64 protein-coding genes, 3 pseudogenes, 1 riboswitch and 1 other annotated feature (2 of these 69 running past the window's edge) are annotated in these 57005 nt (G+C 34.6%); of the genes and pseudogenes, 42 read left to right on the top strand and 25 right to left on the bottom strand.

The genetic code is table 11. From position 1 onward, the window contains the following. Window positions 1-161, top strand: the 3' end of a protein-coding gene (locus NKG37_RS21630) for a GNAT family N-acetyltransferase (protein ID WP_016203946.1). Its footprint begins 343 nt before the window's first position; only the last 161 of its 504 coding nucleotides appear in the window; its start codon lies beyond the left edge, outside the window; the stop codon is at window positions 159-161. Window positions 162-205: 44 nt separating this feature from the next. Here NKG37_RS21630 and NKG37_RS21625 read toward each other — a convergent pair whose 3' ends face one another. The 3 genes from NKG37_RS21625 to NKG37_RS21615 form a co-directional block, all read right to left on the bottom strand. Beyond that, the gene (locus tag NKG37_RS21625) at window positions 206-643 is read right to left on the bottom strand and encodes an Hsp20/alpha crystallin family protein (protein ID WP_101731018.1); all 438 of its coding nucleotides are present in this window, start codon (window positions 641-643) and stop codon (window positions 206-208) included. A gap of 18 nt (window positions 644-661) precedes the next feature. Next, on the bottom strand, window positions 662-1144 hold the full coding sequence (locus NKG37_RS21620) for an Hsp20/alpha crystallin family protein (RefSeq protein WP_016203944.1): 483 nt from the start codon (window positions 1142-1144) through the stop codon (window positions 662-664). A 212-nt stretch (window positions 1145-1356) separates the two neighbouring features. Next, window positions 1357-2721 (bottom strand): MATE family efflux transporter, encoded by a 1365-nt coding sequence (locus NKG37_RS21615; RefSeq protein ID WP_169188723.1) that lies wholly within the window; start codon window positions 2719-2721, stop codon window positions 1357-1359. 200 nt (window positions 2722-2921) lie between these two features. Here NKG37_RS21615 and NKG37_RS21610 point away from each other — a divergent pair, with 200 nt between their 5' ends. The 3 genes and pseudogenes from NKG37_RS21610 (at window position 2922) to NKG37_RS21600 (ending at window position 6429) form a co-directional block, all read left to right on the top strand. Then, entirely contained in the window at window positions 2922-3266 is a 345-nt protein-coding gene (locus tag NKG37_RS21610; protein WP_169188722.1) for an ArsR/SmtB family transcription factor, read from the top strand. A gap of 129 nt (window positions 3267-3395) precedes the next feature. Beyond that, window positions 3396-4694 (top strand): annotated as a pseudogene (locus tag NKG37_RS21605) (arsenic transporter). 91 nt (window positions 4695-4785) lie between these two features. Continuing rightward, on the top strand, window positions 4786-6429 hold the full coding sequence (locus NKG37_RS21600) for an FAD-dependent oxidoreductase (protein WP_169188720.1): 1644 nt from the start codon (window positions 4786-4788) through the stop codon (window positions 6427-6429). A gap of 71 nt (window positions 6430-6500) precedes the next feature. Here NKG37_RS21600 and NKG37_RS21595 read toward each other — a convergent pair whose 3' ends face one another. Beyond that, on the bottom strand, window positions 6501-7058 hold the full coding sequence (locus NKG37_RS21595) for a GNAT family N-acetyltransferase (RefSeq protein ID WP_101731022.1): 558 nt from the start codon (window positions 7056-7058) through the stop codon (window positions 6501-6503). A 429-nt stretch (window positions 7059-7487) separates the two neighbouring features. Here NKG37_RS21595 and NKG37_RS21590 point away from each other — a divergent pair, with 429 nt between their 5' ends. Then, window positions 7488-7712: a DUF4870 domain-containing protein gene (locus NKG37_RS21590; protein WP_367976163.1), complete on the top strand. Its 225-nt coding sequence runs from the start codon at window positions 7488-7490 to the stop codon at window positions 7710-7712. Window positions 7713-7853: 141 nt separating this feature from the next. On the opposite strand, the gene NKG37_RS21585 is transcribed toward NKG37_RS21590, so the two are convergent. Next, window positions 7854-8969, bottom strand: a complete 1116-nt coding sequence (locus NKG37_RS21585) for an IS4 family transposase (protein ID WP_118977695.1) — start codon at window positions 8967-8969, stop codon at window positions 7854-7856. Window positions 8970-9148: 179 nt separating this feature from the next. Between NKG37_RS21585 and NKG37_RS21580 the strand changes: the two genes are divergently transcribed. After that, complete coding sequence (locus NKG37_RS21580; RefSeq protein WP_254415330.1) at window positions 9149-9238, top strand: magnetosome magnetite crystal formation protein family; 90 nt, start codon at window positions 9149-9151, stop codon at window positions 9236-9238. 1 nt (window position 9239) lies between these two features. On the opposite strand, the gene NKG37_RS21575 is transcribed toward NKG37_RS21580, so the two are convergent. Further along, a complete protein-coding gene (locus NKG37_RS21575) occupies window positions 9240-9731 on the bottom strand; it encodes a YdcF family protein (RefSeq protein ID WP_254415329.1) in 492 nt (163 codons plus the stop codon). A gap of 196 nt (window positions 9732-9927) precedes the next feature. Here NKG37_RS21575 and NKG37_RS21570 point away from each other — a divergent pair, with 196 nt between their 5' ends. From NKG37_RS21570 to NKG37_RS21550, 5 genes are all read left to right on the top strand, one after another. After that, complete coding sequence (locus NKG37_RS21570; protein ID WP_254415328.1) at window positions 9928-10713, top strand: hypothetical protein; 786 nt, start codon at window positions 9928-9930, stop codon at window positions 10711-10713. Window positions 10714-10940: 227 nt separating this feature from the next. After that, window positions 10941-12239: an NCS2 family permease gene (locus NKG37_RS21565; protein WP_016203935.1), complete on the top strand. Its 1299-nt coding sequence runs from the start codon at window positions 10941-10943 to the stop codon at window positions 12237-12239. Between the two features lie 483 nt (window positions 12240-12722). Continuing rightward, window positions 12723-13958 (top strand): EAL and HDOD domain-containing protein, encoded by a 1236-nt coding sequence (locus NKG37_RS21560; protein WP_101731027.1) that lies wholly within the window; start codon window positions 12723-12725, stop codon window positions 13956-13958. Window positions 13959-14448: 490 nt separating this feature from the next. Next, window positions 14449-15435: a diaminopimelate epimerase gene (gene dapF, locus NKG37_RS21555; protein ID WP_016203933.1), complete on the top strand. Its 987-nt coding sequence runs from the start codon at window positions 14449-14451 to the stop codon at window positions 15433-15435. Between the two features lie 181 nt (window positions 15436-15616). After that, window positions 15617-16546 carry an ATP-dependent DNA ligase gene (locus NKG37_RS21550; protein WP_169188717.1) on the top strand — a complete coding sequence of 310 codons (930 nt, stop codon included), beginning with the start codon at window positions 15617-15619 and terminating at the stop codon, window positions 16544-16546. 20 nt (window positions 16547-16566) lie between these two features. Here the strand turns inward: NKG37_RS21550 and ligD are convergent, their stop codons facing one another. Then, window positions 16567-17784 (bottom strand): DNA ligase D, encoded by a 1218-nt coding sequence (gene ligD / locus NKG37_RS21545; RefSeq protein ID WP_169188716.1) that lies wholly within the window; start codon window positions 17782-17784, stop codon window positions 16567-16569. A gap of 191 nt (window positions 17785-17975) precedes the next feature. Between ligD and NKG37_RS21540 the strand changes: the two genes are divergently transcribed. The 12 genes from NKG37_RS21540 to NKG37_RS21485 all read left to right on the top strand — a co-directional run bounded on the left by NKG37_RS21540 (window position 17976) and on the right by NKG37_RS21485 (window position 31800). Further along, complete coding sequence (locus NKG37_RS21540; protein WP_016203930.1) at window positions 17976-18809, top strand: non-homologous end joining protein Ku; 834 nt, start codon at window positions 17976-17978, stop codon at window positions 18807-18809. Window positions 18810-18871: 62 nt separating this feature from the next. Continuing rightward, a complete protein-coding gene (locus NKG37_RS21535) occupies window positions 18872-19519 on the top strand; it encodes a phosphatase PAP2 family protein (RefSeq protein ID WP_169188715.1) in 648 nt (215 codons plus the stop codon). Between the two features lie 63 nt (window positions 19520-19582). Then, on the top strand, window positions 19583-20128 hold the full coding sequence (locus NKG37_RS21530) for a glycerol-3-phosphate responsive antiterminator (RefSeq protein ID WP_101731032.1): 546 nt from the start codon (window positions 19583-19585) through the stop codon (window positions 20126-20128). Window positions 20129-20433: 305 nt separating this feature from the next. Then, window positions 20434-21249, top strand: a complete 816-nt coding sequence (locus tag NKG37_RS21525) for an MIP/aquaporin family protein (protein WP_254415327.1) — start codon at window positions 20434-20436, stop codon at window positions 21247-21249. Between the two features lie 25 nt (window positions 21250-21274). Then, a complete protein-coding gene (gene glpK, locus NKG37_RS21520) occupies window positions 21275-22765 on the top strand; it encodes a glycerol kinase GlpK (protein ID WP_016203925.1) in 1491 nt (496 codons plus the stop codon). 281 nt (window positions 22766-23046) lie between these two features. Then, on the top strand, window positions 23047-24702 hold the full coding sequence (locus NKG37_RS21515; protein ID WP_254415326.1) for a glycerol-3-phosphate dehydrogenase/oxidase: 1656 nt from the start codon (window positions 23047-23049) through the stop codon (window positions 24700-24702). 374 nt (window positions 24703-25076) lie between these two features. Beyond that, a complete protein-coding gene (locus tag NKG37_RS21510) occupies window positions 25077-26393 on the top strand; it encodes an ISLre2 family transposase (RefSeq protein ID WP_254414903.1) in 1317 nt (438 codons plus the stop codon). Window positions 26394-27071: 678 nt separating this feature from the next. Then, window positions 27072-27155, top strand: a riboswitch (ZMP/ZTP riboswitch). A 43-nt stretch (window positions 27156-27198) separates the two neighbouring features. Beyond that, on the top strand, window positions 27199-28035 hold the full coding sequence (locus NKG37_RS21505) for a bifunctional 5,10-methylenetetrahydrofolate dehydrogenase/5,10-methenyltetrahydrofolate cyclohydrolase (RefSeq protein ID WP_016203923.1): 837 nt from the start codon (window positions 27199-27201) through the stop codon (window positions 28033-28035). Between the two features lie 311 nt (window positions 28036-28346). Next, a complete protein-coding gene (locus NKG37_RS21500; protein WP_016203922.1) occupies window positions 28347-28547 on the top strand; it encodes a cold-shock protein in 201 nt (66 codons plus the stop codon). Between the two features lie 757 nt (window positions 28548-29304). After that, on the top strand, window positions 29305-30765 hold the full coding sequence (locus NKG37_RS21495) for a degradosome RNA helicase CshA (RefSeq protein ID WP_224428288.1): 1461 nt from the start codon (window positions 29305-29307) through the stop codon (window positions 30763-30765). 167 nt (window positions 30766-30932) lie between these two features. Further along, entirely contained in the window at window positions 30933-31133 is a 201-nt protein-coding gene (locus NKG37_RS21490; protein WP_016203920.1) for a cold-shock protein, read from the top strand. Between the two features lie 271 nt (window positions 31134-31404). Continuing rightward, window positions 31405-31800: a hypothetical protein gene (locus NKG37_RS21485; protein ID WP_016203919.1), complete on the top strand. Its 396-nt coding sequence runs from the start codon at window positions 31405-31407 to the stop codon at window positions 31798-31800. 56 nt (window positions 31801-31856) lie between these two features. Here NKG37_RS21485 and NKG37_RS21480 read toward each other — a convergent pair whose 3' ends face one another. Next, window positions 31857-32147, bottom strand: coding sequence for a DUF6509 family protein (locus tag NKG37_RS21480; RefSeq protein ID WP_016203918.1), 291 nt, complete (start codon window positions 32145-32147; stop codon window positions 31857-31859). A 456-nt stretch (window positions 32148-32603) separates the two neighbouring features. Here NKG37_RS21480 and NKG37_RS21475 point away from each other — a divergent pair, with 456 nt between their 5' ends. After that, complete coding sequence (locus NKG37_RS21475) at window positions 32604-32807, top strand: cold-inducible protein YdjO-related protein (protein ID WP_198013216.1); 204 nt, start codon at window positions 32604-32606, stop codon at window positions 32805-32807. Window positions 32808-32982: 175 nt separating this feature from the next. On the opposite strand, the gene NKG37_RS21470 is transcribed toward NKG37_RS21475, so the two are convergent. The 5 genes from NKG37_RS21470 to NKG37_RS21450 form a co-directional block, all read right to left on the bottom strand. After that, window positions 32983-33675 carry an LrgB family protein gene (locus tag NKG37_RS21470; protein ID WP_169188713.1) on the bottom strand — a complete coding sequence of 231 codons (693 nt, stop codon included), beginning with the start codon at window positions 33673-33675 and terminating at the stop codon, window positions 32983-32985. Further along, window positions 33672-34043, bottom strand: a complete 372-nt coding sequence (locus NKG37_RS21465; protein WP_169188712.1) for a CidA/LrgA family protein — start codon at window positions 34041-34043, stop codon at window positions 33672-33674. Before NKG37_RS21465 ends, NKG37_RS21470 begins: the two co-directional genes overlap by 4 nt. A gap of 163 nt (window positions 34044-34206) precedes the next feature. Beyond that, window positions 34207-35082 (bottom strand): LysR family transcriptional regulator, encoded by an 876-nt coding sequence (locus NKG37_RS21460; protein WP_169188711.1) that lies wholly within the window; start codon window positions 35080-35082, stop codon window positions 34207-34209. Window positions 35083-35174: 92 nt separating this feature from the next. Continuing rightward, complete coding sequence (locus tag NKG37_RS21455; RefSeq protein WP_016203913.1) at window positions 35175-35357, bottom strand: hypothetical protein; 183 nt, start codon at window positions 35355-35357, stop codon at window positions 35175-35177. Window positions 35358-35923: 566 nt separating this feature from the next. After that, window positions 35924-36250, bottom strand: a complete 327-nt coding sequence (locus tag NKG37_RS21450; RefSeq protein ID WP_016203912.1) for a hypothetical protein — start codon at window positions 36248-36250, stop codon at window positions 35924-35926. A 302-nt stretch (window positions 36251-36552) separates the two neighbouring features. Here NKG37_RS21450 and NKG37_RS21445 point away from each other — a divergent pair, with 302 nt between their 5' ends. After that, a complete protein-coding gene (locus tag NKG37_RS21445) occupies window positions 36553-37065 on the top strand; it encodes a pyrophosphohydrolase domain-containing protein (RefSeq protein WP_016203911.1) in 513 nt (170 codons plus the stop codon). Window positions 37066-37552: 487 nt separating this feature from the next. Here NKG37_RS21445 and NKG37_RS21440 read toward each other — a convergent pair whose 3' ends face one another. Genes NKG37_RS21440 through NKG37_RS21425 form a run of 4 tightly spaced genes read right to left on the bottom strand, consistent with a single transcriptional unit; the run spans window position 37553 to window position 39184 of the window. After that, a complete protein-coding gene (locus tag NKG37_RS21440; RefSeq protein ID WP_254415325.1) occupies window positions 37553-38374 on the bottom strand; it encodes a DUF3298 and DUF4163 domain-containing protein in 822 nt (273 codons plus the stop codon). Continuing rightward, complete coding sequence (locus NKG37_RS21435; protein WP_016203909.1) at window positions 38364-38591, bottom strand: hypothetical protein; 228 nt, start codon at window positions 38589-38591, stop codon at window positions 38364-38366. Before NKG37_RS21435 ends, NKG37_RS21440 begins: the two co-directional genes overlap by 11 nt. Before the next feature lie 11 nt (window positions 38592-38602). Then, window positions 38603-38833, bottom strand: coding sequence for a hypothetical protein (locus NKG37_RS21430; RefSeq protein ID WP_101731041.1), 231 nt, complete (start codon window positions 38831-38833; stop codon window positions 38603-38605). A 27-nt stretch (window positions 38834-38860) separates the two neighbouring features. Next, window positions 38861-39184 carry an ArsR/SmtB family transcription factor gene (locus tag NKG37_RS21425; protein WP_016203907.1) on the bottom strand — a complete coding sequence of 108 codons (324 nt, stop codon included), beginning with the start codon at window positions 39182-39184 and terminating at the stop codon, window positions 38861-38863. Window positions 39185-39359: 175 nt separating this feature from the next. Between NKG37_RS21425 and NKG37_RS21420 the strand changes: the two genes are divergently transcribed. From NKG37_RS21420 to NKG37_RS21400, 5 genes are all read left to right on the top strand, one after another. Beyond that, entirely contained in the window at window positions 39360-39743 is a 384-nt protein-coding gene (locus NKG37_RS21420; RefSeq protein ID WP_016203906.1) for a PH domain-containing protein, read from the top strand. Window positions 39744-39916: 173 nt separating this feature from the next. Then, window positions 39917-40675 (top strand): class I SAM-dependent methyltransferase, encoded by a 759-nt coding sequence (locus NKG37_RS21415; RefSeq protein ID WP_016203905.1) that lies wholly within the window; start codon window positions 39917-39919, stop codon window positions 40673-40675. A 106-nt stretch (window positions 40676-40781) separates the two neighbouring features. Beyond that, window positions 40782-41036 (top strand) — a binding site (T-box leader). Between the two features lie 133 nt (window positions 41037-41169). After that, window positions 41170-42813, top strand: a complete 1644-nt coding sequence (metG, locus tag NKG37_RS21410; RefSeq protein ID WP_169189686.1) for a methionine--tRNA ligase — start codon at window positions 41170-41172, stop codon at window positions 42811-42813. A 191-nt stretch (window positions 42814-43004) separates the two neighbouring features. Continuing rightward, window positions 43005-43490, top strand: coding sequence for an IS200/IS605 family transposase (gene tnpA / locus NKG37_RS21405; RefSeq protein WP_061800923.1), 486 nt, complete (start codon window positions 43005-43007; stop codon window positions 43488-43490). 420 nt (window positions 43491-43910) lie between these two features. Further along, window positions 43911-44426: a hypothetical protein gene (locus NKG37_RS21400; protein WP_016203903.1), complete on the top strand. Its 516-nt coding sequence runs from the start codon at window positions 43911-43913 to the stop codon at window positions 44424-44426. Between the two features lie 12 nt (window positions 44427-44438). Here NKG37_RS21400 and NKG37_RS26195 read toward each other — a convergent pair whose 3' ends face one another. The 3 genes from NKG37_RS26195 to NKG37_RS21390 all read right to left on the bottom strand — a co-directional run bounded on the left by NKG37_RS26195 (window position 44439) and on the right by NKG37_RS21390 (window position 45936). Then, a complete protein-coding gene (locus NKG37_RS26195; protein WP_263479859.1) occupies window positions 44439-44573 on the bottom strand; it encodes a hypothetical protein in 135 nt (44 codons plus the stop codon). A gap of 203 nt (window positions 44574-44776) precedes the next feature. After that, complete coding sequence (locus NKG37_RS21395) at window positions 44777-44959, bottom strand: hypothetical protein (RefSeq protein WP_016203902.1); 183 nt, start codon at window positions 44957-44959, stop codon at window positions 44777-44779. Between the two features lie 146 nt (window positions 44960-45105). Continuing rightward, window positions 45106-45936, bottom strand: coding sequence for a type II toxin-antitoxin system SpoIISA family toxin (locus NKG37_RS21390; RefSeq protein ID WP_016203901.1), 831 nt, complete (start codon window positions 45934-45936; stop codon window positions 45106-45108). A 224-nt stretch (window positions 45937-46160) separates the two neighbouring features. Here NKG37_RS21390 and NKG37_RS21385 point away from each other — a divergent pair, with 224 nt between their 5' ends. The 5 genes and pseudogenes from NKG37_RS21385 to NKG37_RS21365 all read left to right on the top strand — a co-directional run bounded on the left by NKG37_RS21385 (window position 46161) and on the right by NKG37_RS21365 (window position 49185). Further along, the gene (locus NKG37_RS21385; protein WP_254415324.1) at window positions 46161-46691 is read left to right on the top strand and encodes a GNAT family N-acetyltransferase; all 531 of its coding nucleotides are present in this window, start codon (window positions 46161-46163) and stop codon (window positions 46689-46691) included. Window positions 46692-46714: 23 nt separating this feature from the next. Then, window positions 46715-47287: a histidine phosphatase family protein gene (locus NKG37_RS21380; RefSeq protein ID WP_254415323.1), complete on the top strand. Its 573-nt coding sequence runs from the start codon at window positions 46715-46717 to the stop codon at window positions 47285-47287. Then, on the top strand, window positions 47280-47948 hold the full coding sequence (locus NKG37_RS21375; protein ID WP_254415322.1) for a Type 1 glutamine amidotransferase-like domain-containing protein: 669 nt from the start codon (window positions 47280-47282) through the stop codon (window positions 47946-47948). Before NKG37_RS21380 ends, NKG37_RS21375 begins: the two co-directional genes overlap by 8 nt. Window positions 47949-48220: 272 nt before the next feature. After that, window positions 48221-48763 (top strand): annotated as a pseudogene (locus NKG37_RS21370) (GNAT family N-acetyltransferase). Window positions 48764-48840: 77 nt separating this feature from the next. Next, a complete protein-coding gene (locus NKG37_RS21365; protein WP_101731046.1) occupies window positions 48841-49185 on the top strand; it encodes a PH domain-containing protein in 345 nt (114 codons plus the stop codon). 121 nt (window positions 49186-49306) lie between these two features. Here the strand turns inward: NKG37_RS21365 and NKG37_RS21360 are convergent, their stop codons facing one another. After that, complete coding sequence (locus NKG37_RS21360; protein WP_101731047.1) at window positions 49307-49687, bottom strand: DUF4183 domain-containing protein; 381 nt, start codon at window positions 49685-49687, stop codon at window positions 49307-49309. 143 nt (window positions 49688-49830) lie between these two features. On the opposite strand from NKG37_RS21360, the gene NKG37_RS21355 reads away from it, so the two are divergent. The 3 genes from NKG37_RS21355 (at window position 49831) to NKG37_RS21345 (ending at window position 50846) form a co-directional block, all read left to right on the top strand. Further along, complete coding sequence (locus NKG37_RS21355; protein WP_101731048.1) at window positions 49831-50166, top strand: DUF4183 domain-containing protein; 336 nt, start codon at window positions 49831-49833, stop codon at window positions 50164-50166. A 21-nt stretch (window positions 50167-50187) separates the two neighbouring features. Then, a complete protein-coding gene (locus NKG37_RS21350; RefSeq protein ID WP_254415321.1) occupies window positions 50188-50583 on the top strand; it encodes a cupin domain-containing protein in 396 nt (131 codons plus the stop codon). Between the two features lie 83 nt (window positions 50584-50666). Next, the gene (locus NKG37_RS21345; RefSeq protein ID WP_101731049.1) at window positions 50667-50846 is read left to right on the top strand and encodes a hypothetical protein; all 180 of its coding nucleotides are present in this window, start codon (window positions 50667-50669) and stop codon (window positions 50844-50846) included. 78 nt (window positions 50847-50924) lie between these two features. Here NKG37_RS21345 and NKG37_RS21340 read toward each other — a convergent pair whose 3' ends face one another. Then, window positions 50925-51539, bottom strand: a complete 615-nt coding sequence (locus tag NKG37_RS21340) for a DedA family protein (protein ID WP_016205386.1) — start codon at window positions 51537-51539, stop codon at window positions 50925-50927. 218 nt (window positions 51540-51757) lie between these two features. Between NKG37_RS21340 and NKG37_RS21335 the strand changes: the two genes are divergently transcribed. Together NKG37_RS21335 and NKG37_RS21330 are read left to right on the top strand one after the other, a co-directional pair. Continuing rightward, window positions 51758-52009 (top strand): hypothetical protein, encoded by a 252-nt coding sequence (locus NKG37_RS21335; protein WP_254415320.1) that lies wholly within the window; start codon window positions 51758-51760, stop codon window positions 52007-52009. A 7-nt stretch (window positions 52010-52016) separates the two neighbouring features. Next, window positions 52017-52370 carry a hypothetical protein gene (locus NKG37_RS21330; protein WP_016205384.1) on the top strand — a complete coding sequence of 118 codons (354 nt, stop codon included), beginning with the start codon at window positions 52017-52019 and terminating at the stop codon, window positions 52368-52370. Window positions 52371-52598: 228 nt separating this feature from the next. Here the strand turns inward: NKG37_RS21330 and NKG37_RS21325 are convergent, their stop codons facing one another. Next, the gene (locus NKG37_RS21325; protein ID WP_254415319.1) at window positions 52599-53372 is read right to left on the bottom strand and encodes a YhfC family intramembrane metalloprotease; all 774 of its coding nucleotides are present in this window, start codon (window positions 53370-53372) and stop codon (window positions 52599-52601) included. Between the two features lie 165 nt (window positions 53373-53537). On the opposite strand from NKG37_RS21325, the gene NKG37_RS21320 reads away from it, so the two are divergent. After that, a complete protein-coding gene (locus tag NKG37_RS21320; protein WP_254415318.1) occupies window positions 53538-54974 on the top strand; it encodes a DDE-type integrase/transposase/recombinase in 1437 nt (478 codons plus the stop codon). A 357-nt stretch (window positions 54975-55331) separates the two neighbouring features. Further along, window positions 55332-55766: pseudogene (locus tag NKG37_RS21315) on the top strand (RtcB family protein); the annotation flags it as partial. A 73-nt stretch (window positions 55767-55839) separates the two neighbouring features. Here the strand turns inward: NKG37_RS21315 and NKG37_RS21310 are convergent. Together NKG37_RS21310 and NKG37_RS21305 are read right to left on the bottom strand one after the other, a co-directional pair. Then, on the bottom strand, window positions 55840-56775 hold the full coding sequence (locus tag NKG37_RS21310; RefSeq protein ID WP_254415317.1) for an acetamidase/formamidase family protein: 936 nt from the start codon (window positions 56773-56775) through the stop codon (window positions 55840-55842). Window positions 56776-56851: 76 nt separating this feature from the next. Continuing rightward, a protein-coding gene (locus NKG37_RS21305) for a hypothetical protein (protein ID WP_254415316.1) crosses the window boundary here: on the bottom strand, window positions 56852-57005 show its final stretch. It continues 167 nt past the right edge of the window; the window shows 154 of its 321 coding nt (coding positions 168-321); its start codon lies beyond the right edge, outside the window — the gene reads right to left on this strand; it ends in the stop codon at window positions 56852-56854.

Here is a 57005-nt window from a genome sequence, read left to right as displayed (position 1 = left end):
ATGCCATTGAACAAGATATATTCTATTTAAAGACGGATACATACTCATTAAATGATAAAGCACAAAGTTTATTTGTGAAAAATGGATATAATAAAGTTGGCGCAACTTATTTTGAAGGAAAAGACAAGCCATTTTATTGCTATGATAAACTATTTCTATGATATCAGTTTTAAGCTAAATAAGTGCAAGAAGGGAGAGGGAATCATTATATTCCCTCCTTTTTCATTTCTTTCTGTGGAAAAGAAAGCTGCAAAATCCCATTCTCATATTTCTTCTTAATATCCTTTTCCTTTATATCCGCAGGGATTTTAATATTTTTGGCAAAATGTTTGTTCTGTCGTTCTTTTAAAAGGTAGGCACAATTAGGAATAAATGTTTGATAATAGCCCTCTATGTGTAGAACTTGGTTATTTAAGTGAATGGATAACTGATTCACATTCATTCCTGGTAATTCTATTTCGATAAAATAATGGGATTTATTTAAATAATAATCACATGCGGGAAAGGCATCACTGTTTTTAATAGATGTAGATTCATGTGTGATCCAATCTTTGTTGGTTGACCCAAACATTTCTTTCCAATAGTCTTCCTTATGGCTATTCTCAGAAAATTGATAGATTTTTTTTAAGTTATCAAAACTCATGAAAATCTCCTCTTCTTGTTAATTCATTTCTGTCACATCAATCTCAGAATATTGAATATCAATATTCTTTTGAATCCTTATTTCTAAAATATCATCCTTATACAGTGCAACAGAGCCTTTTTTTCGTACAATCGCTGGCAGGGTAATGGTATGTTTATCTTCAAAGGAAGGAATATGTTGAATGATTAATTGATTGGATGTATAAAAAATTTTAAGATGCTCTAACCAGTTGCTATCTAAAATAGGGATTCTTACATAAACATGATGATGGGTTTCAAAAACAACATAGTTAAATTTTTCGGAATGATTAATGTTATCGTTACGAAAATTTTCTCCTTTAGAAAAACTCTGGAACATTTTATCTGGTTCCATTTTTTGGAGAGAATCAGGCATTAGTTTATCCATCATTTGCTGCACATACTTTTGAATATCCTGTGGATTCATTTGATCCATTCTATTTTTTGCATCTTTATTAAAAGGGAATAAATTCCAAGGGAACATTGGAAATTCATCCTTTCTCACTTTACAAATATATGCTTATTTTTCATTGTATTCATGGATGCAAAAAGTGTGTATTTGCCTAATTTGATTTGCAACAGAGGTCAATCGATTTAGAAATGTATACTTAAAGATAAGGTGAATCATATGTTATCAAAAATATAAGTGATTTCAAAGGAGCCAATGAAAAAACTGCGCTACAGAGGCGCAGTTTTTTAAGAGTGAATTTGTTTATAATTAAACTTTTTCTTTTGAATTTGAACTAAACGACTTGTTAAGAATATGGCGCCGGTTGCAAGACCAACGATAAGTCCGATCCAATAACCGAATGGCCCTAAGTTTGTATAGGTAGCAAAAAGATATCCGCTCGGTAGACCAATCACCCAATAGGAGATAAAGCTCATCAAGAGAGTCACATTTACATCTTTATATCCTCGTAACGCTCCTTGAATCGGTGCTTGGATGGCATCTGAAAGTTGAAAGAAAATCGCATAAATTAGAAAATGAGCTGTTAAGTGGAGTACTTCCCAGTCTTTTGTATAAATTTCTGCAATGTCTGTTCGGAACGTTAAAAGAATGATCCCACTTATAATAGCAATTATAACAGCGAGTACGACGCCTAACCAACTATAAATTTTTGCATCCTTCATGCGTCTGGCTCCCACTTCATAACCGACAATAATGGTTAACGCAGTTGAGATGCTTAAGGGAACCATATATAAGAGAGAAGCAAAGTTAATGGCTGACTGATGTGCTGCAATTGTATTCGTATCGTAACTACTCATTAGAATAGTTACAGCACTAAATATACTTGTTTCAAAGAATACAGAAAAGCCAATCGGAATCCCGATCGTTAATATCTCTTTCCATTTTAACCAAGACATTCTCGAGAAATGAGCAAATAACTGAAAGGAGCTAAAAGGCTGTTTTTTATGAACAATATAGACAGCCATAAAGAACATAAACCAATAGGTTAGACTAGTTGCGTATCCAGTACCTACACCACCTAGTTCAGGGAAAATCCAAATTCCATTGATAAGTGCATAATTTAAGACAATATTAATTGGTATTGCTATTAAAGTGATAAACATAGTTATTTGGGTTTGGCCAAGTGAATCGATAAAGGAACGAAGAACAAAGTATAAGAAAATGGGAATAATTCCAGTGCTTAGTGCAACTAAGTAATGGTAAGTAACTTCATATACATCCTTTTCTAATCCAATGCTAGTTAAAACAGGATCTAAGAAGAAATAACCAATAATTAATAGGCAGACAGCCATACTAAAGGAAAGATATGCTGCCTGGATAACAGAAAAACGTACACCTTTGTGTTCGTTTTTTCCCATTAATTGCGAAACAATGGGAGGCAAAGCGAGTAGTATGCCACTAAGTCCTGTATAGATAGGTGTCCATAAGGAGCTTCCTACTGCTACTCCAGCTAAGTCAACGGGACTATAATGCCCTGACATTGTCGTATCAAAAAAGCTTAATGCAAAAATACCAACCTGTGTAACAAGAATAGGCAATAAAATAATAATCATTTGAGATAACTTTTGTTTTATTGAATAAGTTTGTTTCATCTGCTTGTCCTCTTTCTTTACAATAACGTTTCGTATTATATCATAGAAAAGGGGTATGAAGGAGAAGGAAAAATGGAAACTTCAAAATTGTTTGTGAAAAAAAGAGTGGTTTTGTAAGAATAGTTATTCATAATTGCTTGCAAAATTAAATTGCCCCCCTTATGATGTTTATAAATATTATTGGAAATGGATGAGGAATAATGTCTTCAGAACAATTAGAATTAGATAGAGCAGCCATAGTTTTAAAGCTTTTAGGTGATAAGACGCGTTTATCAATGGTAGGTATGCTAATGATTCATGACTGCTGTGTGTGTGAATTTGTCGATGTGATTAACATGTCTCAACCTGCTATTAGTCAACATTTAAGAAAATTAAAAGATGCTGGAGTGGTTAAAGAACAACGTAAAGGTCAATGGGTAATCTATTCCTTAGACCAACAAAACAAATATTTTTCAATGGTGAGTGACATACTAAAATACATTCCTAATCAAGAAGAAAAATTCATTTGGTTAGAAAAACAGGGGTTAAGAATATCCTGTGAGTAACAGTTGATAAATATAAATGAATTGATATGTTGTCTTTTTATAGATAACATATAAGTATATAATTATATGTTAAAATACGTTATGCATATTCTAATGAAATTTGATGTAACTTATGGAGGTTGACAGATTTTGCTACAAACCATTTTGGCAATCATTATCTTTTTATTAACATTAACTTTGGTTATTTGACAGCCGAAAAATCTTTCAATAGGCTGGTCTGCTTGTGGGGGGGCGATATTAGCGTTACTTATTGGTGTAGTGGATTTTAATGATGTAGTGGATGTAATAGGAATTGTTTGGAATGCTACACTTGCATTTATTGCTATTATTATTATTTCGCTGGTTCTAGACGAAATTGGATTTTTTGAATGGGCAGCATTACATATGGCTCGCGTTGCTAAGGGAAACGGAGTCAAAATGTTTATTTATGTTTCTATATTAGGTGCAATAGTTGCGGCGCTATTTGCTAATGATGGGGCGGCACTTATTTTAACACCAATTGTATTAGCGATGGTACGAGCATTAAAGCTAGATGAAAAAATGGTTTTTCCATTTATTATCGCAAGTGGATTTATTGCTGATACAACTTCTTTACCTTTAGTAGTTAGTAATCTTGTTAATATTGTTTCTGCTGATTTCTTTGGAATTAGATTTGTTGAATATGCGACTAGAATGATTATTCCAAATCTCTTTTCCTTGGCAGCAAGCATTCTTGTCCTATACCTTTATTTTCGTAAGAGCCTTCCAAAGGTATATGAATTAAACCACTTAAAGGCTCCAATTGAAGCAATTAAAGACCCAAAAATGTTTCGTATTTCGTGGTTAATTTTAGCATTTCTTCTTACTGGGTATGTAGGTAGTGAATTTCTTGCTATTCCGGTATCGTTTATTGTAGGTATCATTGCTATTGTTTTTCTTGTTTTTGCCAGAAGAAGTGCTGCAGTATCGATTAAAGATGTAATGAAAGGAGCACCGTGGTCAATCGTATTCTTTTCAATAGGAATGTATGTGGTTATTTATGGACTTCGCAATGTTGGATTAACAAACCTGCTTTCTACAGTAATTCAGGCAGCGGCAGATCAGGGCCTTTTTATTGCGACCCTAGGAATGGGATTTATGGCTGCTATTATATCTTCGATTATGAACAATATGCCCACTGTTCTGATTGATGCATTAGCAATAGCTGATACAAATGCAACAGGAGTTATTAAGGAAGGTTTAATTTATGCCAATGTAATTGGCTCTGATTTAGGACCAAAGATTACACCAATTGGCTCATTAGCTACTTTACTATGGCTTCATGTTTTGTCACAAAAAGGGGTTAAAATTTCATGGGGAACTTATTTTAAAACAGGTATCATCCTAACAATTCCTACCCTTTTTATTACGTTAATCGGTTTACATTTATGGCTTTCTTTTCTTTCGTAGTTGGCCTGTTATGAATATTAAATAGGTTGTTTGCCAAAGATAGGTGCTTCTTTAGTAAGAAAAAATAAATTTTTGTAATAGGAGGATTGACATGAAAATAATTATTATAGGATCAGTAGCAGCTGGAACATCAGTAGCAGCAAAAGCGCGTAGGAATGATGAAAATGCGAAGATCACCCTTTATAATGCTGATTATGATATTTCTTATTCTGCTTGTGGAATCCCATATTTCTTAGGAGGAGAAGTAGAGGACATAGAAACATTGATACCGAGAAGTCCAGCTTGGTTTAAAAAGCGGTACAATGTCGATGTTTTTGTCCGATACGAAGTCACGAAAATAGATACAACTCAGAAAAAAGTTCAAGTGAAGAATTTGGAAACAAATGAAACTATAGAGGATGTATATGATGTTTTAGTTTTCGCTACGGGAGCTTCACCAATAACTCCAGCTATCCCTGGAATTGAAAGTAAGCAAGTTTTTCAGGTTCGTACCATTCAAAATACAGTAGCGATTAATCAATTTATTACAGAACAGCAACCCAAGAAGGCTACAATTATCGGGGCGGGGTATATTGGTTTAGAAATGGCAGAACAGCTAACCCGTAGAGGATTAGAAGTAACATTAGTACAACGGAGTAATCAAGTTTTGACACATATGGATAAAGATATTGCTTCACGTGTACAGGAACACTTAATTAAAAACGGGGTTAATCTGCTATTAAACGAGGAAGTTACAACGATAAGCAAAAAGGAAATACAAACAAAATCAGGGAAAACAATGGAAACAGATCTTGTTATCCTTGCTACAGGTGTTCGTCCTAATGTGAAATTAGCAAAAGCTATTGGTGTAATGGTCGGTGATTCAGGGGCGATAGTCGTTAATAACAAGATGCAAACAAACTTACCAGACATATATGCTGTAGGAGACGTTGCTGAGAGTTATTCGTTAATAACAGGGAAACCACTGTATCGCCCATTAGGTAGTACCGCAAATAAAATGGGGAGAATAGCTGGTGATGTGATAACAGGTGGTTCATTAGAGCATAGAGGGATTTTAGGAACTGGAATCCTTCGAGTTTTTGACTTAGCAGTTGGACAAACTGGAATGAACGAAACAGAAGCATTGAAAGAAGGATATGATATTGAAATACTCCATAATATAAAGCCAGCTAGAGCAGAGTATCTTGGGGGCAAGGAGTTAGTCATAAAGGCAATTGCTGATAGGGAAACAGGTAGAATATTAGGAGTGCAAATAGTTGGGGAAGATGGGGTAGATAAAAGAATCGATGTGTTTGTAACAGCAATTACTTTTAAAGCAAAAGCAGAAGATTTATTTCATCTCGATCTTGCGTATGCTCCCCCATTTAGCACAACGAAAGATCCAGTTATGTACACTGGAATGGCCTTGCAGAATGCGATTGAAAAGAAAAATAAATTAATCACACCTAAAGCTTTAACGGAAAGAATCCATAACAAAGAATCCATTCAAGTTATTGATACACGTGGTGCCAAACAATTTAATGTTTCATGTGTCGACAATGCGATTAACATACCACTAGTGGATTTGCGTAAGAATTTAACCAAACTCGCCCCCAACTTGCCGACAGTAATCTATTGTAATAGTGGAGTAACGGGAAATGCTGCACAGAATGTATTGCGGAATCTAGGATTCACCGAACTTTATAATCTATCCGGTGGAAATAAAAATTATCAATACTACAAGAAGAATCAATAATTTAAATAAAATAAGATCAGTTGATAGGCGAATGGACTATCACTGATCTTTAGTAGATTATGGGAATAAGCTTACGCCTCTCTGCAATCATTTGTCGTCTCTTCTGCATTTTGACGTAGAGTATATAGAGTAAATAAATCTTTAGGAATTTCAAATAATTGATATGGAATGCCAGAACCATTTAATGTTTGCAAAAGATTGCTTCTCGTTTCATTAGCGGAAATCACATAAGGAAGCTTTTCAGCTGCTTTTAGTGAACGGATATTATTGCTTCGAATCCGCATTAGTATACTTTCAATAGTAAGATCGAAGAATGCTTCTGAGAAAAATAGATCTTTTGCTATTTGATTGTATCCTTTTCCGTGATATGGTTTCCCCAACCAAGTTCCGAGAAAGCCGATATTTTCGTTAATATCATAGAGATTAATCGTACCAATCGGATTGTGCCATTCATCTAAAATGGTTCTTGAAATGAGTTCTCCTCTTTCTTCCGCTTCTATTGTTTGTTTCGTTAGAAAAAGATATTCTTCATAAGAATTAGCTTTTTGACGCACGAAAGGGAAGACATCTGGATGCGTCATTAAAGGATACAATGCTTGACATTCCTCAAGGTCTCTTTTCTTTAACACAATAATCCCTCCATTATGAGGGCAGAACTTACTCATGAAAAAAGAAAAGCCCACCCTCGAAATTTTTAATCCATTTGAAAAAAAATTTCGGGGTGGGAATCGAACCCACTAGAACCAAAGCGGTGGCGCACCATTTGCCTTCCCATCTTTAATTATTATCGCATGATAACAAATTACTTTTCTATATCATACAAAATTTCAGCGAAATTGAAAATAGGAAAATACAAACAAAATGTAAATAATTAATGAACAATTATTAAGATAGAATTTACGATTCTTAATATGATAATAGGGAACATATTTTATCCCACTTTTAACGGGGAGTAAGTTTTCATTATCGGACAAATATTATCTAAAAATGAAACCTTTAATGAGAACAATCGTATATAATAACATAGCAATCATTAATTTTAGTTGGAGGTAACTTTCATGGATTTCAATAAAGATAAATCATCAAATGATGATAGAATTTTTGCAATGTTGATTTATGTATCTAGTTTTTTTACAACTTTTATCGGACCATTAATCATATGGCTCGTTAAAAAAGACTCTCCATTTGTTGATTATCATGGGAAGGCATATTTTAATTTTTTAATTTCCTATGCAATCTATTCCTTTGTTGCATGGATTCTTATATTTGTTTTAATACACTAGTGTTGCATAAATATTGTCGCAATTTTCAGTCTTATTATCCTCCTTGTTTAGAGCCAAAAAGGTAAATACCTATTCAAAGGTGGCTCCATCCATTTGGGTTTTTTTTACAATTAGACTTGTGCGACAACAACAATTTGCTTATTAAGGGATGGCTTTCCCTTCAATCTTTCGAAGCCAGATATGGGCTGGTTTCCACAATGCAGCCCTTAAATAACGGCTAATTTGTAAGGTTTTTCGCTTACTTCTTGTTTCAAGTTGTACGAGAACATGTAGGCAAAAAACAATCAGTGCGATAAACACTTGGTTTTGAATCGCCCATTCACTTTGACCGTAGAACTTTTTGATGCTGAGATGCTGTTTGATCCATTTAAAGAACAACTCAATTGCCCACCGTGATTTGTACATCTCTGAAATTTCTTCGGCACTCAAATCAAAACGATTGGTAATTAAATGCAGTTCATTTCCTTTTGAATCCATCACTTTTAGAAGACGAAAGTAATTTTCAGCACGGTTTTGAGTCGTACCAATCAACACCATTTGATCTGACAAAACAGCTGAATTCTCGGGTAGTTTAAAATTATAAACTTCCCGTATGACTGCGTTTTTCCGTAGCCTTGAAAGAAAAAAGTAACCATCATCTGTCATTCGGTCAAAGCGCTCGTAATCTAGGTAGCCACGGTCAAACACATACATGCATTCTTTATCATCCACCATGATTTCAAGCTGACCACGGTCATGTTCTTTTGCCGTTGTCATAACGGCCTTTTCAGGATAGGATATACCCTTTTCCATAAACACAAGGCGCAAATGTAACTTTACACCTGCTTTTGTTTTGCGGAATTTAGCCCATTTATGATTGGTCAAATTAAGTGGCAATGTGCTTGAATCAATGATTTTTAACGGCATCACGAGTTTCGTGTAATGCGTTTTGGCATGAATTTGTGACACTAAATCAAGGAAAAGCCTTTGAAATAGATCAGGGTTTATGCCGTTTAACCGCCGTGACAACTGAGAAATACTAATAGAATCAAGGTCTATCCCTTTTTGAAGCTGGTCATCGAAAAGACAATCACCCAGCGCATGCAGACTTTCAATTTCTTGTAGCTGCGCAAAAAGTAGTAATTTTAGAAATGACTCTGTCGTTAATTTTTTCGTATAGTAATCTAATTTCATCGTTTTCACGTTTTCTTCAAATAATTGAAGATTTATAGGTGAAAACCATTGTCCAAATGAAGTTTTTCGTGTAATCTTGTCCATGTGCTGGTCCTTTTTTAGTGGATTTGGACGGGTTACCACCTGACTAATCCATTATAAAGGACTTTTTCTTTGCATAAAATAATAATATTGAACATTTTGAGTATTTTTAATAGTGAATTTAAATTAATGCAACACTAGTGGTTTTAATAGGGTTTATTATTTTACCTATTATCGGAATAATGGCGTTTGTATTTACGATTATCGCCGCAGTAAAGTCTTATGAAGGACAGGACTATCATATTCCGTTAACTATTCGTTTTATTAAATAATTCATTTTGTAAAGCGCATTTTCATGATGGTAGCATATTCCCTAAAGTACAGCACTAACTTTACCGATTTTGGTGTTTTTGCGGCTAGGGGGTATGCTGTTATTTTTAGTTCTTTCGCTATTTCTAGCGCTCTGAACAAATGGAAATCATTACTCACAATAACTGCTTCGTTAATGGAAAAAAGCGTTTTTGTGTATTGTAAGTTCTCGTAAGTACTAGTTGATTTATCTTCTACAAGAATTCTTTCTTTAGGTACCCCCTGTTCGATAAAAAAATTCAGTAAAGCAGCTGCTTCTGTCATTTCTTTCCCGTTCTCTTTTCCACCAGTAACAATAATGGTTGAAGATTGGTTTTTCTCCCAATAATCAAATGCGGTTTCTGCACGATATGGAAGCGCTTTAGAAAGCTGGTCGCCATTTACCTTTTCTCCTAAAACAATTATATAAGAAACGTTTTTTGGCGGTTTAATGGAAGCTGTCTGTTTTATTTTCATATAAGTATATGAGACGTAGATGATAGAAAAAATAATAGAATCGAAAATAAAATGAATATGTTTTTTCTCAAAAAAATCATCTCCAATTAATCATAGATTGGAATAAAATTAATAGAATAGATAGTAAAGATTAAGAAATGAGCCCAAATTCACAATTCTTTCATGTGATAAGAACGGAAACAAAGGAGCTTTCATTATGAATATTGAAAAATATTACAAATATACAGCAATATCAGCCTTAAACGCTAGTTTAATTAGTTGTATTCCTATCTTTCTATTTGTTGGTGTCTTTATAATTAGTCATTCAAGTATCGCTTTTCTCCTTCTTTTGGCACCATTTGGAATATACAGTGTAACATGCTTTAGCCAGTATTATTTACATAAAAGGCGATTTGAAAAGCTGAACAAATTCCTTAACGTTGGCAAAGCAAGATCGATTTTGAAAACAAATACAGTTGTTTTATCCTTTTTACCTGCCCCCTCCTTACGTATGATTGTTTTTGATAGAGATGGACAGGAGATAGGAGAGATTAAAGATGAAAAATTTTCATTAATCCGCTGGTATCTTCCATTTTTATTTGATCATTTTTATACAAAATCATATGGATTTTATAATACGGAGGACGAGCTCCAATATGTTTTTACCATAAAAAAAGATCGGATAGAGATTAAAAATAAGAATAAGAAAACAATCAGTAAAATCATAGAGCTTAAAACTGATAAACGATTAGTGAGCAACTTTTTGTATGGAGATAATATGATTAGGATGAAAAAAAGCTTTGGACATATGGAATATCACTTTGAGAAAGAAGATGGACAAACATTAGCGCACTTGAGAAAAGGGTGGATGCCAAAAGAATGGACGAAGCGTTTTATGGATCCTAACCAACCGCTTTTGACAATTGATCATCATGCATCTGATAAAGAAATTATTCATGTTTATGCTTTATTAACGAAAATATTTGCGTATAGCAATCATTAACTTTCGACGAAATCATTATGGTAATAGTTACAAAAAAGTGCTGAAAAAATAGGAAAAAGTGAGTGTTTTCTCCTAAAAAATATTGGCAAAGTAATGGTAATCTGCTATTATAAGTTCTTGTGGCTACCTTATTAAATACAAAAAAAGTCATGTCAATTTTAGGCATCTTTTCTTGTATGGAAAAGGAAGCGGGTAGGGAGAGGGCTATAACTAAATAGGTATATCAGATGAAAACGTTTATTTTTTCGTTTTTTAAGCTAAAGGAAAGTCAAACATCCATAAAAACGGAAGTCCTTGCAGGGGTTATTGGATTTTTTACTGTTGTCTATATCGTGGTAGTAAATTCCTTAATTCTGGCGGAAGCAGGTATCCCTTTAGAAGCAGCGATAGTAGCAACCATTCTTACTTCTGTTGTCGGCTGTTTTTTAATGGGTTTTTATGGGAATGTGCCTGTTTTGCTAGTACCAGGTATGGGAATTAATGCCTTATTTTCTTACACAATTGTAAAATCAATGTCTCTAACTTGGCAGGAAGCTTTGGCAGTTGTATTTGTCTCGGGTATTTTGTTTATGATTGTTGCCTTTACAAAATTGGCAAAAGTTGTGAGCGATTCTATCCCTGTTTCGTTAAAAGAATCAATTACGGTTGGTTTAGGCCTATTTTTAATGTTAATTGGTTTGGAAAAAGGCGGCATTGTAGAAAGAGGATCAAATTCGATTATCGCTTTAGGATCTTTTAGTGATCTACATGTACTAGCAACTGTGCTTACTTTTTTAATAAGTATCATTCTTTTCTTACGAAATGTGAAGGGCAACTTTCTAATTACGATTGTTGTTGGGACGCTAATTGCTTGGATGTTTGGGCTAATTGAAGTAAACAGCGGGAATAGTCAATCGATTCACTTGCAAGAATACAAAACTGTGTTTGGTCATTTGTCTTTTGATAAACTGCTAACGATTCCGTTTTGGATTGCTGTATTTTCTCTAACAATGGTACTTGTTTTTGAAAATATTGGTCTTGTAAATAATCATGTGCAATTTATTAATAGACCTGAACGTTTTTCGAAAGCTTTTCGTGCTAATTCCATTTCTGTATTTCTTTCTAGCTTTTTTGGCACAAGTCCAACTGTAGCGACTGTGGAAAGTTCTGCAAGTATGACCGCAGGTGGAAAAACAGGTTTGACAGCAGTAACGACAGGTGTTTTATTTATTTGTTCTGCATTTTTTATTCCTGTTATTAAATTAATTCCAGACAGTGCTATTGCACCAATCTTAATTATTATTGGGGGATTAATGCTACAAAATATCCGTAATCTGGATCTAAAGGATCTAAGTGAAAGTTTTCCTAGCTTCTTTATTATTGCCATGATTCCGTTTACTTATAGCATAGCTGATGGCATGGCTATTGGGTTTATTCTTTACCCAATTTTAAAAATAGCATTAGGCAAAGCAAAAGAAGTTTCACTTCCTTTGTATTTAATATCCTCATTGTTTTTGATTAATTTTGTGCTCCAATATACACATTAATCAAATAAAAAGACCATCCTTTATTTAAGAACAATCTTTGTTCTTTTTATGTATCGTTCGAGCTTTTTTCGTATAGCTTGTTGTTTTTTCAATCGGAAAAAAGAATTAGTTGGAAAAATGGAGCAGCCGGAATACAAGAAGACGCCACGGGGATTAGCGAGACAGCCTGAGACCCCGGAGTTCAAAGCTGAGGAGGCTTAAGCTTAGCCCCCACTGAGAGCGAAGTGTATTCCGACTGCGGGTAAACGCAACATACTTTACGAAAACAGCCTTTAGAAAAGAGTCTTTCCTAAAACGTCGTAATAAAGGATGGTCTTTATCATTTCTTATCATTTCAACTTAGATACCCCCATAACATACCAAAATAAGACAAATTAAACGAGAAAATTTGCCATCTAACACTCAAGGTTCGACAACCTTCTACTTATAAATTTATTAAAATGACAATAGCTAATGGCGTAATAGATCGACGGAGGTAAATGAATGGAAGTTTTTGTGGCGAGGCAGCCACTATTTAATCGAATGGAAGAAGTTTATGGATATGAATTACTTTATCGTGATAATAATATTAATTCATTTCCGAATGTAGATGGAGATCAAGCGACTACAGGTTTAATTATTAATAGTTTTTTAAATATTGGGATGGAAAAATTATCAGATGGAAAACCTTGTTTTATCAATTTTACAGAAAACTTGTTAGAACTTAGGCTTCCTACATATTTTCAACCAAGGGACATTATAATAGAAATTCTAGAGACAGTTGTTCCAAGTCAAAAAATTATTGATATTTGTTTAGAACTTAAACAATTAGGTTATAAATTAGCTTTAGATGATTTTATCTTTGACAAAAGCAATGGATATGCACATTCCTTATTATTATTAGCAGATATGCTTAAAGTCGACTTCAAGCATACATCAAAAGAAGTACGGGAAGAGTTGGAATCGCTAGCTAAAAAACATGATATTGAATTGGTTGCAGAAAAGCTTGAGACAAGGGAAGAGTATGAACAAGCCAAAAAAAGTGGTTATCACTATTTTCAAGGCTATTATTTTTCTAGACCATTAATTATGACTTCCCACGATGTACCAACTTATATCCACACGTATTATAAAATTCTAGAACTTTTGAATGAGGAAACCCCAGATATTAATCGCATTTCAAAGTTGATTGAACAGGATATTTCTTTATCCTACAAGCTTTTGAAATTAATAAACACATTAGGGTTTGGGATGAAACAAAAAGTTACTAGCATAAAAAATGCTATTATTTATATAGGTCTTATAGAGCTTCAAAAATGGATTTATATTCTTACAGTTAGAGAAAAAGACTGGAAGAATGGCATCTCTTTTGAAGTGATGCATAATTGTTTAATTCGTTCTAAAATGTGTGAATCAGTAGCAAAGTTAATACCAGAAAGATTGGAATATGGAAGTTTTTTTTTAACAGGGATGTTTTCTCTAATGGATACTATTATGAATCAAGATATGGAAACCATTCTATCAGATTTGCCTTTAGATGAATCAATTGTCCATGCCCTTTCAGGAAAGAAAAATATGCAGCGAGAAGTGCTCCAATTGGTAATTGCAGCAGAAACTGCAGATTGGACAAGCATCGGACTCGGTTGTAAAGAATTAAATATACAAGAAAAAGAATTGTTTAAAGTATATGCAGAATCCATTTCATGGGCTAAAAAGCTTTTAGATGAAGATTATTTATAATGATACTATAATAAAGGCTGGGACAAAACAAAATATATAATAGATAAAGACGAACAATCTCTCATTTAGTAGCGAAACCAACTCGTTCCATTACGCTACAGACACTCTATGCGCCGGGGAGCAACCTAAGCCTACTCGGCTAAAGCCTGTGGGGTCTAAAGATTGCTCTACTTCCCGCAGGAGCCCGAGTGCCCTCCGCTCCATTTCAATCCGTTTTTAAAGGTTGTTTCGTTTCATCCTTTTTTTAAAGAAAATATAATGAGTAGGAAATACGAAGCAGACTGAATACACGTAGACTCCTATTGGGAGCTGCGAGAAAGTCCAAGACCCCGCAGGAACGAGGAGGCTTGGCGCTCGCCCCATGGAAAGCGAAGTGTATTCAGTCTGCGGGTGATCACCACAAACCTTCTTTTTTAAAATTAATTAATTGCAGGTTAGACAAAGGAACAGTAAAATGAAAGAAGATTGAAATGAGCTTGGAGGAATTGGAATGAATATAAAGATAACAAAATGTCATGGTAGTGGCAATGACTTTTTAATTATAGATGAGATTTCGAATGCCTATCAGTTTACAGAGGAAGAAAGAGCACAATTAGCTATAGCATTATGTGACAGGCAGTCTTCTTTAGGTGCAGACGGAATTCTTTTTGTCATGCCAAGTAGCGTTGCTCATGCTAGAATGAGAGTATTTAATGCAGATGGATCCGAAGCATCTATGTGTGGAAATGGCATTCGCTGTGTTGCTCGCTATGTTTGTGAACTACTTCAAGTAGAAGAGGCTGTAATTGAAACGATGAAAGCTAATTTGGAAGTGAAAAATGAAACGGATATTTATCCAAATATTCCTACGTATTTGGTAGAGATCTCTCCTGTTTCTTTTCACACAAAAGACCTTCCGTTACAGGTGAGCACTGATACACTAATAAATGAGAAAATCACAGGGTTAAATCAAGATCTTTTATTTACTGCATTAGCAGTACCAAATCCACATTTAATTACGCTTGTAAATAAGGCAGTTCTTGAATCCGATATACAAGAAGGTTTAAGTAAATATGTGAATGGACCAAATGAATACTTTCCAGATGGAGTTAATGTTAGCTTTGTTTCAATCCTAGATAAAGGCAGTATTTATGTCCGTACATATGAACGAGGTGTTGGCTTTACAAATGCATGCGGAACCGCGATGTCAGCTTCTACCCTTGTTTCCATATTAAATGGTTATAATGAGGAAAATAGCTATGTTGATGTGTATAATAATGGTGGCAAAGTTCGATGCTATGTACATAATCAAAATAACCAATATCGAATCGATTTAATCGGAAATGCAACATATGTTTATCGAGCAGATGTTACATTTGACTGGAATGCACTTGATGGTTTTGAAGTAGCGAATAAGCAGTACTTTGAGGCTGAAGCTATTCAATATAAAAAACTACAAGATGAAGCAAAAAAGTATGTAGAGACTCATTTAAAGTAATTTTTGGGAAAACGTTTTGCTTGATAGGAATAGAATGATAAGGTTAGGTCTATTCAACATTTCGTTATGTAGAATAGGTACTAACCTTTTTCATTGCTTTAGAGCACCTAAAAGATAGAAATGTAGCCGTTTAGTATAATATTGTTCAATTAGCAAATGGTAAGTAAAAAAGGAATAGGTTATGAAACCAATAAAGCCATTTGAACCAATATTAACAGAAGTAATTCCAAAAGGCGATCAGTGGATTGCTCAGGTAAAGTGGGATGGAACAAGAATCCTCACTTATTATGATGGGGATAGAACGCAATTATTTAATCGAAAGAAAAATGAAAAAACACAACAATATCCAGAGCTATTAAAACCAAGTTCATTTATCCAGGCAAAAAATTGCATTCTCGATGGGGAAGTAATTGCATTACAGGATGGAAAACCGTCGTTTTATGAAGTAATGAGGCGTGATAGGTTACGAAATCTCGAACGATTGAGTGAGTTGCAAGAAAAAGTTCCCATTACATATATGATTTTTGATATCCTCTTTTTGGATGGTAACTGGCTAGTAGACAAACCTTTACAGGAAAGACAGCAAATATTAAGTGAAAAAATTTCTGGAAATGAAGTTGTGCAACTTGTCGAAAGTTTTTCAGATACACAAGGTTTATTTGAGGTTTGTCAGCAGCATCAACTGGAGGGAATTGTATGTAAGGACCTTGAAAGTTCTTATACAATAAATGGAAAAGATGCTAGATGGCGTAAGAGAAAAAAAGAGCAGGATTTAATCGCTATAGTAGGTGGAGTTACGATAAAAAATAATATAGTCCATTCTCTTCATCTCGGATTATTTGATAAGGTGGGTAAGTTATTCTATATTGGAAGTGCTGGCTCAGGCAAGCTGTCAGCAAACGATTGGGTCACTATAACAAAAGTAATGGAGCCGATTATCATACAAGATTGTCCTTTTTTTAATCAATGCGATGTGAAGGGAGGAGTTTGGTTAAGACCAGCGCTCACTGTAAAAATTTCCTTTTTAGAATGGACAGAAGGAAAAACTTTGAGGCACCCTGTGATTGAATCATTTGTAACTGTCCCAATTGAAGAATGCAAATTAGAATAACAGTAAAGGGAGTTATCATGTTAATCGATACTCCCTTTACTATTATGTGGATTGCTTAATACTTCTAGTACTTGACGGAATGGTTGTTTTTCTTTTACTTCAAAATAATGAGCAAATGGGTTGATTCCTTTATGCAATCTTTGCAATACTACATTCATGGAAAAGTGACTAGGATGTAAATCATCTGTTAATTCATTCCATTCAAGTGGACATGCAACAAATCCGCCTTTATTACCGCGAATGGAATAGGGAGCAATAATTGTCTTGCCCTCGCTATGCTGGATATAGTCAATATATAATCTGTTTTTGCGGTTTTTTTTCAATCTTTCAATGGTGAAAAGTTCTGGATTCTCAACAATCATATAGTTAGCAATAAATTCTGTGAACAAACGTACTTCTTCGTAAGTGAATGTTTTTTCAGGAAGTGGTAAATACACTTGAATGCCTTTATTTCCTGATATTTTTAAAAAGGATAAAAGCTGCAAGCGATCAAGAATCTGTTGAAGAGCTTTTGCAGCTTGAATTGCCATATGAAAATGTTCAACAGACGGCGGATCAAGATCAAACACAATTTCAGATGGCATATAATCCGAATAGATGGTTTCAAATGGAATATGAAATTCAAACGCTAATTGATTTCCTAACCATAAAAGAGTTTCTAGGTTATTACAAACAATATATTGAATCCCTTCATGCATAGATGTTTCTACATAGGAAGGGGCATAATCTGGGCATTGTTTTTGATAGAAAGATTCTCCAAATAGACCATGGGGAAAACGGATCGTTGTTAGTAGGCGATTTTGTAAAAAAGGAAGAAAGTAGGGGCTGATTTCTTTTAAATACAAAATATAATCGAGTTTAGTAATGGACGTATCGGGAAAAAGAGGTTTATCAGGATGGGTAATAGTAGTACCATCTGTTTCCAGAATATTTTCTAACTTACAGTCTTGCCAGTTTTGATTATATAAAAACTTCTTAAAAATTGGATTAATTATCTTTTGTTGTTCGAAGGAGGAAAATTGTAATTCTACGCATATTCCTGGTTCCATATAATAAAAGTCGTCATCCTCTATTTTATAATGTTCTTGTATGATAGATATAAGAGCTGTTTTTTCTTCTTTTTTTAATCCCTTTTTAAAAGAGCCGACAGCGATAATGTGTTTATTTAAACAGACGCTAACACCAAATGTTCCTGTTTTTTTATGATAGCTACTAATAAAAAATCCAGCTGAATGCATATGTAATCCCTCCTGAATGTATTCTATTAATAGTATTCCTGCATATCTCGTTCTGTATGAAATGTATGTGTTGCCAATAATTAAATAGTATGAAAAAGACTTGGTAACACAATGTATTAATAAAGATAAAAAGCTAACTATTTAACATATGTTTAGCTTGGATTGAACTAAAAGAGAATGGAGATAGAAGTATGCATACAATGTGGAAAGGAAATATAAGCTTTGGTCTAGTAAGCATCCCAATTAAGCTGCATTCTGCTATAGAGGATAAAGACATTAAGTTAAGAACGCTTCATAAGGCATGTCATGCTCCGATTAAATATGAAAAGAAGTGTTCCGCTTGTGAAAAAGAAGTGGCCCCAGAAGAAATAGTAAAGGCATATGAGTATGCTAAAGGTAAATATGTAGTCCTTGATGAAGAAGATTTGGAAAGTCTACGGAAAGAAAACGAAGACAAAGCAGTAGAGATTATTGACTTTGTAAAAATGGATGAGATTGACCCGATCTATTTTGAAAAATGTTATTATATGTCGTCAGGAGAAGGGGGAAATAAAGCATATGCTTTGCTGAGACAAGCATTACAAGAAACAGGGAAAGTAGGCATAGCAAAAATTATCATTCGTTCTAAAGAGCAGCTGGCTATTATTCGTGTATATGAAAATACACTTGTGATGGAGACAATCCATTTTCCTGATGAAGTCCGCAAAGTAGAGGATGTTCCTAATGTGCCGGCAGCCAATCAAATAGAAAAAAAGGAGTTAGAAACAGCCATTTTATTAATAGACCAATTAACAACAGAATTTACTCCTGAAAAATACATCGATGAATATCGAACCGCACTACTTGAATTAATTGAAGCAAAAAAAGCTGGAAAAGAAGTTGTTACAGGTGCGGATAAACCAAAAGAATCTAATGTGATGGATTTAATGGCCGCACTTCAAGCTTCGATTGACAATACAAAACCAAAGAAAACAGAAGAAAAGAAAAAAAAGCCAACAAGAAAGAAAGTTGTTAAAGAGGCTTAAAATGGAGATGGTGCTAGCTTTGAAAAATAAGCTAGCACCTTATATAACAGCGAGGTATTTACATGGAAAGAAAAATTACGACAAAGTATATAGTATCAATGATTGCGATTATCCTAATTTTTTGTAGTCTTTTTTATGTGATTGCAAAACATGTGACTAGTACTGATATCCTTTCATTTGATAATACTATCATCAAGTTTATTCAGTCTTTTATTTCAAGCGATTTAACAATGTGGGTTGGACGAATTACATTTTTAGGATCTGTATTCTTTATCGCTGTTGCAATAGCAATTATAGCGGCTCTTTTGTTATGGAAAAAAAAATATGCGTTAGCTATTTTTATCGTTTCAGTAAATGGTCTTGGCGCACTTTTAAATAAGTTGCTTAAATGGTTATTTAAAAGAGAGCGTCCAGATATTTTGCCTGTTATAATAGAGAAAGGCTATAGTTTCCCTAGTGGACATTCAATGGGCTCCCTTATTTTCTTTGGCTCATGTGCATATCTGTGTATACATATTGTAAAATCAACTGGGAAGAAAGTAGTGGCGTATATAATCGCCAGTTTATTTATCCTGCTAATCGGTGTAAGCAGAATATATTTAGGGGTCCATTATCCGACAGATGTTGTCGGTGGATATGCAATAGGGATTGCTTATTCAGCAGTTTGTATTTTAGCTTTTCGTCTCTATGAATATAAAGCGAAGCGGTGAGAGGATTGTTTTAAACCTATAAATAAGAGAAATAAAAGAAGTGAATTATGGGGGAAGAAATGAATGAATCAGCATATCATACCAGCATCATCAAATATGAAAGAATTCGAAGCTTTTTTAAAAAGCGATTATGAAATTGGCGTGTTTTTGGAAGTGCATATTTCTCAATTAAAGCATATTAGCCTCCTTGCGAAACAGGCAAATAAAAAAATGATTTATCATGTTGATTTAATTCAAGGATTAAAAAGCGATGATTTTGGCACAGAGTTTATTTGCCAGGAGTTTAAGCCATATGGAGTCATTTCTACAAAATCATCTGTCATTTTAAAAGCAAAGCAGAAAAATGTAATAGCTATACAAAGAGTATTTTTGCTGGACAGTCATGCCATTGCCAAAAGCGTTAAACTCGTTCAAAGAACCCATCCAGATTATATTGAAGTACTACCAGGAACAATGCCTTGGATGATTAATGAAATTAAAAACAGTTTAAATGTGCCAATTCTTGCAGGGGGTTTAATTCGAACAGAAGAAGATGTTAGAAAAGCAATTGAGGCAGGTGCCACGGCAATTACTACTTCCAAAAAAGAATTGTGGCAAGGGATAAAGTGACTAACGGTATTAAATGTATTTTTACAGTGGGAATAATAAAAATAATTGACAGACCAACAGTAAGCGTTTACAATAATCTTACAAGTTAATTTAATGTGTTGGAGAAAAGGAGATGCACACAGTAGTCACAATTAAGTGGCTGTACTCTGTCGTGCACTCCTTTTTTTGCGCATTTTTTTAATTACTATCACTCTGTGCTTCAGGTGTGAAGATAATGTTACATTAGAAAAGAAAGCTAGAATGGAAACAAAAGGAATTTTTGTGAAAACTGAATGAACAGAGTGAAAAAGGAGAAGGGGGATTTTATGTCTGCTTTTATGGGAGAAGTTATTGGAACGATGATTTTGATTGTGTTTGGAGGAGGAGTAGTCGCAGGGGCGAATTTAAAGAAAGCGTTCTCTAATGGCGGTGGCTGGATTGTCATTACCATTGCATGGGGATTAGCTGTAACAATGGGTGTATTTGCTGTAGGCAGTATTAGTGGTGCTCACTTAAACCCAGCAGTTACGATTGCTCTTGCGATTACAGGAGATTTCCCGTGGAATGAAGTAGTACCTTATATTTTGGCACAAATGATTGGTGCATTTCTAGGAGCATGCATTGTTTATTTACACTATCTTCCACATTGGGGTGCAACAAAGGATTCTGACGCAAAACTGGCTGTATTTTCAACAGGACCAGCTATCCCACATACTTTTTCTAATATTTTAAGTGAATTGATTGGAACGTTTATGCTAGTGCTTGGTTTGTTGTTCATTGGAGCAAATAATTTTACAGAAGGACTTAACCCAATTGCTGTAGGTTTATTGATTGTTGTAATCGGAATGTCATTAGGAGGCACTACGGGTTATGCGATTAATCCAGCACGTGATCTTGGTCCAAGAATTGCTCATTTTGTGTTACCGATTGCGGGAAAAGGATCCTCTAATTTCCGTTATGCGTGGATTCCAGTAGCTGGACCGATTCTTGGCGGTTCTCTAGCAGCTATTGTTTATACTTATCTTTTTAAAGGTGTTGTCTTATCAAGCTTTTGGGTTGTTATAGCGATAAATGTACTTATATTGCTTGCATTTTTTATTACAAAAGGGGAAAGTAAGAGTATTGGTAAAAAAGTAGCGTGAATATTTACTAAGGGGAGGAATTATGATGGAAAAATTTATTTTATCACTAGATCAGGGGACAACAAGTTCAAGAGCAATTATTTTTAATAAAAAAGGGGAAATAGTTCATGTAGCCCAAAAGGAATTTACGCAAATTTTTCCTAAGCCAGGTTGGGTAGAACATAATGCAAATGAAATTTGGGGTTCTATTCTGGCTGTGATTGCAACCGTTTTATCTGAATCAGATATTAAACCAGAACAAATAGAAGGAATTGGGATTACTAATCAGCGTGAAACAGCAGTTGTTTGGGATAAGAATACTGGAGTTCCAATCTATAATGCTATTGTATGGCAATCAAGACAAACAAATGGGATATGCGAAGAGTTGAAGGAGCAAGGATATAATCAACTTTTCCGTGACAAAACAGGGCTTTTAATCGATGCCTATTTTGCTGGAACGAAAGTTAAGTGGATTTTAGATCATGTAGATGGTGCAAGACAAAAAGCAGAAGATGGTGAGTTGTTATTTGGGACGATTGATACATGGCTCATTTGGAAATTGTCTGGAGGGAAAGCTCATGTAACAGACTATACCAATGCTTCTCGTACGTTGATGTTTAATATTTATGATTTAAAATGGGATGAAGAGTTACTAGAAATTTTAACTGTTCCAAAATCAATGTTGCCGGAAGTAAAAGGATCATCAGAAATTTATGCTTATACGGTGGAAGGGCATTTCTTTGGGAAGCAAATTCCGATCGCTGGTGTAGCAGGAGATCAACAAGCAGCTTTATTCGGTCAGGCATGTTTTGAAGCAGGAATGGCAAAGAATACGTATGGAACAGGTTGCTTTATGTTAATGAATACTGGAGAAAAAGCTGTGAAGTCAGATCATGGTTTATTAACAACAATTGCATGGGGAATAGATGGAAAAGTGAATTATGCGCTTGAGGGAAGTATATTTGTCGCAGGTTCTGCTATCCAATGGCTACGAGACGGGCTAAGGATGTTAAAGGATGCAAAAGATAGTGAAGATTATGCAAGCAGAGTAGATTCTACGGATGGAGTCTATTTAGTTCCGGCATTCGTTGGTCTTGGTACTCCATATTGGGACAGCGATGTTCGTGGAGCTATGTTCGGCGTGACTAGAGGAACAACAAAGGAGCATTTTATTCGTGCAACACTTGAATCACTCGCTTATCAAACGAAAGATGTTCTTTCTGCTATGGAATCAGATTCGAATATTCAAGTAAAAACATTAAGAGCAGACGGGGGAGCTGTGCGAAACAATTTCTTAATGCAATTCCAAGGAGATTTATTAAATGTGCCAGTGGAAAGACCGGTTGTAAATGAAACAACTGCGTTAGGGGCAGCTTATCTTGCAGGTTTGGCAGTTGGCTACTGGAAGGATCAAAATGAAATTGCGGAGCAATGGAGTCTTGATCGCTCATTTGAACCAAAAATGGCGGAAGAGACAAGAGAAGAATTATATAATGGATGGAAGAAAGCGGTTAAAGCAACAATGGCTTTTAAATAAAGGATTTTGGAAAATGAAATCTTTGTTATTTATGAGAATTATTTCTAATGAATAGTATAAATACTATGAATATATAGAATTATATGTTATAATATAATTAAGTTAATAATATTTGTCTGGAGAATCGGAGAGACCACAAGGCATTATCATCATAATGGTAATGTAGCTTTGTGGTCTCTTTTTGTTTACTTAAATGGCAGATTGATAACGTATATTGCTGTTTTTAAAAGATGGAGATTTAATTAACCAACAAGGTGTTCACTTATAGGGAGGTTTTTACTTTGCAAAAAAAACCAAGTAGTAGAGAGAAAATAGAAGAACTATTAAGAAATAAAAAATTTGATGTCCTAGTTATCGGTGGAGGCATAACTGGATCAGGGATAGCCTTAGATGCAGCAACAAGAGGAATGGAAGTAGCACTTGTAGAAATGCAGGATTTCTCTGCAGGGACTTCAAGTAGATCGACAAAATTAGTGCACGGAGGACTACGCTATTTAAAGCAATTTGAAGTGAGGATGGTAGCAGAAGTAGGGAAAGAAAGGGAAGTTGTTTATGAAAATGGGCCACATGTAACTACACCAGAATGGATGTTACTACCTATCTATCAAGATGGAACTTTTGGTAAATTTTCAACAAATATTGGTTTAAGAGTGTATGATTTTCTTGCAGGCGTAAAAAAGTCTGAACGAAGAAAAATGCTTTCAAAAGATGAAACGCTATCGAAAGAGCCATTAATAAAAAAAGATGGTCTTAAAGGTGGCGGATATTATGTTGAATATCGTACAGATGATAGTCGTTTGACAGTAGAAGTAATGAAAAAAGCAGTAGAAAATGGGGCAGCGACCATTAATTACACAAAAGTAGAAAACTTTTTATATGATAAAAATGGAAAGGTAGAAGGTGTGGAAGTAAGAAATCTAATAACGGATATAGTTTATCCTATTTATGCAGATGTAATTGTTAATGCTACTGGGCCATGGGTAGATACATTAAGAACTATTGACGGAAGCAGAAAAGGAAAAACACTTCAACTCACAAAAGGTGTCCATTTAGTAATTAATGAATCTGTTTTCCCGCTGAAACAAGCGATTTATTTTGATACTCCTGATGGAAGAATGATTTTTGCGATTCCTCGTGATGGGAAAACATATGTCGGAACGACCGATACTTTTTATAGTGATGATCCAATCCATCCTTCCATGTCTGAAGAAGATAGGGATTATCTTTTAGGAGCAATTAAATTTATGTTTCCATCTGTATCTGTTTCAGCGGAAGATGTAGAATCAAGCTGGGCGGGAGTTAGACCATTAATCTTGGAAGACGGAAAAGATCCTTCCGAAATTTCACGAAAAGATGAAATTTGGGAGTCGGAAAGTAAACTTATTACCATTGCTGGAGGGAAATTAACTGGTTACCGCAAAATGGCCGAAACAGTTGTTAATCTAGTTGCAGTTAGACTGGAAGAGAATACTGGGAAAACATATAAAAAATGCATGACTAAATCTTTACCCATCTCAGGTGGTGACGTTGGTGGTTCTAGTGGTTATTCCACCTATATTAAAGATGTAGTATCAAAGGGAGTGGAAGCGGGTCTCTCCAAAGTAGATGCCGAAAAAATTGCAAAATTATATGGCAGCAATGCTCCGATTCTATATGAACTTGCAAAAGAATCACTTGCAAAAAATGAAGAGTTTTCACCAGTTCTTCTTGCAAGAATTCTTTATGCAATAGAATACGAATTTGCTATGACACCAACAGACGTATTGTTAAGACGTACAGGAATGTTGCTTTTCGATATCGATAAAGTGAAAGAAGTAAAAGAGTCTGTAATTAACTATATGGCAGATTATTATAACTGGAACGATGAAAGAATCAATACTTTAACAGTAGAACTAGAAGCAGAAATTCACAAAGCAACAGTACCATTTGAAGGATAATGTAAATAGAAAAAATTACTTAAATTCTTTTCTCTTTCTATCATTCATTTTTCCAAAGTTATTGATGGAAAGCGAAGTGTATTCAGCCTGCAGGCTAAATACACTTCGCTTTTTAGAAAACATGGCTCGAGCAACCATTAAATAAACATTTTTACAAAAATAGGGAAAGTATGAGTAAAATGTTTGTGGGAGAATAAATATCCTTTTTGTCTAGTTGGGGGACGAGTCCCCCAACTAGACAAAAAGGCCACCAAGCGAAAGCGCGGTAGCTGGAAAAAATTAAGTATTAAAAAAGAGAGCTTCCTTTTGTAAAGTAGAGTTTGACTAGAAAACTACGAAAAGGAGAGGCTCTCATGAATCAATGTAACATAAAAATGCCATCATTAAAAGAATTGGAAAAAACTTTATTTCGAACACTACAAATGACGTTTCAAGAAATCCTTATTCAAACATTAGAAAATTGGGATCTAGAGATTGCTCAGCAACGAGACAAAAGAAGATTTGCTTTACGTGATAAACGAGAAATACGATTAGATACAGCGTTTGGAGCTGTGGAGCTGAAGCGTAATTATTATTTTGATCGTGTGACTAAAAAATATATTTGTCTATTAGATCACTATTTACAGTTTCAGGGGAATAAGGGATTTAGTCCGCTACTAGAAGAATGGGGGCTAGAACTAGCGACGAATGGCTCCTCCTATCGAAAGGCGGTGGAAACGTTCGAACAATTTTTAGGCTATTCGGCGATGAGCCACGAAGCATTACGGCAACATCTTCTTCAAACAAGCGTACTTCCCGCTAAGGAAAAACGCCCTTTTCAAAAGGTATTGTTTGTCGAAGTAGATGGATTATATGTGAAGAGTCAAGAAAAGAAAAAGCGTGGATGGGAGTTGAAATTCGCCGCTGTACACGAGGGATGGAAAGAAAACGGAAAGCGAATCAGGCTCCGAAATAAAAGGCATTTTCTTTATGAAGGAAAAGAACCCTTTTGGGAAGCCTTTGAAACGTTCTTACAGAATAATTATGCGTATGATCCTACCCAAACCTTGCTTATTATTAATGGTGATGGAGCAGGCTGGATAACGGCATGTCGGGAGTATTTTCGGGAACGCGCCTTTTTCACCATGGACCGTTTTCATGTCGCTCGTTCGATGAAGCAACTAATGAAGAGCCATCCTCGATACCGCTACATGAAAAGAGCGTTAAAAAACTACCAGGTAGAAACATTACTTCTAGAGTTGAATAGCGCAGTAGGAACAATGGATACACCAGAAAAAGAAGAAAAACTAGCGCATTTCCTTGCCTTTTTAACGCATCATCAGGAAACCATAAAAGATTACCGTAGTTGGTTACAGGAAAAAGGTGTGGACACGACAGCGTATCGTCCAATGGGAAGTGCAGAGGCGATGATGAATCAATTAGCCAAACGATTAAAGAATGGAAGAGCATGGAGCAAAAAAGGGGTCATGAGCATGGCGCGCTTGTGGATTGGATTGAAGGATGACCTATCCATCCAAACGATATATGGGAAATGGGAAAAAGCCACGGAAAAATCAAAGAAAGAGCATCGAGCGAAAAGAAAAATACCCACAAAATTAGTAACAGAAACCGTGCGTCAGAACATGCCATACTTAAATCAAGCGATTGGAAAACCCGTTCACTTTGCCTTACAGGGATTAAAAGGTTTTTAAAAAATGAGAGAATCAACAGTTGGAAAAACAAAACCAATTGGAAAGCGGATACAAACTTAGAGGTTTTACTTTATAAAAAAGGGAGCTAAAAAAACTCCCACAAAAACTTGACTCAATCATAGGGAAACTAAATGTTGACTCCAATCTAATTCTGCGCTATGATGTTTATTGTATGTATTTGAGGTTTAACAGAATTTTGTAGAATTATGTGTAAGGTAACAAGAAATTTATAAGTATACGGAACAACTATATAAGAGCATTCAAAACAATTACACTCCATTTATCTTCAAAAACACATTTAAAATCCTTCCTAATGCGGATTAATCCTTCCATTATTTTTTCAAAAATGTATTTTTGTGTTCTGCACAATTCACCCTAAATTCAAACTGGCACGGCCTAGGAGCCGTAAGGATGAAAGAGAGGTAGGGCTTTCGTTGTTTTAGGCATTTACACCAATTTTAGTTTTAAGTGTATTTCCTTAAATATATGCATAGCTAAAGATGTATTCATTATAATGGATACTGTGATAGGATCTTCTAAACTTGAGTTTATTAAAGTTTAGAAGATCCTTTTTTCAATTACTTAGAAAAAGACGATACTTTTCGTTCATGATAATTGAAATGATCGGAAAATTTATTTCAATTAAAATCGAGCTATGATATGATACAAAGGTACTTATCAATACATAGTAACTGACGACATAAATGGAAATAACCATATGGGAGCTGTGTATATGTATAGCCGGTCGTCTGGGCAGAAGAGCAGAAAAAGCACTTCTTTTTATAATTTACCAGGAGGTATATACATGTCGGAAAAATTGATTTTAGACGGAAATGTAGTAGCAAATGCAGTAAAGGAAGAATTAAAAGGAAGAATTAGTGCTCTAAAGGAAAAAGGAATAACTCCTTGCTTGGCTACAATATTAGTTGGAGACGATCCCTCATCGGCTACTTATGTACGAATGAAGGGTAATGCATGTGCAAGACTTGGAATAGAATCAAGAAAAATTGAATTAGACAAAGAAACAACAACAGAAGAATTATTAGCAACGATTGATAAATTAAATAAGGATAAAGATGTACATGGTATTTTATTGCAGCATCCGGTACCAAGTCATATAGATGAACGAAAAGCTTTTGAAACAATTGATATCGAAAAAGATGTGGACGGGGTAACTAGCTTTGGATATGGTCAAACTGCTCTTGGATTTGGTAAATATCCATCTTGTACGCCAGCTGCAATCATGAAAATAATCGATCATTATGAGGTGGAAGTTAGTGGAAAGCATGCGGTTGTTGTAGGTCGCAGTCCAATATTAGGAAAACCAGTTTCTGCCCTGTTATTAAATCAAGATGCGACTGTAACAACTTGCCACTCTAGAACCGTGAACCTCGAAGATCATGTAAGACAAGCAGATATAGTTATTGCTGCTGTGGGAAGACCAAACTTTATTCAAGGTGACTGGGTTAAAGAAGGTGCAGTTATTTTGGATGCAGGCTATAATAAAGGTAATATTGGTGATGTGGACTACGAAGCTTGTTTAGAAAAGGCTGCTGCTATTACACCAGTTCCTGGAGGAGTAGGGCCAGTTACCATTAGTATGCTCTTAAAACATACAGTTGACTCTGCGGAATCAATTTAATCTAAGGAGATTTTTAGTTCAGGTAGAATGAAATGTATTTGTTTTTACATTGATCCCTTTAATTTTCTTAAAGAATGAATCACTTAAAGTTTTGAAAACGCTATTGACAAAAAGGGAATAAAATTATATTATAAATGTAACGCAATTAAGTTCGGTATATGTTTTAAGGATAAGGTGGTCGTAGCTGCAATGTATGTAGGCGATTTTCTTCTACATCATTCCAACTATGGCTTTTTCATGTTGAATGACGTATCGATTCCTAAAAGTTATATTAGGTGCTTAGTGTGTAACACATTTTTGGAGGTTTTACAATGAACACAGGTAAAGTAAAATGGTTTAATGCAGAAAAAGGTTTCGGTTTCATCGAGTCTTCTGAAGGTCAAGACGTATTCGTTCACTTCTCTGCTATCCAAACAGAAGGTTTCAAAACTTTAGAAGAAGGCCAAGACGTAACTTTCGAAATCGTTGAAGGTAACCGTGGACCACAAGCTTCTAACGTAACTAAAGCTTAATAAACAATCAAAAAAGGTGATGCCTTTCAAAATGCATCACCTTTTTTAATGATGTTTACTTGAACTTTTTTATAAGGATAATACTATAAAAGCTTTGTTATATATTTTATGTTTAGGCTGTTTTCTAAAGAATTGTTTTTTTATCGGGAAAATGAATGAGTTGGAAAATAGAGCAGCCGGAATACACGTAGACGCCACGGGGATTAGCGAGACAGTCTGAGACCCCGGAGGCGAAGCTGAGGAGGCTCAAGCGCGAGCCCCATGGAAAGCGAAGTGTATTCCGGCTGCGGGTAATAGCGACAAACTTTACGAAAACAGTTTATTTTTAAAATGAAAGCAATAAAATAATTAAATTGTGATCTGATAATTAACTTAGCATTTATATAAAATTCTCCATCAACTTCATTATATTCATCCGTTAAAAAACCACACAATTTCCCACTAAAGTATGGTATAAAGGCTTTTAATTGATCCTATTTACCTTAATGTTTTGGAAAATGAAAAAAAGTGAAATAAAATGGAGAGTATATATTTATAACAAAATAAAACAATACACTCTAGGTTGGTATTTTCTAAACAAATAATGTCCCTTATAATAGGGCAATGTTTTTAGGTTTATAATAAAGAGTAATCATGCGCTAAATTAGTGGAATCCATTCATTTATTAAATGATAAAGATCCTTCCTGCGACATTTCTGGCCCTATATTCTAAGGTAATATCAATCAACGGAGTACAATTATTAAGGAGGAAAAAGTATTGACAACTTTTTCAGATTTTAAATTAAGTAATAGTTTAGAAAAAGCATTATCAAACATGGGATTCGAAGAGCCAACACCAATTCAGGCTCAAGCAATTCCGATTGCATTATCAGGAAAAGATATGATTGGACAAGCACAAACTGGTACTGGTAAAACAACTGCATTTGGTGTCCCTTTACTTGAGAAAATCGAAGTTGGTAAAGCTGTACAAGGTTTAGTTCTAGCACCAACGAGAGAATTAGCAGTCCAAGTAGCAGAAGAGTTAAACCGTATCGGTTCTGTAAAAGGAATCCGTACTCTACCGGTATATGGTGGACAAGACATTAACCGCCAAATTCGCGGATTAAAAAAGAAACCGGAAATTATTGCTGCTACACCAGGCCGCTTAATTGACCACATTGAACGGAAAACAATTCGCTTGCAAGATTTAAAAATGATTGTTCTTGATGAAGCAGATGAAATGCTTAACATGGGATTCATAGAAGATATCGAAAGAATCTTAAGTGAAACTCCAGAGTCACGTCAAACATTATTGTTCTCAGCGACAATGCCGAGAAGAATCCAAAGCTTAGCAGAAAGATTCATGGTTGAGCCTGAAGTAGTAAAAGTTAAGGCAAAAGAAATGACAGTAACAAACATTGAACAACATTATATGGAAGTTCAAGAACGTCAAAAATTTGATGTATTATGTAGTTTACTTGATATTCAGTCACCTGAGCTTGCGATTGTCTTTGGTCGTACAAAAAAACGTGTAGATGAAGTAGTGGAAGGTCTAATTAAACGTGGATATTCTGCTGAAGGAATACATGGTGACATTCCACAAGGGAAACGTGACCAAGTTATCCGCCGTTTCAAAGAACAAAGCATTGATATAATGGTTGCTACAGATGTTGCGGCTAGAGGATTAGACATTAGTGGTGTGTCTCATGTTTATAACTTTGATATTCCACAAGACCCTGAAAGTTATGTTCACCGTATCGGTAGAACAGGACGCGCTGGGAAAAAAGGTCTTGCTATCACATTTGTTACTCCTAGAGAGCTTGATCATTTACGTATTATTGAAAATGTAACGAAGAAATCAATGACTAAAAAACCAATTCCTTCTCTTACAGATGTATTAGCTGGAAACCAACAAGCTACCATTAATAAAATTACAAAAACAGTAGAAGAGAATGAGTACGCAGAATATAAGCGTGTTGCAGAAGGGCTATTAGAAGAAACAGATTCGGTAACATTACTTGCAGCAGCATTAAAGCTTCTAACGAAAGAACCAGATGCTACACCAGTTAGATTAACTGCTGTTGAACCATTACGTTCGAAGAAGAAAGATAATCGTTCTGGTGGTGGCGGTAATCGCAGACGTCGTTCTGATCGTGGAGGAGAACGCGGCGGATATGACAGAAAACGCCCAAATGCTTCAGGTGAAAGAAGACCTAGAAATCGTAATAGAAGCAAATAATTATTTTCATTATTCTTGTTGCTATTCTTTTCTGACTTGTGCTTGGTTTCATTTAAAACGAGGAATTTTTATTTTCCTCGTTTTAAATGAAACAAAATGGGTAAACTAGTTAAACGAAGGGTATTTTAAATATATCCTTGTTATTTAAATCTAGGAGGCAATAAAAAATGGCAACAGGTAAAGTAAAATGGTTTAATTCTGAAAAAGGATTTGGATTTATTGAAGTGGAAGGTGGAGAAGATGTATTTGTACATTTTTCAGCTATCCAAACAGAAGGATTCAAAACTTTAGATGAAGGTCAAGAAGTTAACTTTGATATAGAAGAAGGTAGCAGAGGACCACAGGCTGTAAATGTGACAAAACCATAATTGTAATAAAGAGTCCATGGGGGCTCTTTTTCTTTGTATGTTTTCTAAAATGCTGTTTTCGCAAAGTTTGTCTCTATTACCCGCAGTCGGAATACACTTCGCTTTCGGAGTCTTCGTGTATTCCGACTGCTCTATTTTTTCCAATTAATTCTTTTCTCCTGTTGAAAAAACAACAATCTTTTAGAAAATAGCCTTTTCTTATAAAAGGTTTGTCTTTGCTAATTGAACTGTAATTGTTTAAAATAATAGAGAATAGAAAGAGGTGCTTAACATGAAAGAATTTACAGTGCATTTCCATGCGGAAGATGGAGTCGATCAAATGATTGTTCAAAAACTAAGCGAGGACGATTTTAATCGTGTGACAAGTGGTGGAACGAGACAATTATTTGAATTAGATACAAATATCGGATTCTTTATTTATTTTGATGCTGAGGATGAGACTGGAAAAGAATCATATTTAGTTCTTCAGTATGAAGAAGAGAAGGAAGATCCAACTGCATGCTTTAGTTTTCAACTAAAAGATTTTTATCAATTTGTTGCCTTGCACTTAAATGATTTACAATATGAAGAGGATGAGGACGAAGACGAAGAAGAATTCGGTCCTATTCATTATCTTGCTCATTTAATGCATCATATTGTGGAAGATGGAAAAACAGTAGAAGTTTAATTTTACAAATCAAAAAAGCTGAGTGGGGTATTATCCTTCTCAGCTTTTTTGATTCTTTAATTTTCTTCTAAGTAATGCTCCTTACAAAATGCTTGTATTTGCTCTAATTCGTCTTCTTCTAAGCCGTAATCCAAATATTTATTTTCCAAGCTATTATAAAAATGATAATTCAATATACGTGATCCATTATCGTCTACAGAAAAAAGAACTTTTATCTGTAAATGATCTTCAACCGCTAATTCATCCTCTTCATCGAACTCGACAGTCAGGAAATACTCGTATCTTTTACCAGTTAAGATACCGGTAGGATCTTTGATTTCCTCAATTGTATATTCTTTAATATTCACTACCTAAACCTCCAATATTTCTTACCATACAACCTAATAGTGTTTTCACTCTGAAAATAATATCATATAAAAGAAGGAATAGCTAATTGTATTGATTTAAAGCTTAAAAAACCCAATTGTGTGAAAAAGAATTAGGTTAGAAAATTTCTTTGAAATAATATTTGCAATAGATATATGAAGTGTGGCATAATGAAAAGTTTGACTTCTTTATTATTTTATGTTATATTTAATACTAGTTGTTAGTTTTGATTTATATTTTGTTTGGCACTTGTTTAGGGATTTTTTATTGTTTTCTCTGGTTTACAAGTGTTTTTTATTTTTTTATGGTGTTAAAGTCTATGGCTGTTCAACCTAGTATTTAGTTTTCGCAAAAGCAATTAATTTGCGAATAGAATGAATGATGAACAACATAGCTATTAACAAAAAATTAGCTTCCTGGAGGTGCTTCATTTGGCAATGGGATTTGGTAGAAGAAATAATGAAGAAATTGTTAAAGAAGAAGTGGTGGTTTGGGATTGTGTTTCAGAAACTTGTAAGTGTTGGATTCGTGATAATTTCAAAAGCAGTGAGACACCAAAGTGCCCAATCTGCGGAAGTGAAATGGTACAAACAACTAGAGAACTTCAAGTAGTTAATAATAATAGCATATATTCAAAATAAAAGAGGAATTTTCCAATAAGGATGGACCTCACAAGATTTTTCCATTCGATAGAAATAATCGTTTGGTGAATCTTGTATGGTCAGATCCAATGGTGGAGAGGTCTTTTTTTTTGCAATATTATACATCTTATTAAAAAAAGCAGAGAAAATGATATTCATTTTCTCTGCTTTTTTATCATGCAGTAAAGCTAAGCATTAATGGAATTAATGAAGTTCCCCACAAGACAGTAATCCATGCAGCCAAAATCATTGCTAACGTTGAGAAAGTTGCTTCTTGCTCTCCGAATTCCATCGCTTTGGATGTTCCGACTCCATGTGCTCCCATACCGAGTGCTAAACCTCTGGCAATCGGAGAACGAAGGGATAACCATTTTATTGCATAGGGACCGATAATTCCTCCTAATACACCAGTGATAATCACAAATATCGTTGTTAATGTTGGAAGACCACCAATTTCTTCTGAAACGACAATGGCGATAGGAGTAGTTATCGAACGAGGTAAAATACTCATAATAAAGTCACTGTTTAAACGAATTAAAATCGATAATAAATAAGAAGAAATAATTGCAACCAATGTACCCGTTGTAACACTAATAATAATAATGGAAAAGTATTTCTTTAATAAATGTAAATTTTTATAAATTGGCACAGCAAAAGCAATGGTTGCAGGTCCTAATAAGTGCGTTAATGGCTGTGCTGATTCCATATAAGTTGTTGCTGGTATACGAAAGACAGTAATAAACAAGATAAGCAATAATGGAGTTATTAACAATGGATGAAATAATGGTATATTCCATTTTTTATAGCATGCTTTGGCTATACGATAAAGCATATAAGTGATAACAGTTAGAATAATTATTTTCATCATTTGCTAAAACGTCTCTTTCTATTGTAAATTTTTTCAGCAGTAAATCCGGTAGCCCCCATTACAATAAATGTGCTTATAGCGATAAGTAATACTGTTTCAATTCCCTTAATATTTAGAATTTCATTGTAATTAACAATTCCGACAGCTGATGGAATGAAAAATAACAACAATTCCGCTAATAACCAAGCAGCTCCTTTTTCGACCCATTCTACTTTTACTAATTTTAGTTTTAATGCAACAAATAGGACTATCAATCCGATCATTGAAGCGGGAATTGGTATAGTTACGATCAACTTAATTGCTATTCCGATAAACAAAAAAATATGAAGGAATAAGATTTGACCAGCGATTATCAATATATTCTTCAAAAGCAATCACCTTCTGATATTCATTTGATGGAATGAAAGCTTCCATCCTCTTTGCTATATGAATATCATACGCTTATCATTGCTATTCGTAAAATACATACTTATTATAGTTAATATAACTAAAAGTTATAATGGGTAGCTTCTAATCGAACGGGAAAGGAATTCATTCATTATTAAGAACAAAGTCAATGAATCTTCTGCTAGCTACAGATAAATACCGATCCTTTTTAGTTATAATCACCAGTTCCCAATTCGTTACTGGTTCTAAGTCAATAAATCGTACTTGATTATTGTTTGCTCGATTGCAAATAGATTCTGGAAGTATCGAAATTCCCAGGTTTGCGGCAACAATCTCAACCATAAAGTCCCATTGGGAGCTCTTAAAAATAATGTTTGGCTCAAATCCTTCTTGAATAAATTTTCGTCTCATTATTTCATACAAAGCGAATTCCTCACTGTAGAAAATAAATTCCTCTGCTTTTAATTCTTTCATATGAACCTTTTTTCTATTTGCAAACCGATGAGATTCAGGTACAATTAATTTCAACGCTTCTTTTACAAGGGGAAAAATATGAAAGGAATCATCGGTTAAAGGAAGTACCGCAACACCCATCTCGAATTCACCCTCTTCGACACTTTTAACAACTTTGGCAGCCCCATACTCTCTAATATTAATTTGGATGTTCGGATATGCTTTATGAAAGGCAGCGATTATTTTTGGGAAAAATAAACTACCGATAATCGGCGGGAGGCCAATATTAATATTACCTCTCGTTAAATTCGTCATATCGTGCAGGGTAAATGACATTTCTTCTACTTGGGCAATGATTTTTTGTGCATATTCGAAAACAACAGAACCAGCATCCGTTAGCTCATGGGTTTTATTGGAACGGTGAATTAAAGTTAAACCGATTTCTGATTCTAAACTTTTGATTGCTTTGCTTAGAGCAGGCTGGGATATATGAAGTTTATCAGAAGCTTTTGTCATATTTTTTTGTTTAACAACTTCTACAAAATAATGCAGCTGTCTTATTTCCAATTGTATTCCTCCTTTTATGATGGAAAAGGGCTGTCTCACTTTAAGAGACAGCCTTCCAACTTATATATACTGTTTAAATGCCTGGAAAATGGTTATTTTGGTATTTTTTTCAGTAGGGATAAATTTCTGATCATCGATCCGATAAACATAGTACCAGCTCCTCCAAAAAGAAGGATTAATAAAGTTTGCTTGCTTATAAGATCAAGTGGATAGAGAACACTACCTAAGATTGCGAGAAAACCAATTAACGTTAAAAACCAACCAAATTTTGTCATAATAAACTTCCTGTCTTTAAAAATATATTTAACTAATTACTTATTTTACGCAAATCAAGAGGGAAGTACAACTATTGTAGAATTCTTTTTTATCGAATTTGTTAAATCTAACAGTTGCCATAAGATTATCCCATTTCTAACGGCCAGTAAGACTCCAGCAAGAAGAGCAGGAACAAGGTAATGAAACTCTTCCCTAAAGGTCCAAAAAGTAACCTCCAATGAGTATAGAAATACTTATTATTCTTATTTTTTTTGTTTTTGAGGAGGATTTTAGGTTTAAACCTAATAGGAAGGTGGTATAGATAGATTATCAACTTAAGAAAGGTGTGTACATCATGAGCATTTTTCACGAGTCAAAAGACAAGATAATTTTTACGCATAATTGGAAGGATAACTTAATCGCGCACAAAAAGTACGAAAATCTCTATAAAAAAAATCATGCAGAATTGATATATAGTAATTTTTACCGCACCAAACCACGCAAACAAAATGAAAAAAATAAAAGACTAGGGTGGACTGCATCCTAGTCTTTTTTATGCTTCGATATAATTATAATTGCTAATATTTTATTGAGCCATAGATGTTTCTTTCAAATAGTCAGAAAAGACTTTTTCCACAAGAGTTTGTTCTTGGATGTCATCAGAACTATGTAAATCCTTAATACAGACTACGTAAACTGATTTCACAAATAAGTGAAGTGCTTCATCATCGCTTAATTTCTGGATTTTCTTAATTAGTTGATGATCAGTAATGTAATTAACGATACGACCAAGGAATTCCTTCGGGTAATCTTTTGGCTGTTTGCCTGTTTCTTCTTGAAAAATTCCCCCTTGTCCTTCAATTTCGACATGACGTATTACTTTTTCTAATTCTTGAATACTAAATATCTCCATTGATCATACACCTCTTTCCCTCTAGTATTATAACAGGCTATTAAACAGTAGTAAATTGGTGTTTTTACACTATTTGAAAATGCTTTGTTTTCTAGTGTTTCAAAGGTGTTATATAAAAGATTCAGAGAATGTGATGATAAGGCTTTTTTACTATTAGTTAATGGCTATCTAACTATAAAATTACGTAAAAACTCCACAAAAAAGCGAATCTAATGGTACAATAGTTTTTATAAATTTAACTTGTCCTTTTTCTAGTAATAATGAAAAGGAAAGAAAAACAAGTGTGACAAAAAGGAGTAATAATGGATAATAATAAAATGTATCATATGGTAAAAGATTTTCATGAAGCATTTGGCCATGTAGTAGGAACAAAGCCTACTGCTATTGATGAAAAAACAGCTGTTAATCGAGCTGTTTGGACAGGAGAGGAATTGGTCGAATTTTTATATGCAACGGCAGAAGGAGACGAACATACGTTTAAAGTATTATATGAACAGTTTTTAACGGGATTAAAAAAAGCAGCAGATAAAATACTTACAGAAAAGAAACCAATTGATGATAAATTAGTAGCACAAATGGACGCATTAACAGATGTAGAGTATTTTAATCAAGGAAGTTTTGTCATTGCTGGGGTAGAACCATTTGCCCTTTTCCAAATTGTACAAGAGGCAAATATGGGAAAGTTATTTGAAGATGGTAAACCAAGATTCAGAGAAGAAGACGGGAAAATTATTAAGCCGCCAAATTGGGAAAAAGATTTTGCTCCAGAAGGCCGGTTGAAAGCAGAAATAGAAAGACAAAGAAAAAATAAATAAAGAAAAGGAGGATGGGACATAACTAAATAGATACTCTGTAAAGACGAACAATTTCTAATATAGCTAATAAATAGCGGCTGCTTTCGCATACTTTTTACAAGAGGAAATATAATTAGTTGGAAAAACAGAGCAGCCGGAATACACGAAGACTCCTATGGGATTAGCGAGACAGTCTGAGACCCTGCAGGCCACAGGCCGAAGCGGCTCAGCGCGAGCCCCATGGAAAGCGAAGTGTATTCCGGCTGCGGGGAATCGCACCAAACTTCATGGAAACATCCTTTGAAAAACAAATAAAAGCCCGAACAATTATACGGAACATTCATTAGCATCTTCGTATAATTGTTCGGAATTATCCTTGGCTGGAATACTTATGTCCCAGCCTCTTTATCCTACTCTTAAGGGGTAGTATGACTTTCAGTTCAATCGGAATGTAACAAATCATCCTTGGTTGATAAGGAAAACCCTTACTGATGGAAGTTTTCTTTATTTAAAGATTATTCTTTTTGAATACAGAAGTAGGAATTAATATTGTAGGGTTTCCAGAAGAATATGGACCCACTTCGTATTGTTGAAATATTAATTCAATCCCTTTGTCAGCTAAATAGAAGTTTGTCTGATTAGTTACTTTAAAATTAGTAAATTCCGAAGGATCGGAATAGAAAATTTCGGGACGTTTTTTCATATATGCCAATGCGTAATTTGTTACCTTCTCATACTCTACCTCTGAGGAGAAATAGTCGTCTAATGTTAATTGGTTCCCTGATTTAAGATCAAAATTATATGTCGTGATAACAGTATTACCGTGTGCACCGCCAGTAAATTGGTAATCACTTAATAAAATACTCAATTTATTGTTACTGTTGTATTTAACCTGGTAGTTAGTAATATACTCATATTGGCATGTTGCTGGTGATTCTTTACACATGGGCTCTTTTTTTATCTTCTCCATATCTTTCATTAATTTTTCATATCGATTATAGGAGTCTTGAATATGTCGAAAAAGAATTTTGTTAACTTTGTTTTGCGCTATATTATTAGGCGCACTAACAAGAGATGGATATTTTAAATTCTCTAGATTTTTGTATTGTTTTGTCATGACAACATTTGGTGTTTTTATTGCATAGGCAGATAGCGGTTGAATTGAAAGGATAAGGATCTGCATAACAATAATTAGTTGAATAAGTAATTTCGCTTGCTTGTTCATATAATTCTCCATTCTTCCGAATATTAGTACTATTTTCTTACTAATGTGAATGGATATGTATGGTGATAATTGGAAAAACGCTAAACCATGTAGATTATTCCACATTTTTTAGCGTTTTTTCAATAGATTGTAGGTGCTCATTTAAATCATTTATAATCGTCATTTGCTGTTTGTGAATAGAAAGGCTGTTTTTTTCTACCTTTAATCTTTCAATCGCTCTTGCTTCTTTACGCTTTAGAAAACGTACTGTGATAAAAATAAGAAGCAATGGAATGAAAATATAAAGGATTAAGGTTGGCAAAGCTAAAAAAATTAAGCTCATTTTTTTCTCCCTTAATTTGTCTCGTTTAACATTTTTTCAATGTTGACAATTTTTTCTTTTACTTTGTTCAGTGTGTCTATCTGTTCTTTTTGATACGCTACATTTTCTTTTTCGATGTTTAGCTTTTCATCTGCACGTGCTTCCGCTCTCTTCATATATCTCGCCAGATAAAATAAAAAACCAAGTATGAGAAGAATCGGAAGTAGGATGATAAAGATATTAATAATACCGAATATCTCCATTTAATTACCTCCTAAATGATTTGATTACTATTCCTTTCTTTTCTTAATCGTGACACTGTCAGCCAAGTCTGTTATTAGTTCTTCTGTTAAAGGAAGATAAAATGGAATTAACTCATAGTACTTCATTGCTTTTCCATCCTCAGAAATTTCATGATGTCCATTAATCAATTTTGCGTTTTCTAATTTTTGTAGATGTAAATATAACAAAGGTCTACTGATTCCTAGTTCTCGTGCTAACTGACTGACATATTTTCTTTCTTTTTGCAAGATGGCGACAATTTTTAATCGATAAGGATTAGATAATGCTTCCAGGACGAGTAGTAATTGGTCTCCGTTTTTTATATGTTCCATATGTAAGTATTTTATTACAGGTGTAATTAAAAAACAAGAGACTAATTGGAAAATATCTTATGTTTTGCAAAGAAAGAGTAGAAAGAGGATAATTAAGTTTGAATTAGCAAAAAGAAAATGAAACTTTTAAAGTAATTAATCAGTACATAAATAAAAGAAGATGGAGGCTGATAAAATGGGTTTTTTAAATGGGCTAATGGGGAATGCAAGTGCAGCAGACGTAAAAGAATTAGAAAAGGAATTAAGCAAGGTAATTGGGTCAAGTGAAACAATTGAGTTAGCATATAAATTAGTAAGAGATCTGATTGTGTTCACTGACTTACGGTTAATTCTCGTTGATAAACAAGGATTGACAGGAAAAAAAGTCGAGTACTTATCTGTTCCATATAAAAGTATTTCTCGATTTAGCATTGAAACAGCAGGTCATTTTGACTTAGATGCTGAATTAAAAGTTTGGATTTCAGGGGCAGAATTGCCAGCTATATCCAAACAGTTTAAAAAAGACAGCAGCATATATGAAGTGCAAAAAGCACTCGCAAGTTATGTAGCAAAAGCATAATACAAAAGGAACAGTTCTGTAACTACAATAAACCGATACGGGACTGTTCCAAAAAAATATAGAAGGAATGTAATGTTCTTTGTGGAATATTTATTTAGTATAGTGGGAATAGGATAAAAGATTAGTGCATGCGGGGAGAAGGAAGGGAATTTGTTTTAATGAGGGGGAATAAAATGAATTCAGAAGCGAAATTCACAGGGAAGTCCGCATTATACGACCGTTATCGTCCAGGTTATCCAAAACATTTCATGACGGAGCTTATTACAGAGTATATCGGTAGCAAAGATCATTTTGTTATTGCAGATGTGGGAGCGGGTACGGGTATTTTTACGGAACTTATTGCTAGTATTGGTACAGAAATTATCGCGGTCGAACCTAATAATGATATGCAATCCATTTTAAAAGAAAGAATGGAAGGGCTACAACAGGTAACTTGTATAAATGCTTCTGCCGAAAATACTGGCATCTCTGAAAATAGTGTTGATTTAATAACGGTTGCTCAAGCATTTCATTGGTTCGATACTGCTGCTTTTAAAAATGAATGTGAACGTATTTTGAAGAATGATGGCTATGTGATGCTTATTTGGAATAGTCGAGACCATACGAGTAAGTTAAACAAAGAAACAGCAGAAATCTCAAAAAAATATTGTCCAAATTTCCAAGGATTTAGTGGTGGAATTAATATTGATCATTTGGATTTACAGCAATTTTTTACGAATGGTTACGAACATTATGCTGTATCAAATCCATTAAAAATGAGCAAAGAATATTTTATTGGCAGAAACCTATCCGCTTCCTATGCACCAAAAAAAGATGACTTTTTGTATGATGAATTTGTTGAGAAATTAGGATACTTATTTGAAAAGTATAGTAAAGATGGAACCATTTTAGTTCCGAATGACTTACATGTTTATGTAGGCGTTATCATTTAAGGTGTTTGGGAAGAAAACTGGTTTATCCACTCTTAACGGGAAGTAATCTAATTTAAAAACATATTGACAATTAATGAAGAAAAAATTACAATCAACCTTAATAAAAATGATGGCGTTGATAAGGAAAAGTAAATAAGGCAGTATTTTATAGAGAGCTTCCGATGGTGGAAAGGAAGTAAATGAACCTTATTGAAAATGACCTTTGAGCTTCGTACCGAAAACGATAAGTGAGTAGACTACGACGAGATAGGCACTCGTTATAACAGCAGCAGTATCTCTTTTTGAAGACGTACTGATTAGAGGCAAATAGTGCAAATTGTTTGCGAAGCTAGGTGGTACCACGGGTAAACTCGTCCTAATCTTTTTAGATTAGGGCGTTTTTTTATGTGTTTTAAAGAGAGGAGGAATTAAATTCGCTAGTGTATTTTTGAACAGATGCAGACAAATTCAATTGTAGGCAGCCGAATTAGACAAATTATTTGGGAGGAATAATGATGACAATATTAATAGGAGGCGCTTGGCCCTACGCAAATGGCTCTTTACATCTTGGACATGTGGCAGCATTACTACCTGGAGATATTTTAGCAAGATATTTTCGCCAAAAAGGAGAGAATGTCCTTTATGTTTCCGGAAGTGATTGCAATGGTACACCAATTTCCATTCGAGCACAGCAAGAACATATCACTGTTCAAGAAATTGCCGATCGATACCACCAAGAATTTCACCAATGTTTTTTGCAGCTAGGCTTTTCTTATGATCTTTATACAAGAACAGATGCTTGGCATCATCATCAATCGGTTCAGGAGATTTTTTTAGCCTTATTAAAGAATCAGTATTTGTACAAAAAAACGGTCGAGCAAGCTTATTGTCAAAAAGATAATCAGTTTTTACCTGACCGTTTTGTAGAAGGAATTTGTCCTCACTGTAAACAAAAAGCTAGAGGCGACCAATGTGATTATTGCTCAAGCATATTAGATCCTCTTGAATTAAAGGAAAAGCGATGTAAAATTTGTGGTGAGGAGCCAGTAATTAAACAAACAGACCATTTTTATTTTGCTTTTAGCAAGTTTCAAAAGGAGATGGAATCCTATTTAAAAGAAGCGATAGATAAGGAGCTATGGCGCGAAAATGCACTTGCCTTAACGAAACGATATTTACAAGAAGGACTTCCAGACAGAGCAGTAACTAGGGATTTACCTAATGGGATTGATGTCCCGCTAGAGGGCTTTGAAGGCAAGAAGATTTACGTCTGGATTGAGGCAGTCTCGGGATATTTAACTGCAAGTATCGAGATTTGTAAAAAGACAGGTCTTAATGTGGAAGATTATTGGAATGACAAAACGACTTCTTATTATGTACATGGAAAAGATAATATTCCCTTTCATACCGTTATTTGGCCCAGTATTTTGCTCGGGCTAGGGAGAAAATCTTTGCCAACACATATCATCTCCAGCGAATATTTGACATTAGAAAAAAGGAAGTTATCGACTAGCCAAAATTGGGCTGTTTGGGTCCCCTATATATTGCAGAAATATAATCCTGATTCCATACGCTATTTTTTGACCATTAATGCACCGGAAGCAAGAGACACTGACTTTTCTTGGCGAGAATTTATTTATAGCCATAATAGTGAATTATTAGGAGCATATGGGAATTTTGTAAATCGGACATTGAAATTTATTCAAAAAGCGTACAATGGTAAGATTCCGAAAAGACAGGTTTCCAAAAGCATTATTGCTGTAACGGAAGAAGTTTATCAAAGCTCAGGTCAATGGATTGAAAAAGGAAAAGTAAAAAAAGCACTAGAAGAAATCTTTTCTTACATTCGTTATGCCAATCGATATTTTGATCAAGAGAAGCCGTGGGAACAAGTGAAAACGGAAAAAGTGGCTGGGGAAATTACTTTAGCCAATTGTACTTATATAATTGTAAATTTAGCACAGCTTTTAGAACCTTTTGTGCCGTTCTCCACACACAAGATTAGAGATATGTTAGGGATTAGAAAAGTGGAATGGAAGCAGCAACAAACACTTCCGCCTGAAATAAAGTATGTCATCCCACTCTTTGAGCGATTGGATGTAGAACTAATAGAAGAAGAGCTACAGATATTGCTAGAAGGAGCAAAAAATAAGGACTAGATGTTCTTTTACTAATAACATCCCTTTTCCAGTAATTCTTGGAAAAGGGATGTTTTGTTATAGAAAAGAAAACCCTGGGCTATGCCTAGGGTTCCAAAAAGCTTACAGCGTGGTATTAAAAAAACTTCCTCGTGGTGCTAAAATATTTTTTGGTTCGCCAACCGAAAATAAATAGCCAGGAGGAAGTCCTTATGTCAAAAGACAATAATAGTTTAGCACACACAACTTGGAATTGTAAGTATCACATAGTATTTGCACCAAAATATAGAAGACAAATAATTTACGGGAAAATAAAGAAAGATATTGGGCAAATCTTACGTACCTTGTGTGAGAGGAAAGGCGTAGAGATAATAGAAGCAACTGCGTGTAAGGACCACGTACATATGTTAGTGAGTATTCCGCCAAAATTAAGTGTATCAGCATTCGTAGGATATCTAAAAGGAAAAAGTAGCTTGATGATATTTGATAGACATGCACAACTGAAATATAAGTATGGAAATCGAAAATTTTGGTGTACAGGATATTATGTAGATACGGTAGGAAGAAACAAGAAGGTAATTGAAGAATATATCCGTAATCAAATACAAGATGATCTAGTCGCAGAACAATTAACGATTATGGAATATATTGATCCATTTACAGGGGAAGAAGTGAAGAAAAAGAAACGAAAAAATTAGGAGAGAAGGCCTTTGAGGTCTGGCCAGTAGAAGTAGTACAATTGGCGAACCTTTCAGTAGCCCTTTAGGGTTTGGTCAGTAACAAAGGCTTTCAGCCGCAGAGAAAACCACCCGTTCTCACGGGTGGTCCTTATTTTAATGAAGTAAATCGAATACGCTGTAGAAAATTGCTGTTTTTTCAGGAAAGATACAGGAAAATGGCTAGCAGCTATCGAATAAAAAAGTATTATTGTTTTGTTTTTAACCTTTTTATAAAGCATGGAATATATTATGTTAAATACATTACTTTGTACGGAAGCTTGACTATTCGGCAATATATTCATTGTTATGGAATAGACTAGAGTAAATAAACAAAGAGTGAAATGTAATGACGTTTGTAGTAGCTGGAGTGAAGTAATAAATAAGTAGGAGGGAGCGGAAATGAAGTGGACTGAGTTTGTATCACAGGGAAAGAACAGAGTCTTACCAGTTATTGTTGAGGTATACGGGAAAAAATACCCACATTATGCAAGTAAGCTTTATCCCATATGTTATACAAGCTTTAATGATTTAGGTATTCTTTTTACACCTTGTGGATTGTTGAGAAGAAAAAAGAAGCGGAATTTGCAAACGGTTCGTTATAAAGAAATTGTTTCAGTAGAATTTAATGTGCAACGTGTCCCAACTGTTTTTTTATACCTTTTAGGATCATCGCTTCATTTAGATATTATTATTCACTTAAAGGATTCTTCCACTTTGCATTTGGAGAGTGAAGATATTAGCCTTTTTCCGGAGTTGGTTAAGCTATTAAAGAAACACAAAGTGTTTATTAAAGATCCTTTAAAGCTTCAATCGATTCTCAAAGAGCAACATACAATGGAAAAGTTTTATAGCTATTTAGATCAGCATTTAGAAACAGACCCCCATCATAATGGCAGAGAGCCGAAAATAAAATAAGAACGGATAAGTTTAGATCTTCCTTTGGTCCAATGCTTCTAAGATAGCTATTGTGTTTTTATTGTAAATGGAAACAGAAAAATGCATGGCTGGTACAGTCATATGTCTTCGATTTGGATTCATGTTTTGTTTTCTTTTTAATGTCATATCTGAATTGCCTCATTACTTTTTATATACAGGTTTTCCATTGTTTTAGTGTTTTTATACAAATATTAAGTAATTGTAATGTAGTCTACGCTGTTCTCTAACTTTTTACTCTTTTTCTTGTGATACAATAAAAAAGCAGAGTCTTAGAAAATGAGTAATTTCTTTCGTAAAGAACTCTTCTCATTTCCATAGACTCTGTTTAATTATGCCCGTTTAGCTAGTAAGTTTAATGCTTTTTTATTCATGTCATGAATATCTTCAAAAGTTTCTGACACTGCTACCGTCATTTTTCTCCTATTCGGATTCATTGATTTTTTTGGCTGTTTCTTCGATTTATTGAATGGGGTAGGAGTGGGAGCAGTTGCAGCGTTTTTTTTGTCTGCCATATCAATTCCTCCTTTTTAACAAAATTTGATGATGAAATTCTTGCACAAGCTACTAATCTCCAAAACTATAAGTTTATTAATTGTGAAAAATGCTCATGCTTTTTTATCTATATATTATTATACTACAGAACATCTAAAATGGAGACTTAAACCATGTACCAATCAAAAATTTGTGCGAGGTTAAGGATATGGGAAGCATCAATTCCGTCGACTTCCACAAAATTTGAACTAATTCCTATCAACATATTATAACTTTCCCCATAATATGCAACGATAAAAACATTCTTTGCCCGTTCTTCTTCATTTGTACCATGACTTGGGTCTTTTAAAGGGATACTTTTCCCATCAAGCAGGTATTGGACCATGCTATCTCTTACTTCTCTATCTACAAAGTTAATATTATAACAAATTTCTACACTATTAAAAGCTGCTTCTAGGTTGCGTTTTAATTCATCAGCACTGGCACTTATGGCAAATGGAAAAATTGCAATATGAAATTGAAAAGTGTCTGCGTATAGATTTAAATAGGCTCGTAGTTCATCTTTATATTGGCGCCAGTGTTGGGGAGGATTGCGATCCATAAAATGATCAGCAGTTCTGGAAATAACTTCGGTAAAGTTCTGGACTTTTTTTGCGTTGTAGCCTAAAACTTCTTCATTTTTGCGAATTGTTTTACGTATGTAATTGCTATGCTGGAATTCTGTGTTCCAAATCTTAAGAATGTCTGGTGTTTGAAAAACGGCTATATCAAGAAAAACAGCCGCACAAACAAAAGACAAAATCGTTTTCCAATCAACAATTTGAAGTTGATCTGAAAAGATTCCAAGACAGATTAAAAGAAAAAACAATACATAATATGATTTTCGAATCGCCTGAAGATTCTCTACGTATTTATCTGTTCGCCACCAAAAATAGATGAGTGAAAGCACGATCAACAAGATAACTGCAGAAATAAAGCCAAAATAGATTGCTGTCAAAGGTTGTCCTCCCAATATTTTCATATCTATTATTATAGCATGCATTCAGTATAGGAATGAATATTAATAAAAATGAAATCGTTTTCTAATCTCAGGCGTATAGATAGTATCAATGCAATCATTATCCGATATTTCCCCTAGGCTAATTCTAGGATTTCTATTATAATAAGAAAAAAATGGTAAACCGAAACTTAGTAAAAACGAACATAGAAAAGAGGAATAGGATGTTTCCAATATTAGAGACAGAAAGACTGATATTAAGAGAGATTGAAAAAGAGGATGCTGCAGATTTATTTGCCTATTTTTCTAATGCTGAAGTAATGCGCTATTATGGCCAGGAGGCATTTTCGAGCATCGAGCAAGTCGAAACAATAATTGGGCACTTTTCGGAAAGTTTCCGAAATCATCGAGGGTTAAGATGGGGCATGCAAATAAAAGGAACTTCCCGACTTATTGGCACACTTGGTTTAAATAATTTAGTTCTTTCCCATAAAAGAGCGGAGATTGGATACGAAATTCATCCCGATTATTGGCGAGCTGGATATGTTTCAGAAGGGGTAAGAAAAGTTGTCTCCTACGCATTAGAAGAGCTTCAATTAAATCGGCTAGGAGCGATGATTTATTTAGAAAACGAGGCATCAAATAAACTTGCTCAAAAGCTTGGTTTTCAGCATGAAGGCATTTTGAGGAAATATTATGAACAGAATGGGAAGGCATTTGATATAAATGTATATTCCATCGTTAAAGACGCCTAAATCTGTATGATGGGATGAGAAAAGTGGAATCTAGAACAACGATCTATTTAGTCAGGCATGCACACTCCGTATACTCCTCAGATGAATTAGGTAGACCTTTATCGGAGAAAGGTATATCGGATGCTAAACGAGTAGCAAAACGAATGGAAATGGAATCTGTCGATATCGTTTTATCAAGTCCATATAAGAGAGCGATCCAGACAGTAGAAGGAATTGCAGAATATTTCCACGCAGACATCAAGCTTATCTCCGATTTTAAAGAACGGGTGTTAGCAAAAGGATCTATTAGTGATTTTGATACTGCAATCGAAAAAGTATGGAAAGAAGAATCTTTTGCCTGGGATGGAGGAGAGTCTAATCTAACTGCACAGAAAAGAGGTGTCCGAACATTATTTCAAATACTAAAACAATATGAAAATAAAAGGATTGTTATTGGTACACATGGAAATATAATGGTCTTAATGATGAACTATTTTTCAAAGGAATATGATTATCAATTTTGGAAGAATTTACAGATGCCGGATATTTATAAATTAATATTTGATGGCAATCGACTAATGACTGTACAGAGAATATGGGAGGACAGTAATGGATAAGCATCTATTCTTAATGGGTGGGGGACCGCCATTTACTTGCAAAATGGCAAAAAAATTTACGGAATTGGTCTCCGCACGAGCTGGGAAATTATCTTTGCTTATTCTGGAAAGAGCAAATTGGACAGAATATATGCCTAAGTATACAAAAGTATTGAAGGAATACGGGATAACGGAATTTCAATATATACCTTTACCAACTGTCTCAGTGGAAGAGGCTAAGCAGCTACTGCTGAATAGTGCAGGAATTATTATCGGTGGCGGGAATTCAGAACTGTATGCAGAGTATATTGCCGAGACAACTATTTCAAAGATACTCAAGAAACAATATTCGGCAGGAATGCCAATCGCCGGATTTTCAGCAGGTGCTCTGATTAGTATGGAGAAATGTATTATTTCAGCAAAAGATAATGCGGATGGAGTTTTTAAATATAAAGCTGGATTAGGTTTGTTAAAAGATACGGTTATTGCCGTTCATTTTAGTGAGTGGATGGATGAAAGCCATTTAAGAACTGCGGTCAAAATGTTTCAACCTCGCTTTAATTTTGGAATCGACGAAGGTACTGGAATGTATTGGTGTAATAATACATTAATAGGGATAGAAGGAAAGGGAGTTTATCGGTTAAAAAATGATCATCTTGAAAAAATAGACAAACCAATGTAGATAATCATTTCATGAAATTTTACGCAATCAAATAATTAGCATAAAAAACTAATTATCAATAGGTAAAATACTTATGCTAAAAACCTTACGTTGCATATACGCAATGTAAGGTTTTTTATGAAAAATGGAGCATTATTCCATCTTAGGTTGACGACAATCAAAGCAGCTGGATGTTTAAACTCTCCTGTACTTTATTTGTAATATTGTCAGAAAAATCTGTTGTTTTTATATAAAAAGAATGGTTAAAATAAATGGGAGAGAGGAGAGGTAGTATGATACAAACAACGGAACAGATTTACATAAGATTATTTGAAGAAAAAGATGCAGAAGGATTATAGCAGCTCGAATTAACGAATAGAGAATTTTTCGAAGCTTATTCCATTGCTCGCAAGGAAGAGTTTTATACATTAGATTTTCAGCAGCAATTAATTAAAACATGGAAAGAAAATGAGAAAAAAGATGTCGATTATCACTTTGGGATATTCTTAAAAGAATCAGATGCGTTAATTGGAAGTGTTAATCTCTATATGGTAAGAAGAGAACCTGCTCACAATGCTATTGTTGGTTATGTCCTTGATAAAAATCAAAATGGTAAGGGTTATATGACTATCGCTGTAAAGCAATTAGTTGATTATGCATTTAATACCCTTCATTAGCACCGATTAGAAGCAGGTGTGATGCCGCATAATATCGGTTCGATTCGTGTATTAGAAAAGGCTGGTTTTCACAAAGAAGGAATAGCAAAAAGTAATGTGAAAATTAATGGACAATGGAAAGATCATCAAATACTGGCTATTATTAATCCTAATGATTAAGTAAAAATAAATAATAAGGAAACTTTTTCCTGCTTCGTCCGTAAGTAGTTTTAGAAGCAGAAGGAGGAGGAAGCCGGATGATAGCAGACTTACAAACAATTGAGCAGCAATTAAAAAATAACGAAACGATAAAAGGAACAATCAGATGTTCATTGGAAGTGTTTATTTATAGAAAGATAGTTCGTCCAGGTATCCTTGCAGCAACTGAAAAACGATTAATCTTCTGTGCGGATTCCATTACTGGAAATGAATTGAACGAAAGCTTTGAGTATGTAAATATGGAAGATATTCAGTTAAAGCAGGGAATGTTGAATCAGTACATAGCGATTAAATATAAAAAGGACACATTGAAATTTAAACAAATTACGAGTGAGAATGTAGAGGACTTTATTACGAAAATTAAATCGTATAATAGCCTTTGATTAGATGTTTAAGCTGATAGAAAATGTATCGAAGTAAAGGCTATGTTTTAGATAGTAAATATACGTAAAAAGAATACGACAGGCCGAAAAAGGAAATTATTCGGAGCCTATCGTATTCTTTTTACGTATTAATGGTTGCTTCAGAGGTAGGAGCGAAGTTTGTGATTTCTAAGACGACTGGAGTGTCTGCAATAATAGTAGAACCATCTGGAACTGTTATGACTAATCCTCCAACACCAGTTGCACCTGCTGTATATGTTAGAAGATCCTCCATTTGAAGTACTCCGTTAACATATACATTGAAATAACTATTATCAGCAGTTAGTTCTGGTAATGTTGTTGCTGCATCGCCAGTATCTGTCATAAAATCAGCTGCATCAATTTCTAATGTATCAGCACCTGTAATAGGGTCAGTAACAATATAAAAAAACCGATCAACTGTTGGAGCAGTGTCAATGTCAAGTGCTGCACTAACAGCAAGCTTCATAATTTGTAAGGGCATACGTTTCACCACCTTATACCATTATACTTCATGTTATGAAAGTAAACTGATAATGACTAGACATAATGGAAATATTCACAATATGTGCACCATCTGACTCTCTATTTATAAAATAACTATTATGGTTAAAAAAGGTGGGGAAGATGGAAAAACGACAAAAAGTGCCAAAACCATATTTGATGATGCCTGAAATACCTTCTGCAGAGATTTGTATACACATACCTAAAAAAATAATGGTATTAGAATATTTCGCTATTGCAGATGGAAGTAAGCATATTTTTACAGAAGAAGATGGAGTAAAAGAGTTAGGAAAACAAAAAATTCTAGATCCTTCAAAAGTTTCTTACATGAATTTGTTTATTAACGCTGTTTTACAGCCAAAGGAAAATTATGAAGTGTCCCAAGGAATGATCTGTCTAAAAACAGAGGATGTTCCGATATGTGGAGCGACTGTGGTGTTGCAAATGTTTATAGTATGATGATAAAGGTCTGTCTTAAAAATGAAGGCAGGCTATATTTTAATTCACAATAATTTGTTTAAAGAAGAAAGGGTGACTGAGATGAAAGTAATCTCGATTGGAAAAGGAAACACTATCTTAAAATATGAATCTGTTGCTTCTAGCTACTGTAAAATAATGAAGACAGAGGAAGCAACGAACATTGGGATTATCTCTATAGAGCCTAACGGAATCTTAGGCTATCATCAAGCTCCAGTTCCACAACTATTCCATGTTGTTGAGGGAGAGGGATGGATTAGAGATGGTTCTGAAGAGAAGATTCCAATTAAAAAGGGATATGCTGTATTTTGGGAGCAAGGAGAATGGCATGAAGCAGGATCAAATACCGGCTTGACTGCAGTAGTTATTCAAGCGGTAAACTTAAAAAATCCTTTTTAACAATACATAACTAAATATCCAGTCTCTCTCATAAAATATAAACAGAAAAAGACAAATTACTAAATGGAGATGTGGGGATTAAAATGAAGAATAAACGATTCCTATTGAAGATTTTCTTTCTTGGAATTATCGCTTTCTTTTTTATTGATTTTCTAATTCATGCAAGAATTATGATTGTTTATCCAATGAAGATTAGCTTTATATTTTTTATCGTTTTTATTAGCATATTATTTTATTTCTATCATCGAATGCGAAAAAGGTAGCTTGTACCATAAAAAATTTCATTTTCGATAAAAAAATCATCTCATGGGGAAATCCCATGAGATGAAAAATAAACATCATTATTTTTGTTTTATTACTCTTTTATAAATATAAAGCCCGATGAAAGCAAGTCCTATAATGGCAATAAGCGCGTATGCGACATTTGAGTATAAATCCATGTAATGAACGATATCTTCCCATGAGTCACCCACTGCCGCCCCAATGCGAATTAGAACAAAATTCCATGTGAAAGTACCAATTGTTGTTAAAAATAAAAAGATACCAAAATTCATTTTTGCCATACCTGCTGGAAGCGAAATTAAGCTGCGAATAAGTGGAATAAAGCGACAGAAAAAGACTGTCCAATAGCCATATTTTTCAAACCAACGATCTGCTTTATATAGGTCTTCTCTTTTTAATCGGAGGATATGCCCCCATTTATCAACAATTTTTTCTAATCTTTTTATTTCTAAAATGGAACCGATGTAATAAAGAATGATTGCTCCAAGAACCGATCCAATTGTAGAAACGATGACAACTCCTGTTACAGTCATCCCTGTTTTTACAGTCATCGCACCTCCAAAGGTTAAGATTACTTCTGAAGGAATAGGGGGGAAGATATTTTCGAGCGTAATTAACAAAAGTATACCTATGTATCCGAAATTTTCCATTGTTTCTAAAATCCAATTTTCCATTCACTGCACTCCTTAAACTACTATTTCAATTGTTTTCCTATTTACACACATAACCGTATCTTATCATAAGGAGATAAAATCTTCTAATAATATCTTATTTATACGAGATACATATCATTCATTTTTCCTATAAGGTGATGTTGTTATTTGGTAAACATGCAAAAATAAGGATGAAAAAATGAAGAGTTTTCTAGATTGGAGCAAGCAGATGTTTGATTTTGGAGGATACACAACAATGGTATTATGAATCATTCCCAGAAGTAATGGAAGAAGAATTAGATGATGAAGAATATGCATCTTATCAAACAACGGAGCGCTTTCCCTATATTCTATTGGGTGCAACCTCAAAGTGGGGAAGTGGCTATGAATCTACTATTTATATTGAAACAGATGGAAAAGGCATGATTATATCAACTGAAAAGAGTCAGTACTATTTTCGAACCTCTAAATCTATCTTAAGAGGGAGGTAGCAATAAAATGAGGTATAAATGGTTATGGTGTTTACTAGTTGTAGTAATGATTGCTATATGTTTGTATATTTTCCTTCCCATAACTGATAATCATCGTACGCCTTCTTCAATCCCAAATGAAAATCGTTTAAAGAAAATGATTTTAGACACTGGTGAATTAAATATAGATACTGTTTTAAAACAGATTGCCTTAGAGGGTAAGCATGTTTTTATTCCTCATCTTTCTAGTGATAAACAATATGGCTATAGTTTATTAGAATGGAAAGATAATAAATGGGAAGTAATCTATATAACATCGACAGGGGAACCACTCCTATGGAAAATTGAAAATGAATCCGGTACAATACCGAACTCATTTTGAACAAGTTGCCTAATGAAATAACCGTGTCTAACTTTTAGGGGTCACTACACAATAGATATCAAAAACGATTAAACGGCCTTAGCCCTATGGAATATAGAGTTAAAGCCGCTTAGATCTTTTTTATTATTTCCACTGTCTACTTGACAGTGGGCAGTTCACTTTGCATGTACGTATAATCGTTCGGGGTTATTTGATTGAAAATACTTATGTCCCTGCTTCCATAAAAGTTTAGTTCTCAAATTTTGGCTTCATTTTCACAATAAAGACAATAGACAGAACAGCAACTACCCCTAAGAATATTTCAATTACAACTAGGTTTGTCACAGTTCCTGCTTGATAAAGTGCTGGCAAGAAATTAATAGCAGCATGAATAAGTATCGCGTAAATAACATACTTAAATTTTTGCTGTCTAACCGCATATAGTACTAAAATCGATAAAGCAAGATGCAAAGCTAATGCAAAGACTCGTTCTAAACCGCCAGTCGCAAACAGCATTATATTTGCCTGTTCAAATTGTTCCTTTATGCTGTTAATTTCTTCAGGGGTGGCTGCGGCACCTAATATCGTTTCTAAGTTTCCGGTTTTTATCATGGAGGAGATAAGCAGAGAATTCAGCGCACTCATACCACCAATAAATATAGCTTCTATTCCACCATGTCCTAATCCATAGGAAAGTCCATCATTAAATTGATGATGTTTTTTCAATAAAACCGTAAAAGCAAAATAGCGCCCAATTTCTTCAAAAAGACCAGCAGCTAGGCCGCCATATAAGGCGAAGATATAAGGATTCGTGCTCCATTTTAATTCAGTGCCAGTTGGAGCAAGCACTAGGAAATGAACGACTTTTTCTAAGATCTGTGAAAATACAATAAAGATAAGTATACCAATAAGTAAAGACTTCCATGACATCATTTTTTTTCTTTGTAAATATACCATAAGCAAGATAGGAAGTAACACAGCAAGTAATACTTGTAGAGAGATTCCTATATAAACAGAATTCATTATTTTTCCCCCTCTCATTCTACCGTATTGTCAAAACTTTATATAGAAATAGGCTATTATATCCTATAATAGAGGGCTTTTTGAGCAAAAAAATTGCCACCCCCTGAATTCTAAGGATAATTGAGGTTACCACACACCCAACAACCTAGAATAGGAAGTGACAAATTGTACCCTCAAATTATAACCTATTTACTTACTTTTATTAAGTACCAAGATCAGGTTATTCGAACATTATTCACTCTTTTGATTGGGAAAAGTATGTTTGATAAACCTGTAGAAAAACCTGTAAATAAGCCTTATCGAAAACTACAGGTAGACGACCTCCCAATCATCGAAACCCTACAAAAGTTTGATTATAAACTTCTTTTGAATGAGTATCAGGAGAAAAATGGGAAACCCCTTAAACCTGTTCGAAGACACTCAAATTCAAAAACAACTGTTCCTTCCAGCATAAAATGTCCAAAGTGTGGTGCTCCATCTGATTTTCTTTATGCAAATAACGGAGACAAGGGACAGTATCAATGCAAGGTGTGTGCATGTTTGTTTAACCAAAAAAATCATTATTCAAAAGAGGCAATTTTAAAATGTCCTCACTGTGCTAAAACGCTTGAAAAGGTCAAAGAGAGAAAAGATTTCGATGTATTCAAGTGTAAAAACAACGACTGTTCTTATTACCAAAAGAAACAAAATGGACTATCTTCAAAAGAGAAAAAACAGTTTAAAAAGGATCCACAGGCATTTAAAATGCGTTATATTTTCCGTCAGTTTCGTATCGATTACCAACCCTTATCGAAGCGTTCACCTCAGAAACCAAAGTTGGATTTATCAAGACTATATGTGTCGCCACATACATTGGGACTGATTTTGACCTACCATGTGAACTATGGGTTGTCAGCCCGTAAAACAGCTGCACTCATGAAGGATGTACATGGTGTATCCATCTCCCACCAAAGCATTTTGAATTACGAAAATAGCGTAGCACTGATGCTTAAACCTTATGTGGACCATTATCCTTATGAGCTTTCTGATCAATTCTGTGGAGACGAGACCTACATTCGAGTGAAAGGTCGCTGGCATTATTTATTCTTCTTTTTTGATGCCGTAAAAAAGATTATTCTGTCTTATCCTGTTTCTCCTAATCGAGATACTCAGTCAGCCATTCTGGCTATCGATGAGGTTCTTCTAAAGATGAAGGAAATCCCTAAAAACCTCACGTTTATTGTAGATGGCAATCCGATTTACCTATTAGCCCAACATTTCTTTGCCCAACATGATATTTCGTTTGATGTGAAGCAAGTCATTGGATTAACCAACGAAGATCCAGTATCAACAGAATACCGACCACTCAAGCAAATTATTGAACGACTCAATCGAACGTTTAAAGGAAATTATCGCTCGACTCATGGGTTTGGATCTGATCATGGATCTGTTTCTTTCGTCACTTTGTTTGTCGCATACTTTAACTTTCTACGGCCTCATTCAGCCTTAGAAGGAAAAGTACCTGTGATTCATCCAGAGTTACTTCAGCTTCCCAATATGCCAGCAAGATGGACTAAGCTAATTGGATTAGCTCAAGATTGGATTATAGAACAAACAACCTAGCTTTTGTTTAGCTGAGCCCTGAACCAGCAATCGGCGGAGCGAACTCTTGACAAACCGAACTTGCCAATGGTTTAAAATGGAAAAAAACAAGGGCTTATTTGGCATGCCTTCTTTTGTCCCCTTCGCCCTTGATAACCTGAATTCAAACCATTGGTGTGTTTGTCAAGAGCGATTGCGAGCCTCTCCACTTCAAAAAGGAAAGAAGAAAAAGACTTCAGGTTACTTTTTCATAGAAGTTTTGACACTACCCATTCTACTTTCATCTGTTATATTAAGTCTATAACAGATTAGAGTTGTACGTCAATGAGTATTCGGTTAAACAAATTCTAAAAGAAAATAAAAAAGGAAGTGATCAAAATGATTGAATTTAGAGGGAAATATAATACTGCTAAAGTATTTACGGATCAATTAGAGGAAATGGCTGAGACACAGATAAAAGGAATTATGTAATCAGGAATTTGCTCAAAACAGCAAGATACGAATTATACCAGATACCCACGCTAGAGTCGGTTGTACAATTGGGACAACAATGACGATTCAAGACAAAATTGTCCCTAATTTAGTCGGGGTAGATATCGGCTGTGGGATTGCAGTAGCGAAAGTAAATATAGGCACAAAAGAAATTAATTTTGACGAATTAGATGAGACTATCCGCAAATTTATTCAAGTGGTTTCTCCATCAGAGATAAAGCACATTCATACATGGAGCAAATTAATTTAGAGGAAGTGAAAGCGCCAATAAATCGTAGAAGGGCAGAACAAAGTATTGGCACCTTAGGTGGGGGAAACCATTAATCCATCTTAGAGACCCCAAAAATAGGAGCCTCTCTTTCTATTTGTTTTTCCTAGAATAGTATTCTCCAAACTAACGTATAACACCATCGTTCAAAATGGCATGTACCCCTTTTACACCATTAACAATCTGTGTAATCCGTAAATCAACAGTAACACTTGCTAATGCAGTCGCTTCAGTTCGGGAAATAGAATAAAGTTGCGTCATTAAAGAAATCATATCAGCCAAAGCAATCTCCGTTGCTTTATTTAAATCTTCATCAAATCCGAATGTAATCCAGCCTGTTGGGGTTTTGGCTCTCGGATAGGTTAATTGTAAATCTTCTCTTACCACTAGCGTAATATCTACATGATCCATTGGACATTCAATCGCAGTGCCGGAGATTTCTCCATCCCCTTGCAATGCATGTCCATCTCCAATAGAAAAAAGAGCATCTTCAACTGAAATAGGCAAAAATAAGCTGCTACCTTTCACGATTTCCTTACAATCAATATTGCCACCACAATATCTAGGTGGGGAGGTAGAATGGACTCCGGCTTCTTTTGGAGCGACCCCGAGAACCCCCATAAACGGCTGCAAAGCAACATGAAATGATTTAGAATGAATGGAAGTAGAACCAATCATCTTCTCCGAATCTAATTCCCAATCCAATTGAATTCGATCTGTATTAGCGATGCCAATCGCATTATTTTGCCAATTAGCCATCCCGCCAGCCCAATTGCGTCCATACCATCCAGGAACTATATCGTTTAATTTTACTTCTAATACCATCCCAGGTTTTGCGCCTTTAATAGCAATTGGACCAATCATAGGATGCTGTGGTTTTTCCTCTTGTTCTCTTGAAGAGTAAATACGATATTCCTCGTTTTTTGAGGTAGAATAGCCCCATTCAATATCCAATGTTTTTAAAGTAATCGAGTCACCTGACTCCACCGTTAAAATCGGTTTATAGCTACTGCTGAAGGAACCATGTGAATTTTGCTGCTTCAATGATAATGAATGGTGCATAAATTATCCTCCTAAAAGTCATTTTCCCTTCTATTCGATAAAAATAGGCACAATCCTTTAAGACATCAAAAAATACTTATCTTCTTTTTGATAAACTATAAACTTTCGTAGCAATAATATTTGGTGTTATCCGCTCTTTTAAAGTTGGAAAAACAGAACCAACATATTCTTCCGGATTACGAATATAAGCTTTTTCGTACATGTAAATGGTAAACGAACAAGATACGCGA

The sequence above is a fragment of the Niallia sp. RD1 genome (assembly GCF_024219955.1).
Taxonomy (GTDB): domain Bacteria; phylum Bacillota; class Bacilli; order Bacillales; family Cytobacillaceae; genus Niallia; species Niallia alba.
Note: the sequence above shows the minus strand (reverse complement) of the source record. Positions and strands in the feature narration are given on the sequence as shown.

Excerpts from the sequence above, each read along its gene's own strand:
- NKG37_RS21530 (WP_101731032.1), top strand. The coding sequence starts at position 19,583 with ATGAATCAGCATATCATACCAGCATCATCAAATATGAAAGAATTCGAA.
- NKG37_RS21420 (WP_016203906.1), top strand. The coding sequence starts at position 39,360 with ATGGGTTTTTTAAATGGGCTAATGGGGAATGCAAGTGCAGCAGACGTA.
- dapF (WP_016203933.1), top strand. The coding sequence starts at position 14,449 with ATGAATATAAAGATAACAAAATGTCATGGTAGTGGCAATGACTTTTTA.
- NKG37_RS21375 (WP_254415322.1), top strand. The coding sequence starts at position 47,280 with ATGGATAAGCATCTATTCTTAATGGGTGGGGGACCGCCATTTACTTGC.
- NKG37_RS21490 (WP_016203920.1), top strand. The coding sequence starts at position 30,933 with ATGGCAACAGGTAAAGTAAAATGGTTTAATTCTGAAAAAGGATTTGGA.
- NKG37_RS21440 (WP_254415325.1), bottom strand. The coding sequence starts at position 38,374 with ATGTGGAATAATCTACATGGTTTAGCGTTTTTCCAATTATCACCATAC.
- NKG37_RS21610 (WP_169188722.1), top strand. The coding sequence starts at position 2,922 with ATGTCTTCAGAACAATTAGAATTAGATAGAGCAGCCATAGTTTTAAAG.
- NKG37_RS21450 (WP_016203912.1), bottom strand. The coding sequence starts at position 36,250 with ATGGAGATATTTAGTATTCAAGAATTAGAAAAAGTAATACGTCATGTC.
- NKG37_RS21565 (WP_016203935.1), top strand. The coding sequence starts at position 10,941 with ATGAAAACGTTTATTTTTTCGTTTTTTAAGCTAAAGGAAAGTCAAACA.
- NKG37_RS21600 (WP_169188720.1), top strand. The coding sequence starts at position 4,786 with ATGAAAATAATTATTATAGGATCAGTAGCAGCTGGAACATCAGTAGCA.
- NKG37_RS21505 (WP_016203923.1), top strand. The coding sequence starts at position 27,199 with ATGTCGGAAAAATTGATTTTAGACGGAAATGTAGTAGCAAATGCAGTA.
- NKG37_RS21340 (WP_016205386.1), bottom strand. The coding sequence starts at position 51,539 with ATGGAAAATTGGATTTTAGAAACAATGGAAAATTTCGGATACATAGGT.
- NKG37_RS21325 (WP_254415319.1), bottom strand. The coding sequence starts at position 53,372 with ATGAATTCTGTTTATATAGGAATCTCTCTACAAGTATTACTTGCTGTG.
- NKG37_RS21510 (WP_254414903.1), top strand. The coding sequence starts at position 25,077 with ATGCCATCATTAAAAGAATTGGAAAAAACTTTATTTCGAACACTACAA.
- NKG37_RS21455 (WP_016203913.1), bottom strand. The coding sequence starts at position 35,357 with ATGACAAAATTTGGTTGGTTTTTAACGTTAATTGGTTTTCTCGCAATC.
- metG (WP_169189686.1), top strand. The coding sequence starts at position 41,170 with ATGACAATATTAATAGGAGGCGCTTGGCCCTACGCAAATGGCTCTTTA.
- NKG37_RS21400 (WP_016203903.1), top strand. The coding sequence starts at position 43,911 with ATGAAGTGGACTGAGTTTGTATCACAGGGAAAGAACAGAGTCTTACCA.
- NKG37_RS21430 (WP_101731041.1), bottom strand. The coding sequence starts at position 38,833 with ATGGAGATATTCGGTATTATTAATATCTTTATCATCCTACTTCCGATT.
- NKG37_RS21395 (WP_016203902.1), bottom strand. The coding sequence starts at position 44,959 with ATGGCAGACAAAAAAAACGCTGCAACTGCTCCCACTCCTACCCCATTC.
- NKG37_RS21580 (WP_254415330.1), top strand. The coding sequence starts at position 9,149 with ATGGCGTTTGTATTTACGATTATCGCCGCAGTAAAGTCTTATGAAGGA.
- NKG37_RS21310 (WP_254415317.1), bottom strand. The coding sequence starts at position 56,775 with ATGCACCATTCATTATCATTGAAGCAGCAAAATTCACATGGTTCCTTC.
- NKG37_RS21625 (WP_101731018.1), bottom strand. The coding sequence starts at position 643 with ATGAGTTTTGATAACTTAAAAAAAATCTATCAATTTTCTGAGAATAGC.
- NKG37_RS21385 (WP_254415324.1), top strand. The coding sequence starts at position 46,161 with ATGTTTCCAATATTAGAGACAGAAAGACTGATATTAAGAGAGATTGAA.
- NKG37_RS21540 (WP_016203930.1), top strand. The coding sequence starts at position 17,976 with ATGCATACAATGTGGAAAGGAAATATAAGCTTTGGTCTAGTAAGCATC.
- NKG37_RS21360 (WP_101731047.1), bottom strand. The coding sequence starts at position 49,687 with ATGCCCTTACAAATTATGAAGCTTGCTGTTAGTGCAGCACTTGACATT.
- NKG37_RS21525 (WP_254415327.1), top strand. The coding sequence starts at position 20,434 with ATGTCTGCTTTTATGGGAGAAGTTATTGGAACGATGATTTTGATTGTG.
- NKG37_RS21585 (WP_118977695.1), bottom strand. The coding sequence starts at position 8,969 with ATGGACAAGATTACACGAAAAACTTCATTTGGACAATGGTTTTCACCT.
- NKG37_RS21590 (WP_367976163.1), top strand. The coding sequence starts at position 7,488 with ATGGATTTCAATAAAGATAAATCATCAAATGATGATAGAATTTTTGCA.
- NKG37_RS21435 (WP_016203909.1), bottom strand. The coding sequence starts at position 38,591 with ATGAGCTTAATTTTTTTAGCTTTGCCAACCTTAATCCTTTATATTTTC.
- NKG37_RS21365 (WP_101731046.1), top strand. The coding sequence starts at position 48,841 with ATGATAGCAGACTTACAAACAATTGAGCAGCAATTAAAAAATAACGAA.
- NKG37_RS21615 (WP_169188723.1), bottom strand. The coding sequence starts at position 2,721 with ATGAAACAAACTTATTCAATAAAACAAAAGTTATCTCAAATGATTATT.
- NKG37_RS21475 (WP_198013216.1), top strand. The coding sequence starts at position 32,604 with ATGGGATTTGGTAGAAGAAATAATGAAGAAATTGTTAAAGAAGAAGTG.
- NKG37_RS21535 (WP_169188715.1), top strand. The coding sequence starts at position 18,872 with ATGGAAAGAAAAATTACGACAAAGTATATAGTATCAATGATTGCGATT.
- NKG37_RS21330 (WP_016205384.1), top strand. The coding sequence starts at position 52,017 with ATGAGGTATAAATGGTTATGGTGTTTACTAGTTGTAGTAATGATTGCT.
- NKG37_RS21500 (WP_016203922.1), top strand. The coding sequence starts at position 28,347 with ATGAACACAGGTAAAGTAAAATGGTTTAATGCAGAAAAAGGTTTCGGT.
- NKG37_RS21560 (WP_101731027.1), top strand. The coding sequence starts at position 12,723 with ATGGAAGTTTTTGTGGCGAGGCAGCCACTATTTAATCGAATGGAAGAA.
- NKG37_RS21470 (WP_169188713.1), bottom strand. The coding sequence starts at position 33,675 with ATGATGAAAATAATTATTCTAACTGTTATCACTTATATGCTTTATCGT.
- NKG37_RS21415 (WP_016203905.1), top strand. The coding sequence starts at position 39,917 with ATGAATTCAGAAGCGAAATTCACAGGGAAGTCCGCATTATACGACCGT.
- NKG37_RS26195 (WP_263479859.1), bottom strand. The coding sequence starts at position 44,573 with ATGACATTAAAAAGAAAACAAAACATGAATCCAAATCGAAGACATATG.
- glpK (WP_016203925.1), top strand. The coding sequence starts at position 21,275 with ATGGAAAAATTTATTTTATCACTAGATCAGGGGACAACAAGTTCAAGA.
- NKG37_RS21425 (WP_016203907.1), bottom strand. The coding sequence starts at position 39,184 with ATGGAACATATAAAAAACGGAGACCAATTACTACTCGTCCTGGAAGCA.
- NKG37_RS21575 (WP_254415329.1), bottom strand. The coding sequence starts at position 9,731 with ATGAAAATAAAACAGACAGCTTCCATTAAACCGCCAAAAAACGTTTCT.
- NKG37_RS21550 (WP_169188717.1), top strand. The coding sequence starts at position 15,617 with ATGAAACCAATAAAGCCATTTGAACCAATATTAACAGAAGTAATTCCA.
- tnpA (WP_061800923.1), top strand. The coding sequence starts at position 43,005 with ATGTCAAAAGACAATAATAGTTTAGCACACACAACTTGGAATTGTAAG.
- NKG37_RS21620 (WP_016203944.1), bottom strand. The coding sequence starts at position 1,144 with ATGTTCCCTTGGAATTTATTCCCTTTTAATAAAGATGCAAAAAATAGA.
- NKG37_RS21350 (WP_254415321.1), top strand. The coding sequence starts at position 50,188 with ATGAAGGCAGGCTATATTTTAATTCACAATAATTTGTTTAAAGAAGAA.
- NKG37_RS21345 (WP_101731049.1), top strand. The coding sequence starts at position 50,667 with ATGAAGAATAAACGATTCCTATTGAAGATTTTCTTTCTTGGAATTATC.
- NKG37_RS21485 (WP_016203919.1), top strand. The coding sequence starts at position 31,405 with ATGAAAGAATTTACAGTGCATTTCCATGCGGAAGATGGAGTCGATCAA.
- NKG37_RS21355 (WP_101731048.1), top strand. The coding sequence starts at position 49,831 with ATGGAAAAACGACAAAAAGTGCCAAAACCATATTTGATGATGCCTGAA.
- NKG37_RS21445 (WP_016203911.1), top strand. The coding sequence starts at position 36,553 with ATGGATAATAATAAAATGTATCATATGGTAAAAGATTTTCATGAAGCA.
- ligD (WP_169188716.1), bottom strand. The coding sequence starts at position 17,784 with ATGCATTCAGCTGGATTTTTTATTAGTAGCTATCATAAAAAAACAGGA.
- NKG37_RS21570 (WP_254415328.1), top strand. The coding sequence starts at position 9,928 with ATGAATATTGAAAAATATTACAAATATACAGCAATATCAGCCTTAAAC.